The sequence below is a fragment of the Novosphingobium sp. BL-S-34 genome (assembly GCF_056857015.1).
Map to the genome: position 1 here is coordinate 1,530,865 of NZ_CM166473.1, position 57,671 is coordinate 1,588,535.

Consider the following 57,671-nt stretch of genomic DNA (forward strand, 5'->3'; position numbering starts at 1 on the left):
ATCGGGATCCTGATCCCATCCTTCCCGATCAGCACGGTGCGGCCGTCGATGTGGTCGGTCCCGTCGTAATACATCTCGAGCTGGCGCAAGAGCACGGCTGGGCCCTCATCCGCGTTCTGCGCGGGCGGGTTGGCTGTGAGTTCAGCTACGCTGTCGTAGCCCATCAGGCGCGCGAGCGCCTCATTCACCCTCGTCGTGCGGATCAGCGAGAGCATATGAGCAAACTCGTCAGGATGCTCACCGAGATAGGCACCTAGCTCCGTAACGCCCTGCTCGCGGAGCCGATCAAGAAGAGGCTCGGTTGCGCTGAAGTCCATCTCGGCGAAGGTCATGTTGCTAACCTCGAAAAGGCCCGCATAGCGCCGCTCGGTCCGGAGCAGATCGTTCGTCCGCTCCTCCACCCGTTGCTCGAGCGTCTCGTTGAGCTCACGCACCTTCTGGTGCGCCAGAACCTCCTCATGGATGTCGGAGACGCCGCCGTAGTAGCGGATATCCTCGGAGCCATCGCCGACTTTGGCCGGGCGACCCACTAGAGACATCCAGCGGAAGTCTCCGTCCGCGTGCCGCAACCGATAGTTCACCCGCAGGATCTTGAGCGCAGACACTGCCTCCCGCTGTCGGATCAGAAACTCTCGTCGGTCATCAGGATGGACATCGAGCAGGTAGTCGCGTTGCCGGATTGTCGGGTGGAACTCCCGGCCTGACAACTGGGCATATCGGCCGTTGCAAAATTCAATGTTACCGTAGGTATCGGCGCGCCAGAGGAATTGGGGGACGGACTCCGTCAAGTTCGCCAGTTCGGCCTTGCTCGCCTCCAATTCGAGCCTGAGCGCTTGAAGCTCCTCCTTCGCCATGACTTCGTCGTGCACGTCCGATAGCCCGCCAAAACGCTCCACCAGGCCGGTGATGGGGGAGAAGGCGGGATTGTCGTAAATCTGCATCCACCGATAGCTGCCATCCGCCTGTCGGACCCGGACCTTCAGGTTTGTCACGGTCTGTTCCGCCACAGCCTTGGATACCGTCTCGCCCAAGATCGGCAGGTCGTCGGGATGCACGACGTCATTGTATCGCTGCCCGGCAAGCACGGACACGCGGTCAAGCCCAGTGACGGTCGTCCAACTCTGGTTGAGATACTCGATCTCACCCTGCGGATTGGATCGCCACAGCACGAACGGAACCGAGTTCGCGAAGAGGTCGACCTCCGAACGACTTCGCTCAAGATCCAGCTTGATAGCCTCGAGTCTCTTCCGGCCGACAAGCAGAGCCGCCGTGACGCTGATGGCGATGCATGCGAACAAGCATCTCAGACCGCTTGCCGGCGACGGATCACGAAGGTGGACGACCATCCAGGCGGTGATGGTCAGGGCGATACACGCCTTCGCCGCCCGAACGACCGCCTTTGATCCGGCGGCGAGCGAAACAAGGACGAGAACGACCAGGTAAAGTATTGATATCGCGAAGTCATACTCCGCGATGCTGTCTATCCAGAATACGCAGACCGCCAAGAGCGCAGCCAACGTGATTATGAAAAACCTACTCCGCCGTTCGCTCATGCCCCGCCAACTCTGCATCTCACCTCGGTCGATCGGTCCCAGGTCCCCCGATGCATAGCTGAACCACCGGCCGCTGTCGCGAAATCATTGCCGCGTGGCACCATCACCATTGTCGCGTGAACTGCAAACCGTAGGTGCGCGGTGGTGCCAGAACTCCGGACCCGCGGCTGCCATCCAGGTCACCGGTAATGGAGATGTTCGAGAACACCCTTGTGTCCGTCAGGTTGTCGACGAAAGCCGCGATCCTGTCCCTGCCTCCGGGCGCCACCAGGGTCATCCGGGCCTTGAGCCACCAATAGGCGGGCTGGGTCGCGCGAGGATCCTTGAAGGCTGAGAAGTAGATACGGTCCTGCCAGGTCGCATCCCCGCGGGCCGTGATCGACCAGCCACCCGATACGGGGAATGTTCGCTCCACGCCCGCGTTGGCCTTGAACGCCGGTGCCTGTGGCAGGGGATTGCCGGAAAGATCGAGGACGCCGAGCTGAGGGGTCTTCGTGTTGATCGTCCGGTATTCGCTGAAGCGCGCATGCAGATAGGTGGCGGAGAGGTTGACGCTCAGGCTCCGGCCAGGCCGTGCGGCAAGACTGGCCTCCACCCCATTGATCTTCGCCTTGGCCGCATTCCGGATCAGGACGGTGTTAGCATCCACATCCTGAACCTGCATGTCGGAATAGTCATAGTGGAACACGCTCGCCCGGAGATATGCCGACGGACCGATGTCCAGCTTCGTACCGACCTCATACGACCAGATGCTCTCCGGTTTGAAGGGCGTGTTCTGTCCGCTACCGACGTTGTAGCCTCCGGCCTTGAAGCCTCTGGAGGCGGTCGCATAGACCAGGGTGCCTGCGGTCGGCCGATATTCCAAACCCGCCTTCGGAGTGAACGAGCGGAACCGCACCGGCGGCAACCGAGCGTCGTTCTGCAGCGCGAAGCCGACGAAATCGAGCAGGTTCGTGCCCGCATGCCGGTCTTGGGAGTATCGCCCGCCGACAGTCACCGCCAACTTGGAGCCCAAAGCCAACGTCGCCTCCCCGAAGACCGCCCAGGTATCGGTCGTCGTGCTCCCGTTCGCCTTGAGAAGGCAGCAGTCCGCCACGCCCTGCCCGCCGAAGTATCCGGCTAGGAACGGGAAGAAAAACTCGTTCCGGATCGCGTTCCTCTCCCTAAAATAGGAAAGTCCGGCGACATAGCGCACGCCCGACTTCTCGGGATTGGACGCGAGGATGACGTCCTGGGTGACCTGCTCGGCCCGCTCCTGCTTGAACTGGGATTCACCCAGAACCGAGCTGTTCGTCAGGTCGTCGTAGTTCTGCGGACGGGTCCGCCGATAGGCGCTCGTCCAACTTAGCGTGCTGCCACCCAGATCGATTGCGACCGTCCCGCGCACTCCCCAGTTCTCCGGCTTGTTGTAGGGGAGGATGGAGGTCGAGACCTGCCGGCTTCCATATCCGCCGACCTCCCCCATTCCGATCCTCGCGTTGAAAAGCGGGCTGTTGTCGTAGCCCGGCCCCGAGAAGTGGAAGACGACCGCGCGATCGTCGGCCCGGTAGTAGTCGCCCGCGAGATCGACCGTGACGTCCGGTGCAGGCCGCCACCTCAGCGAGAGGCGCGACGTGACATCGTGCTGGTCCTCGGCGTGGCGTATGATCTCCCCGCCATCGACAGCACGGCCGAAGTAGAGGCGCGTGTAGCCGGAATGATTGTCGCTCCCGACGGCCCACCGGAAGCTGAGGTTCGGCGTGATCGGCCCACCGACCGCCCCCATCACGTCGATGTTGCTGTAATTCCCGACGGTGGCTGACGCGTCTCCGGTCCAGTCATCGGTCGGTCCGCGACTGACGAGGCTGATCGCGCCCGCAGTCGCGTTGCGTCCGTAGAGGGTGCCCTGCGGGCCCTTGAGGACCTCAACCCGATCGACATCGAACAAGGCGGGGGCGATCGCCGACGGGCGGGACAGGTAGACGCCGTCGGAATAGACTCCGATGCTGCTGTCGAACCCGCCGATGAATGTCACGGCACCGACGCCTCGGATGAAGAGCTGCGTCTCGCCTTGATAGGCGGTCAGCTGCATGCCGGTCTCGATCCTGGCCAATCCCTCGAACGTCCTCACGTTCGACCCGCGAAGCCGATCAGCGGTGAGAAGGTCGATGGACGCCGGCACGTCCCGCTCGGCGGCCGGCCGGCGTTGGGCCGTAACCACAATCTCGGCCTCGCCGTCACCGGTCTGAATGTCGCTCAACACCGCCGTCTTGGAAGGCGCTGCGTCCTGCGCCCAGGCAGCACAGGGCCAGCACCCCCCCACGACGATGATCGCCATCGTCCTCGCAATCACCACCCCGTTGAAACCCCGCCGCGCATGTGATCTCGTGGGCGTTCCCGTGCCCGCGTCGCACAGTTGGCCATTCCCGCCGCACTGTAGTGCATCAGCTCGTTGAACGAAAGAGGAACGCATCCTGTTAACTCGAGGTGACACGCGGAACGGTCGATCAGGTGGATGTCAGAAGGCGTCCGGGATAGCCCGCGGCTCCCGTCGCAGGATCGCAAGGGTTACGCAGAACGCAGCGGCGCCGATTAGAACCGCAACCAGCGAACCCTCCGGACCAAACGCGCCTCCCGTCACCCAACTCGGAAATCCTTCGTGCGGCATGCTTTGGAGGAGGCTGCCCTCGCTGGGCATTCCCGACACCGGCGCGCCGAAGATGCCGCCCTGCGCGAAGTTCCATCCCGCGTGGACGCCGACCGACAGCCAGATCCGCCCCGTCAGGAGGTAGAAGCCGGCGAGCATGAGCCCCGCCTCGACCGCGATGGCCGCCGCCGTGATGAAGGAAGCGTGGGGGTTGGCTAGGTGCGCCCCACCGAACAGAAGGGCGGACAGGATAAGCGCCGGCCTGACGCGTATCGCACATGCGAGCATCCGGAAGATCACCAGCCGCGCGAGCAGTTCCTCCAGCAGCCCGGTGCCCAGCGCCTCGCGAACGTCATGGGGAAAATCCGACCATCGACCGGTGGTGACATCGTAGGCCCCGACAATCCAAAGGGCACCAACCACGAGCGACATCAGGACGATGCCCAACGCCACACCGCCGATGATCTCGGCGGGCATCCGCCGGAGCGCCAGCTCTTCGACTTGGCGGTGCTCGAACCGCCGCACGAGACCGGCATAGGCGCCGTAGGCGAGCACCACCGTGACATACGCGATGACCAGCAGAAGCGTAGGGTTCGGCGCGACACTGCGGACGATCGACTGCAGCGAAAGTATCGCCACCATGACGATGAGCAGAGCCACCAGCCAGGCGAAGCTGCGCAGTGGACGACTCGGCCCCGGCCTCAGGACCCCACTCGCGATCGGGAGATGGCGAGCGAGCCAGGCGGTCGCCGGCGGCTCCACCGGTTCGACCTCACGCCGCCTACGATGCCTTCGCATAGGTGAAGCCCGCCTCCTGCAGCTCTACGAGATAGGCCACCACGCTGGGAACCAGAACGACGTCGTCGATCAGATTGTTCGTCAGATCCGCGGCGACCGTGTCGGGGCTTCCCGTGCCGGCCTTCGTAACGATGCCGCGCGCGATGGCGTGAATGGAATCGTGGCATGCTACCATCACCGCACCGCGCCGCTGCAGGGTCGCGATGTTGTTGTTGCCGGCTCCGTAGAACCCATCCACCTTCTGCCGATCATCGGTCGGGGACACCCCCGCCCGCTCGGCCACGAATGCGTTGCGGGTGATCTGGCCACCGGCGTTCGCCGCCAGGCCGTATCGGTCCCACATCGCCTGATTGAAGAGCGCGAGATGGGCGGTGCCGTGGACGGCGGCGACCGACAGGAAGTCGGGATGGCCATGCGCGAACACCTGGCCGTTCATCGCCTCCCGCATCAGGTTAAGCCACGGCGCACCAATGTCGGAACTCTCCCACATCTGCTTCCTGTCACCCCGATAGGAGAGCAGCAGGTCGGACGCCTCGTGATCCCACAGCTCGCGCCGATCGATCATGAACGGCACGGTGTCGAAGCTGCGCCGGCGCGGTGCAGTCCGGAGCCGCCGCGAGAGTTCGGCGAGCGCGCCCGATCCCGACGGAAGTGCGCTGCCGGCACCGCTGCCGCCAGCCTGGGCGAACGCCGCGCCGGGCATGGCAAGCAGCGCCGCCGCGCCACCGAGCATCGCGAACGCCCGGCGCCGATTGAGCGGTTGGTCGATCATCGCCGCCACCTTAGTATGCATAGACGTTGGCAGCGCGGCGCGCGATGCCGTCCATGAACATGGTCATGGCCCCGATCGTCGCGGCGTCCTGGATCTGATATCGCGCCGCCAGAGCGTCGAGGTTGGGATAGCCGACCCAGGTGCGTCCGCGGGCGTCCTCCCAGACGAGCATCCGCAGCGGCAGATCGAGACCGATCGCCTGCGTCACGTTCATGAGCTTCGTCCCCACCTTGGGATTGCCAAAGGTGATCACGGTCGTCGGTCGAAGTTGAAGATTTGCACCCTGCGCGTTGGCGGCATGGTCGACGGTCGCAAACACGGGGACCTTCGCCTCGGCGAGCGCGCTGCGGATCCGGGCGACGGTCTCGGCGGGGCCGTATTTGCTCTCTTCGACGACGATCTGCGCTTGGTCCACGCCTGGCCCGAGGTCCGCCTTGTATGCTTGGGCGATCTGACGGGCGAGGATCGTCAGATCTACGCCCTCCTTGTTGGTTAGCAACGTCACGCAGACGAGTTCGTCCGAAGCCGTGAAGCGGCTGAGATAGGAGCTGAAGCCGGGCGAATCTCCCTTCACCTCCATGAAGCCGGGATGGCGGGTGAACTCCCATCCGATCATCGCCGGGACCACGGTGCCGTTGGCCAGCTTGGTGGGCATGTAGACGACGTCGCGATCCGCCAGTTCCTTGATCAGGGTCGATCCAGCGAGGCCGATGTCCCATTTGCTGATGTCCTCGGCCGACGACCAGAGGTCACCGAAGCCGAAGAGATTGGATGACGTCTCGGGGGCGACCTTCGTCATCTGCCCGCCGACCATCCGGTAACCGGTAGCCGGCTCGACCGGATTGATGAACGGCTCTTCTGCCTTGAAGCGCGAGTGCTGATTGTCGTTCGGATGCGACGCCGGACGGTCAATCTTGGCTCGCGCTCCGAACTCGTCGGCGAACATCGTGCTCTCGAGATGCATCGTCTCGATCTGATGGCGCCGGACGAATTCACGATAGGGCACACCGCTCGAATGCTCGACGACGAGTGCCAGCAGCGTCGCGTCCGTTGCGCTCAGCGCCACCTTCGAGCCGCTCTTGAAACGGAGCGGCTCGGCGCGGACGAGATTGAGAAGCTCGTGCGGCTTGTATCGCTTCGCCTCGTCGATGTGCGTCCGATAGTCGGGGATGCCCGAGCTGTGCTGCATGAGCTGGAGAATGGTGATGCGGCTCCATGCCGCCGGGAGTTCTGGCACATACTTCGATGCCGGATCGGAGAGCTTCAGTTTCCCCGCCTCCTTCAGCTGCATGATGGCCACCGCCGTGAAGGCCTGGGTGACCGGGCCGATGTTCCACATGGTCTTGGTAGACGCGAGCTCGTCCAGCTCAAGGCTCGTCTTCCCGTATCCGGCCGACCGGGGAATGTATGGCGCCTGGACAATCGCCATCGTCAGGCCGGGCAGCTTATGCTTATCGATGAAGTCTGCGACCAGCTTGTCGATTGTTTCCCCATAGGTCGCCAACCGTGCGTCACCGCGGACGATGGGAAGCACCGGCGCCGGTGCCGTCTGCGCAATCGACACGGACGGAGCCATCGCCGCGAGCGCCGCGGTGAGCATGAGACGTTTGGAAAAGCTGCAGTGCATGGTCGTCCTTCCCTGCGAGAATTCGGCGCTCCGGGCGCCGGGTTTGGATGGACACATCTTTCGCAAGAGTGGGGCGGTCCGGCCATTGAACGCTAGGCGGGTTTGCCCCCGACTTCGGTAGTGACACAGGTGACGTCGGTGTGGCATCAGCCCACCCGCGCTACTGGGGGAATGGGCGCTGCGGAAATCGGCGGAGGCGTGATCAATCTTCCGCGGACCATCAGGGCCAGAGTGCCGATGGCGATACCCCCGACGACGAGATTCGCCAGAAGGAAGACGACCGGAGCCAGCGTCGCGATCGCACCGCCCCTATCCACCGGAGCCAGATGCACCATCGCACCGGCGAGCGCGGTCCCGCCGAAAGTGAAAGCCCAATAGCCGGGACCAAAGGGTTGCTCCGCAATCCACCGCGACAGGCGGATCAGCAGCATGGCTTGGAGAAGACCGTAGCCGATCAGGAGATGGACCACGAGATCGGGAGCACCATTTCCGACCGCCAGGTAGCTGACGGCCCCGACCGCCGGAGGCGCCAACTGGATGCCGAGGGTCGGTCGCAGGGCCGGCGGCATGGGCTCCGCGGTGTAGAGGCGAAGCAGCAGCACAGATTCCACCGCGAGCCATGTGAGGAAGCCTGCACCGAAGGCGAGTTGTCCCCACTCCTTCCATCCCAGCGACGCGGCGACGGTCCCGGTCACGAAGCCGCCCGCCACCATCGGGAGATAGAGCACCGGGGTCGTGGTTCCAGTCGCACGGCCTCCCTGCCACAGCAGTCCAGTGCGCCACAGCGCGAAGAACAACGTGAACCCGGCCCCCAGGATGAACAGAACGACCGCCGTCGGACGCGAATAGGCCAGTGCCCCCTGCGCGATCAGCAGCGTGCTGACCCCGGCCAAGCCGATGAAGCAGCATTGCACCGGATGCTCGGCCTCCTGCAACGCAGCCGCCCGCGCCCAGACCCACTTTAACGCGTAGAAGATGACGATTAGAAGCCACGCCGCGGCGGCGATTGCGAACAACACATCCGCAACAAAGGCCGGCGTGCCCCAAGCCGCATGCGAAGCGCGCCAAGCGTTCGATAGCCCGGCTAGGCCCAGGACGATGCCGAAGAAGGAGGCTGGGATGAGCGGTGGTCCGCCCGACTGCTTGCCCATGGGCGAATTCCTTTCCGATGCAGGGTTGGCCGAGCAGGCGGCGTTCCTGCTGCTCGCGACGCCTGGCATCGGTCAGGGTGGGACCGCAGATCGCCAAGGGGCAATCTGGACACTGGTATGGCCATCGCTGCCTAAGAGTGGGCGTAGCCTACGGCAGATGCAGCACGTAGCCCCCGACCGATAGCTCGGTCCGGCGATCAAAGCGCTCGGAATGCAGGGTCACCGTGATCTCAAGCGACCCCCTGTCCACTGTCAGCGCGAGGATATGCCCGCCGACCACGCCGAAGAGGACGCCGCCGCCGCTGGCGTGCGAATGGACCGAAGGTCGGCCCTTCTTCCATGCAAGCGTGCGATCGAGGTTGGTGATCTCGAGCCGGTGGAAGTCGTCGGGATCATAGGCACCCTTCGCATGGTTGAAGAATCCGAACCGGGCCTTCTCCACGAAACCGAACCCGGAGACACCCGCGGACGGGATGTTTCGGCCCGGGTGAGCGCCTCGAGGCAGGCGATGACTTTGTCCCCCTCCCCCAAGACCATCAGGTATCCGGTCGGGATCGCAAAATCGCGGCGCGCATCGCTCCTTGTCTGGGTTCCTTCATCACCCCCCTCACCGCTCTCGCACCGCAGTAGCGAGGGTGCCAATCCAGACGCTGGTATAAGGGATGAAAGCGTTGGGGAGCGCGCACAGCTTTCCTGTCGCCATACCTTGGTCGGTCATCAACCACACCCTTGGCGAATGCCTCTCAGCGAGCGCGCGCACTACGCTCCCCTCAACGAAGCACGATTCACAAGGGACACGACATGGCGCGAACCGACCTGACCACAGCCGCGGGCACGCCCGTCGTCGACAACGTCAACATCATGACGGCTGGCCCGCGCGGCCCCGCCCTCCTCCAGGACGTCTGGCTGATCGAGAAGCTCGCCCATTTCGACCGCGAGGTGATCCCGGAGCGCCGCATGCACGCGAAGGGCTGGGGTGCCTTCGGAACCTTCACGGTCACCCACGACATCTCGGCCTACACGAAGGCGAAGATCTTCTCCGAGGTCGGCAAGGAGACACCGCTGTTCATGCGCTTCTCCACGGTGGCAGGAGAGCGCGGCGCCGCCGACGCCGAGCGCGACATCCGCGGCTTCTCCGTCAAGTTCTACACCGAGGAGGGCAACTGGGACGTCGTCGGCAACAACACGCCCGTCTTCTTCTTTCGCGACCCGCTCCGCTTTCCCGATCTCAACCACGTCGTGAAGCGCGATCCGCGCACCGGTCTCCGCAGCGCGCAGAACAACTGGGATTTTTGGAGCCTGCTCCCCGAGGCGCTCCACCAGGTCACCATCGTCATGTCCGATCGCGGCATCCCGCGCGGCTTCCGTCACATGCACGGCTTCGGCAGCCACGCCTACAGCATGATCGACGACGAGAACCGCCGCGTATGGGTGAAATTCCACTTCCGCTGCCGGCAAGGCATCGAGAACCTGACGGATGCAGAAGCCGAGGCCGTCGTCAGCAAGGACCGGGAGAGCAGCGGCCGCGATCTGATGGAGGCGATCGACGCCGGTGACTTCCCGCGGTGGCAGCTCTGCATCCAGATCATGAGCGAGGAACAGGCTCGCGTGCACCGGCACAACCCCTTCGATCTCACCAAGGTCTGGCCAAAGGGAGAGTATCCGCTTATCCCGGTCGGCGAGGTTGAACTTAATCGGAACCCCGAGAATTTTTTCGCCGAAGTAGAACAGGCCGCCTTCACGCCAGCCAACGTCGTCCCCGGCATCGGCTTCTCGCCTGACAAGATGCTGCAGGCGCGCCTCTTCTCCTACGGTGACGCCGCCCGCTACCGGCTAGGGGTCAATCACCACTCGATCCCGGTGAACGCGCCGAAGTGCCCGTTCCACAGTTATCACCGCGACGGGCAGATGCGCGTCGACGGCAACCTCGGCGGCACGACGCCCTACTGGCCCAACAGCGCCGGTGAGTGGCAGGACCATCCGGAGCTGAAGGAAACTCCGCTGCCGATCGGCGATCTGGCCGATCATTGGGATCACCGGGTCGACGAGGATCACTATGAACAGCCCGGCATCCTCTACCGGAATATGAGCTCGGCCCAGCAGGAAGTCCTTTTCTCAAACACGGCCCGGGCGATGAACGGCGCGAGCCTGGAGGTGCAGCGTCGCCATGTCGGCAACTGCCTGCGAGCCGATCCTGCCTATGGTGCAGGCGTCGCCAGCGCGCTGGGACTCGAGTTGGAAGAAGCTGTCGACTGAAACCGCCGCTACCAACGTGGACCCGCCACCTACGAAGGTCTGGCTGGAAGGGGACGCTACCGGGAGCTAGTTTCAAAGTGCCTTTCAGGCATCCTCTCCTAACTAAAGGTCGGCCTTCGGGTCGGCCTTTTCTTTGCCAGTTGCAGATGGCCTACAGCGAAAACGTTGCTCACCTCCCGGGCAGCAATCGGACACCGTCGACGCCTTGACAGGTTGAGGCCTGCCCGGCCAGATTAGAGTATCACGCTGAAGGCGCAAATACCCGGTCGTCGACCATACGAACTAGCGCCCCGCTCCATCGGGCCACGCCTGATGACGGCGATGAAAGGCCATACCAGGGTAGGCCTAAAAACAGACTACTGAATGATGGTGCTGAGTTTCTCGGCGGGCAAATACTCGGTCATCACTTCGACGCGGACTTCTATCCGCCGGCAATGGAAGGACGACCCAATGCGTAGAGTTCTACTAGCGGCCCTGTCATATCTCGCCCTCGCTGCCTCCGTGCCGGCGAGCGCTCAGACGGAGCCCCGCCCTGTCATCATCCTCGTCCATGGAGCATTCGCCGGATCATCGAGCTGGACTGGAGTGATCGCCCGTCTCGAGAAGTCGGGCTACCGAGTCATCGCGGCGGCCAACGGACTTCGCAGCGTGAAGCAGGATGCCGCGCCGATATCGGCTCTCGTGCATTCGATCCATGGCCCGGTCATTCTGGTCGGCCACTCCTACGGCGGCCCGGTCATCACTGCGGCGGCCGAAGGCAACGCCAACGTGAAAGCGCTGGTCTACGTGTCGGCCTTCGCTCCCGAGGTGGGCGAGAATGCCCTCGAACTGAGCGGCAAGTTCCCGGGAAGCACCTTGGGCGACACCCTTACCAGCGTGCCCCTCGCGGACGGAGGCGAAGACCTCTACGTCGAGAGCAGCAAGTTCCACCACCAGTTTGCCGGCGACGTCCCTGACTCGACCGCCGCGACCATGGCCGCAACGCAGCGTCCGGTCACAAAGGCGGCGCTGAGCGAGCCGACCGACGTTGCGACGTGGAAGACGATCCCGAACTACGCGATCTACGGGACAGCCGACCGGAACATTCCACCTGCCGCCATGAAGTTCATGGCAGAGAGAGCCCATTCGAAGAAGACCGTTGTTGTCTCCGGCGCCTCGCACTCCATCATGGTGTCTCATCCCGACGAGGTGGAAGCGCTCATCGAGTTGGCGGCCACCGCCCGTTGAAGCTTATGAGTGGTCTATCGGCAACCGACCCTACGCTTTCAGCAAGCATGAGATACCGATCCGCGAAGAGGATCGTCAGTTCCACTGGCCGGTAGGCCGTCGTCCTGACGATCATCCTGCGCTGAGTGACCTCGGCCTATAGCCAAGGTTTTCGAACGGTTCAGGCCCCTCTGGCAGAGATGCGAATGGCCGATTGTTGGGAAGCCAGACAATCGGCAGGTTCGTCAGGCATGGCCGCTTTGGCCCAAGCTAAGTTCTGTCCCAAGCTCAGTCATTCCAGCTTGCGCGCGAGACGACCAACCGCTCCTGCTTCAGCAGCCAGGTTGCGATTATAGGCGAGCGGCATGCGCGGACTTTTCCAGCTCAACGCGTCCATGATTCCGGCCAGATCTTCTCCCGCGACGAACAGGTCTTGATTGAGACCCACACGCGTCGAATGCGCGCTGATCCCTTTTAGAAGCCGCGACAGATCATCAGCGGTCAGGTCTCCCAATGCGCCGCAGTCGAACGCGCGCTGGATTATTGCCCGCCAGATCGGTCCGATCGATCCCGGATGGAGCGCCGCGGCACCGATGTCATATTCGATCCGCGCCTTGACCGCGGGCTTTGACAGCGTTTTGCGCAAATCCCACGTCTCCCGGCCCGAGATGCTCGCGATCGGACGGCCCTTCACGGCTGCCCGCGCCTTGTAGCGCCTGACCTGCACCCGCCTGAATAATGGCCCTGCGTCGATCCCTGCCGCCTCTTTCCACGCCGCGATCGCCCGCACGGAACGTGGTGACAGATAAGCTGTGGCCCCCTCGCCTTCCTGATCTCCCTTGCTGCGCGCGATCGCAAGAAGGCGCGCCTCTGGATCAAGCGCCTCGAGGATGTCATCCACCTTGATCGCAACAAGCTCCGATGCGCGCAGCCCCGTGTCGTAGGCCACCGACAACAGCGCTCGATCCCGCAGGCCCGGCAGATCGTCCGCGCAAGCTTCCAGCAATGCCCGCACATTCAGCCCGCGGGGACTGTCGCGCTCCACGTCTCGCACCGGCCCCTTGAAGCGCAACGGACGCGCCTGAGCCTGCGCGGTGCCCTTCTCGCGCCGGATCGCGCGCAGCCGCAACTTCACGAGATCAGCCTGGGTGGGATCCTTGAGGTCGAGCAGCTGATGGATTTTGGCGATCGATGCTTTGTAGCGCCCGAGCGAGGCAGGCTTTGCCCCCTTCCCTGCCCGCGCATCGAGGTAGTCGGCGACGATCTACGGCTTCGCTGGTAGCGCGATCCTCTTCATGCGTCGGCACCAGAAGTCGAATGCCTCAAGATCGGATTTCAGCGCGCGGACCGAGTGCGGCGAGCTGGCGGCCTGGTAAGCGGCTATCAGTTCAGCGTTGACGACGATACGGGCTTCGGCGCGCATCTGGGTAGCAGTCCAGGCAAGCTCGGACATCGCCGCCGGCGTCAGGGCGGCCGTCACAGCGCCAGAGGCGTCGAATTCGCCGGTTTCAGGGCTTTCCTGCCCTTCTGATGCTCTGCCCTCCATAGCGGCCGCTGTAGCGCATCTTATAAAGATGCGTCAAACACGCTTATATGATAAGTGCAATTATCGTGGGTTGATTTGGCCGGCTGAACTTGAGATCAATACAGTCGTTTGGCACGGTTACTCCGATAGCGAACCGCCGTAACCCGAAAAACAGGGTGATATGTCTGTATTGACCACCTCGCTGCCGGCATCCAACCCGGTGAAATCGGAATCCCAATGGGTGGCCCTCTATCGAGGGGGAGCTGTATGTTCGTTTAGCCGGGATCGGCGCACCAAAGCGGATCACCCAAGACTTGCAACCAGCGCGATGACTTCTTCCAAGTTTGCCCGAACGAAATTGGGCAACATCAGCAACCGCTGTATTCGCTCCCTATCAATGGGCAATAAGTCGGCCAGCGTCCTATAATTCCCGTATTGGAGCGCAACTACAGTTCTCTGACTGATGGGAAGCTCCTCAACCGGTGTCTGAGGAGTAACTGTGTCAGCAACGGGACGCTGCCTCTCGCGATTAAGCTCGAGCGCCCGGTGGTAGAGTTGACTTGCCCGAGCAGGGCTGACGCCGAGCTTGGCTGCGATTTCCCGAAATGTTCGGCCCTCCGACCGCAGTTGCACAGTCAGCTGGCGCCGCTCTTCGCCTGCGGCGATCTTGGCACGTTCATACGGACGCATAAACAATCTCCCCGTAGCCCGCTCGAGGATAATGCCGGAAATGGGTTCAATTGCAATTAGGGGGTGCCACCCCCAGGCCCCTCTCATGTGCACGCAGGAGATCACGCTGGGCGGGGGCTCCGTGGAGATCGCAACGCCGGTCGAAAGGCCACCACATTTCCGGCGTCCGATTTGCTGCAGAGGGGCGCCGCACCCGCGCTGATGACGCCACCTTCTGACGGCAACGCCTGATCGTCGGCCGCACGGCTCAATGTATCGGCCCAATGCTGAAGCATTCGCCGGCGGGGGGTTAGATAGAGCGCGCTGTTGTAGGCGCCGCGAATCTCATCGTCGTCGGAATGCGCGAGCGCCAGTTCGATCCAGTCGGAATTGTAGACTTCCTGCTCGTTGGCCCAGGTCGAAGCCATCCCGCGGAAACCGTGCACGGTCTGCCGGCCGCGCTAGCCCATGCGATAGCACGCATAGCTCATCATGTTCTGTGAGATGGGTTTTCCAATCTTGGTGCCTGGGAACACCAGACGTTCGCCGTTGGTCTCCCGTAACTGGCGCCGCAGCAGGTCGACTGCCTGATGCGAAAGCGGGACGATATGCTCGCGATCCATCTTCATCCGTTCACCCGGAATGCGCCAGAGTGGGTTCACCCCATCGAGGTCCTCGAACTCATGCCAGGCAACAAAGCGCGTCTCGCTGGTGCGAGACCAGGTCAACAGGGTGAACAGCAGCGCCTCTGGCGTGATCTCACGCCGCCGGGGACCTCGTCGCCATCATAGTCGTGGATCGCCTGTACCAGCTCAGGAAGCCTCTGGAGCAGCAGCCGCGCCATGTGCCGAACCTTCGGCCGCGGCTTGAGGGCCCCGGTCAGGTGAATCGACGGATCATTAGTGGCCCAGCCATTGGCGATCGCATAGCGAAACACCTGCCCGATCGACTGCTTGATGCGCCGGCTGACATCGAGCGCGCCGCGATTCTCGACGGCCTGGAGCAGCTTGAGGATTTCGGGCGCGGTGATTTCGCCGATCGGCCGCGCGCCGATGGCCGGAAACACGTCACGCTCGAAGCGGTTCAGCAAACGCCCGGCGTGGGTCGGATTAAGCCCTTCGGTGCGGTTGGCATGCCACTGGCGCGCAATCACCTCGAAGCTCTCTGGTGTGAACGCGGGCGCAGGTGCGGAGACTTTGCGCGCGACACCCGGGTCCTTGCCTTGCGCGAGCAGCGCCTTGGCCGCGTCGCGCATCGAGCGCGCACTGGCCATCGACACATCGGGGTACTTGCCGAAGCTGAGCAGCTTTTCCTTGCCGCCAAAGCGGTATTTCATCCGCCACAGCTTTGAGCCGACGGTTGCACCAGGACATGCAACCCGCCGCCATCGGCGAGCTTGTACGGCCGGCGGCGCTTGGTGGCATATTTGACCTCAAGTTCCTTGAGCGACACGTGGGGGTATCCGTCTGGGGGTATCGCGAGGAAAATACCCCCAAAAATACCCCCACAGCAAATGACCGTGGGGGTATCGAACGGGATGCATTGGGACGCACGACAGTCCGCCGGGATGGTCGAAAATATGTGATATCGTTCGGAAAGCGTTCGCCCGTGGACGGTACCGGACAGAGCGGGACGGTCGGATCGGGACTGGATGTGGTTGCGGGGGCAGGATTTGAACCGCCGCCGCCGGGAAGCTGTATCCTAATTCCGCAATCAGCCACATTTAGGATACGTTCAGGATACACTTGCGTGAGATACCGCGAGTAGGCGTGGCTCTTCCAAAGACACTTACATGCTGATTTATAGATTTTTTTTGGAAAGCTTTTACCGCCTTATACCTTGTGAAACATCGATCCTTCGTAACCGTCCGATTGTTACCGCGGTGGTTGGGCCTTGAAGCGAGTGGCGAGTTCGGGGTCGCCGACGAAGGCATCGAGAAAGCCGTGCCAGGTCTGGGTGGTGCGGCGTGCTTCTCGAAGCATATCTGACAATTCGTCGACGCCATCGTCGGTGAGCGCCGTAATGGTCTCATCCGGGCCAGTGTAAACGCTGATGATGCTGCCGTATGTCAGATTGTCGCCGCTCCAGATGATGGCTTGCAACAGTTCCACGTCCTCGCCGAGCATTTCGGCAGCATAGGCCAGTGTGTGCACATGGGTGATCGTGGCCATCAGGCTACCTCTGCCAACGGTAGCAAGGGCACCCATTTCCAAGGCAGCAATTCCTCGATCCGGTTGATCTTATGATCATGGATACGGCCGAGCACGTCGGCGAGATAAGCTTGCGGATCCAGTCCGCTCATCTTGGCACTTTCAATAAGCGTCATGGCCCGCGCCAGGGTTTCAGCGCCTGCTTCGGAGCCCGCGAAGAGCCAGTTGCGTCTTCCGAGACCGATAGGTCTCACGGCTCGCTCAGCGGCATTGTTATCGATGGCGACGCGCCCGTCTTCGATGAACAGTGAGAAGGCCTGCCAGCGACCCAAGCCATACCTAATGGCGCTGGCCAGGTCGCCCTTGACGGGGATGCGAGTGAGTTGCTGCTCGGCCCAGGCGCGCAATGCCTCGAGTTTGGGTTTGCTATGCTCCTGGCGGATGGCACGCCGAACATCGGCAGGTTTCCCGGCGATTTCGCGTTCGATGTCGTACAACTGGCCGATGCGATCGAGGGCTTCTCGCGCTATCGGTGATTTGTTCGCTTTCCAGATGTCGTGGAAGTCACGTCGCCAATGGGCGAAGCAGGCAGCTTCCCGGAAGCGCGGTTCGCCGTCTGCGCCGGGCTCATAGAGCTTCGCATATCCCTTGTAGGCGTCGGCCTGGAGAATGCCGCTCGCATTGCAAAGGTGGTTTTGCACATGCTCCGCCTTCCAGTTGGGGGCAAAGCGATAGACCACACCCGGCGGTGCCGGACCGTTCCACGGGCGCTGATCGCAGACATAACCCCAGATCCTGCCTTGCTTCACGCCCTTACCGAGCCCCTGGGCCCGCCTTGTGTGATCCAGCACTTGGATCGGTGTATCATCGGCGTGGATGACGGTGCTGGCCAGGACCGATGCCTCAATACGCTCGATCAGGGGCTGCAGGGTTCGCATCGCCTTGCCGCACCAGTCAGCCAGCGTGCTGCGGGGAATGTCAGCGCCCATGCGGGTAAGGATTTCGTTCTGCCGGTACAGCGGCAAGTGATCGTCGAACTTTGAGACGAGCACGTAGGCAAGCAGGCTGCTGCCGGCCATGCTGCCGGGGATCGGGCGGCTCGGAGCCGGCACCTGCACCATTTTCTCGCAGCAGCGGCAGGACTTCTTCGGCCGCGCTACCTCGATCACCTTCAGCTTGGCTGTGATCATCTCGAGGATTTCGCTCACGTCCTCGCCGACGAGGCGTAACTCGCCCCCGCAATCGGGACAAGCGGCGCCCGGGTCGAGTTCATTTCGCTCGCGCGGCGTGTCGGACGCAACGCGCGGACGCCGGGCCATGGCCCGTGCGCTGTCTACGTGCGCAGTGGCCTCATCCTCTTCGACATCCGTCGGCAAAGCGACGGTTTGTGCCGCGGCGACCAGAATGTCCTCTAGGGCCAGTTCCAGCTGCTCGATCTCGCGTTCGATCTTTTCCGAGGATTTGCCGAAGGCCTGCTTCTTCAGTTTTGCAATGCGCAGACGCAGGGCCTGAACCACCAGATCATGTGCACGGACCGTTGCCGCCAGCTTCGCGTTTTCCGCCTGCAAGTCGGCGATTATCGCCTTCAGCAAAGCTGGGTCTTCGGGAAGATTTTGCGCCGCGCTCAGCATGATCCTGCTTACCAGCCAGCGGCAGGAATATCCATGAAAACAGCCAGATTCAGGAAGAAAAATCAGCCCACATGGGTAGGCGGTGCGCCCCAATTTGGGCGCCTCCAGTCGATGCCTTCCCAGAGCATCGCGAGCTGCGCCGAGGTCAGCCGCGCAGTCCCGTCCGCCGCAGAGGGCCAAGGAAAACGGCCACGCTGCAAGACCTTGTAGTACAGGCAAAATCCCTGCCCATCCCAGTACAGGAGCTTCACCCTGTCGCCGCGACGTCCTCGAAAAGCGAACACCGCGCCGCTTGTCGGTTTTTGTCGCAGCACCGTCTGGGCCAGCTGACCAAGGCCAGAGATGCCTTTGCGCATATCAGTGACGCCGCAGGCCAGATAAACCCGCACGCCAGTTCCCGGCCCGATCACGCCGCCTCCACGCAGCGGATGAGCCGGGTCAGGGCGATGGCCTCGATGTCGCTTCCAAACCGCAAAGTCCGGCCTTTCGTCAGGCGCAGCTCAACCATGGACGTCGCGCCTGGACCAGGGTTGTAGGCAACTTCAGGGGCTCGAACGGCAGGCAAGTCCAGGGGGAGAAAGACAGGCTCGGGGGCGGCTCCCAAGAGCCCGCGCTTCTTCAAATCATACCGCCAAGTATAAATCTGTTGTCGGGTTACATCGTGGCGCTGCGCCACCTCTGTCAGTGTCGCGCCATTCACGCCAACGGCACTGATGATCTCCAGCCGCTGCTGATCCGTCCACCGGCGCCGACGTTCCTGACCCAGTATCTCCGCCCTCATTGCAATCCCCGATCAAGAGACGTCGTTAGCGACGTCGCTATGACCGTCTCTTAAGAGATTATCGCGCCATCAGGCAGGCGGTCCCAATCGGACGGTTACGATCCTTCTGATGATTGCTCAAGTCAAGAACTGCTCCTAATTAAAGAAGGAGGTGCGTACTGAGGTTATCGTCACAACGCATGCTTGAGGCAAACCTTTCCCGTTGAAAGTCCAGCCCCCAGCACTTTGAGCACATGGATAATCCGCAACCCGATAACAACGCTTTTGCTCTTGCAGCTCTTTTCTCTTCTGCAGACGCTACATCAAAGTGAGGACCTTTCGAGAAGTCTAACTAGGGCCGCGCGATCAATAAGGAATGGGAAGACCGTTGAAAATGACAGAACGGTAATCGCTGGATTGCAATTAATGCCACCCATTTAATGGCTGGTGGCTTCCTGCAACTTCGCGAGGCGCATCTTGCAAACTCGATCGACGATATCTCGCAAATAACCGACCTTCACTAACACTGATTCGAGATCTTCAATGCTGATATCGTAATTATCCGAGTAACGGGCTTCGACATACGCACGCTTTATCAGCTCAAATTGGCGCCGATCAATTTTCGTCGCTCTCGGCCAAGCATTAATAAGCTCTGGCTCGTGGCCTTCAGCGATGGAACGAAGAAACTTGATGTTGTGTGACCGTGGAAAATACAGCGTACAGGTTAGAAGAAGGCATGCATAACAAGTTTCGACAGCCTGATGGAGATTGAACGCCGATTTACGCCTCCAATCCACGCTTGACGCAATTTTTGACATCGAGAAATCTGCCAAATCGAGCCAGTTTCCAATAGAATCCGACTGCTGACGGTAATATCTATCCGCCATCTCCAAAGCATCGGACGGCTTTAGAGCTTTTGGCATAGTAAATGAGGAGCCGTGTAGTTCGTACAGCGCTATTCCTTCGCGAACTATATCAACCCAAAAATACTGCCCACGAGAAAGTGCTTGGTTTGCCTCCTGAAGAGTGTGGACTATTATATTAACCTGGCGACCAATCATAGGATCTCGAAGGATCTTATCTTCTGCAACGTACCAAAATTCCGCGATATCAGTAAGTTTCTCGTGACTGACGATTATCAAAATATCGAAATCTGATTGGTAGCCATTTTCCGGTTCATCAACCCAATCATTCCGAGCGTAGCTTCCGAACAGAATGATTTTAAGAATTCGTCCATTCCTTTTCCAAGGCTGCGTAGCCCGGGAAGTTGCAATCTCGAATTCGGAGATCAGAGTGGCTTTAGCCTTCTCTAATTCTCCCTGCTGCTCAGCCGGCAAATGATCGATATCTTTACGCATTGTCGCAGATTCTCACCCGAAAACGGCGCTTTGGCAACCCATGAATAACGTCGGCCTAAAAGTTGTAGGCAAGGCTGGGGTGCGAGAAGTTCCGCAACGGGCGCGCGGGAGGAGATGTCGATGCGGGCGGTGCGGACATCTTAGCACGCGTCGCTCAACAACATCGGCAGTCTCGGCATTTCGGACCGCAGACCGACCAGTAGCACGGTCTCGCCTACGTCTGACCCGCCGGGCAACGGCATAGCCAATAGATCTAGATCCGACAACGACGACGACTTCGCTCGAGCCCCGTGTTTCGATGCCGGCATACGGCTTGGCGAACAGGTCGCCAAGACATGATCGCGGCACGCATTGGCCCTGAGCTCCGCATGGCCGTGGCCGGTGCGCCGTCTTACTTCCGATCGCACGTCAGACCGCGGACGCCCAATGACCTGACCGACCACGCCGGCATCAACATCCGCATGCAGACCAAAGGCGGGCTTACACACTGGAATTCGGCCGCGATGGCCGTGATCTCCATGCCCGCGTCGAAGGCCCGCTGATCCTCAACGACGTGCCCATGATCTTAGTAGCAGCGGTCGAGGGTATCGGACTCGCTTGCATCATGGACTACCAGGCAGAGGCGTTGCTGAAGGCAGGTAAGCTCGTGCGAATTCGAGAGGACTGGTGCCCGCCCTTTTTCGGCTATCATCTTTATTATCCGTACCGTGGCCAGTTGCCCCCCGCATCTCGATCCTCGTCGAGGCGCTTCGCTTTCAAAGATGAGGCGAGCGGAATCTCGGATCGCAAAGTGCGCTCTGGCTTCGACCAGCATACGCCCTGTACTAGCCGCCGGGTAAACGGCCGCTAATACAGGAAACAGCGGAGAACCGGCCTATAGAGTGAATCCGCCATCGATGGTGAGGCTCGCCCCCGTGATATATCCCGCTTCCTCGCGGGCCAGATAGGACACCAAACCGGCGATTTCCTCAGGCTTTGCCACGCGCTTCAACGGGCTCATCTGGGAGAGCATGTCGATGGAACCCGTGTTGATGTCGGTGTCGGTCGGACCCGGCTGGATGTTGTTGACGGTGATCCTGCGCGGCGCCAGGTCCAGGGCGACGCCCTTGACCATGGCCGCGACCGCGCCTTTCGTCATCTGATAGACGCTCGATCCGGCAAATCCGGTGCGGATCGCGACATTGCTGCCGATCGTGACGATACGTCCGCCATCGACGATGTGCGGCACCGCCGCCTGTATCGACAGATAGACGCCGCGGACGTTCACTGCCAGCATGCCATCCAGTTCATCGAGCGCGACCGCCCCGATCCTGTTCATGCGGAACAAGCCGGCGTTGACGAGGACGAGGTCGATCTTTTCGAAGCGATCCACGAAGCGGGCAACGGCTGCGGTGATCGCGGCAGGGTCTTGGCTATCGGCCCGAATTGCCAGGGCCTCTCCGCCTTGCTCGGCGATGGTTTCGGCCAGTGCGCCGGCCTGTTCTTCGCTGTTGACGTAAGTAAAGCCAACGGAATAGCCGTCCTGCGCCAGTCGTTTGACGGCGGCAGCGCCGATGCCGCGTGATCCGCCGAAGACGAGCGCAGTCCTGGTCGCGGGTTCGATATTCATGGCAAGTCCTTCTTGAGAATGATGGTGGAGAAAATCAGGGGATCAGCAGCAGCTTGCCGATGGTCGCGCGGCTTTCCATGTCGCGGTGCGCCTGACCCGCATCGGCCAACGGGTAGACGCCGCCGAACCGCACCTTGAGATCGCCTTTCAGGACCCAATCGAACAGGCGCGCGGCGTGCTGCCGAAACCGTTCGGGGCTATGGATATGATCGGAGAAGACTGCGTAGCCGAGCTTGATGCTGCGGGGCAGGGCAAGGAGATCGATCGGGCCAGGGCCGCCCAGAACGGGGCCGTACCAGCAGAAGGTCCCGCTTCGCCGGAGAGAATCGATCGATCCCTGAAATGTCGTCGGCCCGGAGCCGTCATAAACCACATGCACGCCTTCGCCGCCGGTCAGCGCCAGCACTTGCGAGGCAAAATCCCCCTTGGCATCGACGATGACATGGTCAGCGCCCGCTTCCCTGGCGGCGGCCACTTTGTCCGCGCTCGACACGCGGCCGATAACGGTTCCTCCCCGCAGTTTCACGATCTGGGTCAGCAGCAGCCCCAGTCCCCCCGCCGCCGCATGAACAAGGGCGATCTCGCCTGCCTGGACAGGGTGGAAATCCGTGGCGAAATGGCTGGCCGTAAGGCCCTGCATCATGATCGCGGCTGCGGTTCTGTCATCCAGCCCATCGGGGATGGCCACGAGCGATTCTGCCGGCAGCATGATCTTCCCGGCATAGCTGCCTGGGGCGTAGACCCAGGCGACACGCTGGCCGACAGCCATGGCAACACCCGCGCCCACCGCGACGATGCGACCTGCACCTTCCACACCCAGGATCTTGGGATTGGGCATTTCCGCCCAGGCCATGCCCTGGCGAACGCCGATGTCCATGAAATTGACGCCGGCAGCGGTAATCTCGACGAGAACCTCGCCAGCTCCGGGTGTGGCAGGCGGCTCGGGAACGTCAACCAGGTCGAGCACGTCCGCCCCGCCCACTCCGGTCATCACGATGGCTTTCATTTTCCGTATCCTTTTATTGAATGATCGTTCCATAATTAGGCAAATAAAAAGACGTCCGGCGCCTATTGCAAAGCGCGTAGGGCCAGATCGCCAAGAGCACGCAAGTCCTCGTCTCCCGCACCGGCCCGCGCGGCAATCCGCAAACCGGAAAAGCTCATCACGATGAACGAAGCGATCGTATCGGCAGACACATCCCGGGCAACATCCCCCTCGGCCTGCGCGCGCGCTATCGTATCGGTCAGGATGGCCCGCATGGCAGAGTCGGCAGCGTCGCGGATGGCGACCAGTTCCGGCCGGCTACGGCCGAATTCGCAGATCGAGCCGACGCCGAGGCAGGCATCCCGGGCATTGTCGACCACCCGGTCGACCATCGTCTGGATACCGTCGATGGCGCGTGGCTTGCTTTGCAGCATGGCGATATGCTCGCCGGTTTCATCGGCGGCATAGCGGCGCAGCGCCATCTGGTAGAGCTGCCATTTATCGCCAAAGGTGTTGTAAAGACTCTGCCGCCCAATGCCCATGGCATCGACCAGCATCCCGGCCGACGTGCCCTCGAAGCCATGTTCGCGGAATACCGCCATGGCTGCGCTCAGCGCTTTGTCCTGATCGAATTCCCTTGGTCTCGCCATGATGTGCCAGATAGGCGTTATGGAACGATCAGTCAAGTATTGATGAATGGATGCCAGCTTAGGGCAAAAAATCGGACCCTGAATAAGCTGCCGACTTGACTAGACCCTGGGAAAGATGCCGCGTGCCGACCTCGCTTCTATCCATCACCCCCCTGCGAAATGCCGCTCGAGACGCGCGGCTTCGCCGGGCGTGATCGGCATTACCGCGCCGTGCTTCGGACCGGCGAAGTTGGTGGCCTTCATCGGCGAGCCGGGGTCGTTGAACCGGCCGAGGTTGCGGAAATGCTTGAAGTCGCTCGTTTCGGAGAAGCCCATGTTGTTCGGCCTGGCTCCAAACACGTCGTACATCAGCACATAGGTGTTCGTTCCAGCCCGGCGCCAGAGATTGGGTGCCTCGGTTCCCACGGTCTCGGGATCGACGGGTTTGGGATCGAAACGATAGCCGCCGTCGATCCTGTCGGAGACGGCCTGGCGAAGATGGCCGGGCTTCTCGTGAGCGACATAGAACAGGCGATACTTTTTTCCGACGCGGGTGATGTCTCCATCGATCGAGCCGACATTCGCCTTCGGGTACGTGAACAGCGGACGCGGTGGCTGGGTAAGCGTCGTGAACGCGTCGTCGGCATAGGAATAGACTATGTGCTCCGTCCCGGCTCCGTCGCGCGTGGTGTAATAGACCATCAGCTTGCGGGTCTTGGGATCGTAGAGCGTCTCCGGCGCCCAGGCCGCGCCGAGGCGAGAAGTTTCGGGAAAGAGATTGTCGACCGGGACGATGGCATGAGTCCAGTGGATCAGATCGCGGGACTTCATGAATATCAGCGAGCGGTTGTTGCCCCAGCCATGTGTTTCCTTCGGCCGTTCCCATTCCGTTTCCCGCAGTCCCTCCCGCTGCGCGTAGATGTGAAGATCGGTCATGCTGAGGTAGAAGGCGCCATCGGGGCCGCGCATGATATGGGGATCGCGAATGCCCTTCTGTTCGGCGATGTCGCGGCCCTCCAGCACCGGCTTGCCGCCGTTGACGTCCGTGAAGGAATAGCCGTCGCGCGAGACCGCGATGTGCAGCGAATGGGTCTCGTCCTTGAAGTAGACCAACAGATAAGCGGTAAGCGCGGAAGCCGAAGGAACCGGCGAGGCTTTTTGATTGGTAAGGCTCTGCACGATCTCAAGCTGCTTTTCCGGCACGCCGCCGCCGGGCTGCGCCATGCCAAACGTGGCGGAAGCGCCGAGGGCAGCAAGCCCGATCGCCGCCAGACAGGCAAACTTCACCTTCATTTTCCTGACTCCCCTCGATGGCCCCTCGGCGCATCTCATTCCACTTCCAGCACCGTCACCGACTTGGCCGGCAGTTCGAGGTCTACGCCGCCGCCGGCGAGGCGGGCCGGCAGCGGACGCGGGACGAACGGGTCCGCCTTGTCGAACGTGATGCGGGTATCGATCCGGTCGGCGGTGAGCACCCGGGCGTTCGCGCGGTGCCAGCGGCAGCCATCCAGGCGGATCGTCAGCCGGTTGGCGCGCGCCGGATCGAGATTGGCGATCGTCACATGCAGCTTGCCGCTCGCATCGCGCGATGCCGAAACGTCGATGGAGGGCAAGCGAACGTCGCCCTGCACGTAATCCGGCGTCCGCACCGTGGCGGGCAAGGCCTGCGCCCCCTGATGGACCTGGTACATCTCGAAGACGTGGTACGTCGGGGTGACCACCATCTTCGAGCCTTGCGTCAGCACCAGCGACTGGATGACGTTCACCATCTGCGCCAGGTTCGCCATTCTCACCCGGTCGGCATGGCGGTTGAAGATATTGAGGCTCTTCGCTGCGATCAGCGCATCACGCAGGGTGCTTTCCAGATAGAGCTGCGAAGGGGCGTTCTTCTCGCTCTGGAACCAGGCACCCCATTCGTCCACCGCGAGCGCGACGCGCTTTTCGGGATCGTAGCGATCCATGACCTCCGAATGGCGGCGGATCAGGTCGTCGGTAAGGTCGGCACGCGCCAGAGCCGCCGCCCAGCCGGCTTCATCGAAGCCCACGTTCCGTCCCTTGGCATGCCAGTCGTTGCCGGCGAATGTGTAGAAGTGCAGCGACAGGCCCCAGAGCAGCGGCCGGTCCGTCGTCAGCGACAAGGGGGTCGGCTGCGGGCGCCACTTCATCGCCTGCGCCATCACGCGGTCCGTCCACACATAATCGTCGGTATCTGCGCCCACGGCGATGAGCTTCGCCCGCTCGCCGGAGTATGTGCGCAGGAAAGCGGCATAATGCCGGAAGGCCGCGGCATAAGTGTCCGCGGTCATATTGCCGCCGCAACCCCAGCTCTCATTGCCGACGCCGATGAAAGGCACTTCCCAGGGTGCTGCATGACCGTTCGCCGCCCGCTCCTGCCCCGGCGCACTGTCCTGCGGGGCGGTCATGTAGCGAAGCCAGTCGTCGGCCTCCCGAACGCTGCCGCTGCCGAGGTTCACCGAAACGAACGGCCTGGCGCCGATCTGGTCCAGGAAATCCATGAACTCATGCGTGCCGAAGGCATTGGTTTCCGGAGACTTGCCCCAGGCGGCATTGATCCCCCGCGGCCGCTTGTCGGCGGGACCGATGCCATCCCGCCAATGATAGCCGTCCGCAAAACAGCCGCCCGGCCAGCGGATGTTCGGAACCTTGATGCGGCGCAAGGCGCTGACTACGTCCGAGCGAATGCCACGCACATTCGGGATGGTGGAACCTGTGCCTACCCAGATCCCCTCGTACACGCCTCGCCCGAGATGCTCGACAAATTGGCCGTAGATGTTGGGATCGATCGTTGGACCGCCGCTGCCTACCGAAATAGACACCTCCGAGCGCAACGTCTTCGCCGCCTTCTCCGAGTCCTGAGCCTTTCCGCTCGCAGAAACGCAAAGACTGCCTGCAGCGAGAACCATCGTGACCCGTCCCGGCCACCGTCTGAATGTTCGAAACATCCTCTCCTCCCAATTGTCGGAGTATTAATGCCATAAACTGGCTGAGGTCAATTGCTAAGCGGAACACCAGTCCACATAGAGGGCCGGCGAAGATCGAGATGCCAGAGCTTGCATCTGCAAGCGCCTTCATCCGTTCAGCCTGGCCCTTCGGGAAGCGTCCGGAAGGCCGCGTCTCGGCGCACTCATCGGCCCGGGATGAATGCCAACTTGCGCTCTGCCGCGCATTGCGCTTTCGTTGTCTCCTGGCCGCGGTGCGACGGCCGACGGGGGGGCGAGAATGAAAAGTGTGGCAATGGTGGCGGCATTTCTGGCCGCATGGTGCGTGACCGGGCCTGCTCTGGCAGAGGATTTCGCCGTAGTGGGCGCCCGGATCTATGCCGATCCCCAAGCAAAAGCTCTCGAAAATGGCGTCGTGATCGTCCGCGACGGCCGGATCGCCGCCGTCGGCTCCCGCGCGCAAGTATCGGTGCCCCAGGGGATGAAGACCATCCCGGGTGCAGGACGCACGCTCGTCGCGGGTTTCTGGAACAGCCACGTCCATCTGATGACGCATGACTTGCTTCACCCGGACGCGGCCGACCCTGCGAAGCTGGAAGGGCAACTGCGTGACATGTTCACGCGCTGGGGCTTCACGACGGTGTTCGATCTCACCTCCAGCACCGCCAGTGCGACCACGCTACGGCGCATGATCCAAGAAGGACAGTTTGCCGGGCCGCAAATACTCACGGTAGGTGATCCCTTCTTCCCGAAGAACGGCACGCCGGTCTACGCGCGTCCGGTCTATGAGGCTGAGCATATTGCGGTGCCCGAGATACGCTCGACGCCAGAGGCCGTAGCGCGGCTCGATCGGCAGGCGCAGGCGGGTGTGGACGGCGTAAAACTGTTCACCGGCGCCATTCTGGGCGCCGAGGACGTCATGGTCATGCCGGCAGACCAGATCCGCGCGCTGACGGCCGCAGCGCATCGCCATCGCCTGCCGGTCTTCGCGCATCCCACCAATCGCGAGGGCATGAACGCGGCGGTGGAGAACGGCGTCGACGTGCTCGCCCACGCCACGCCGATCGCGGGTCCCTGGGATGCGGCGCAAGTGCGCAAGTTGGTCTCGGCCCATGTCGCGCTGGTGCCGACGATGATGCTGTTCGAAGTCTATCCGGCAGACAGCACGCCGGTCGCCACTGTCGTCCAGCAGGTCCGCGCACTCAGCGAGGGCGGCGGCGAGGTCCTGTTCGGCACCGACGCCGGCTTCATGGACGTGTTCGACCCAAGCGCGGAGTATCGCCTGATGGCGCAGGCGATGGACTGGCGCCATGTGCTGGCGGCACTCACCACCACCCCGGCGCGGCGCTTCGGTCAATCCCATGTGCGGGGCCGGATCGGGCGGGGATTGGCAGCCGACATGGTCTTGCTCGATGGCGACCCTGCACTGGACACGGCGGCCTTCGCAAAAGTCGCCGTGACGATCCGCGCGGGGGAAATCCTTTCCTCGATAGAGTGAGAGTGTGCACATCTTCCGCCTGCCGGGAAGACGCGGCCGTTTCCGGCACAAGTCGCTGCTTGCGGCCAGCGCTATCGCGAGAAACCTGCCCCGCCGGAGACTACGAAAGGGACGGCAGGCAACTTTACTTCGGCTGAAAGGCCCTTGAACCGCTCACACAGTCATCGCGGTAGCTTTCCCGTTTCCGCGTAAGGATGGGATCTGGCGATGGGTCGTGACCGTTGCCGATATGCCTTGTTCCTCCAGGGCACTTATGGCCTGTTGGACTACGGACGTGGCTTGAACGCCTACCAGACACTCCCTTATACGTCTCGCCTCTTCCACGTAATTTGAGCCCATTTTGTCCACGCCATCCAGAATTTCCGCGGCAGTGGTGCTTCTTATGTCGAAGACATAGTCCTGCTGCTGGAAGAGTGCCGCAAGGTCAGTATATTTGCTGGCCCACCCGAGTACGACTGCAGGGACACCGCTTCTGTAAGCGAATACCACCGAATGATAGCGCGACGCGACGACATATTTGAATCGCGCGAGGATGTCGATCAGCTCCGGGCTTGAGAACTCTCCGGAAATTACCTGAATCTTCTGGCTATTTCTCACTTTGCCAAGGACTTGCTTGACCAGATCCGTGTCAGCGGTGGACGTGTTCAGAATGTAGACATTTTCGCCATTTTCGAGCAATCTCTGGAGCATTTTCGCATAGAGATCGATTACCGCGGAAGCGTCACCGATCCTGAATACGTTCTTGTTTATAATGAAGCCAATGGAGTTTGGCGCTGGGTAATATTCCTTTACGTCTCTGTGCCTGGTGGAGATTTGGCTGGCGCTGGGAAAAATCTTTTCCCTTATCACCATGTCTGCCGACAATTCGACATTCTGCAGGCCAAGAGAAGTCAGGCATTCATACCCCTCGCACTCGCGCGCATATATCTTCAAGGGGTACGTCAGTTCTTTCTTTACCTCGTCGATGAAGTCGGAATCCTCTTTCTCACCCCAGTCGAATGGACCGAAGCTCTGCGGCATGAGGATGATCTTCTTGTTGAAGCGGCGAGCGATCCTGATTGTGTCCAACAACATTCGCCCGCTTTGCTTGGGCCACCCGGAGCCCAGCGTGTATCCACTCGCATCGAAGATAGCGTCCGCTCTTTGCAGGGCCTTCTTCATGTCCGTGATCTTGTTGCGCCACTTGTCGCTTTTCCTAAGGTACCCGACGATGCCGGTCGCTATCGGCACCAGGAACGGCACCTTGTACAAACCGTATCTCAAAGCAGGGCGCGTGAAATCGTCGTATGGCAGTAGCGGGAAGGTATACTGTTCCGGATCGTCGTATTTGCTCGCGAAACCGATTACTTCGCACTCGCCGTAGATCGATTTCAAGGAATAGCTCAGGGAGAGAAACATGGCCTGCGCGCCTTTGTTTCTCATCTGGATCCCGGTAATGATGAACGTCTTCATATTACCGACCCTGCCCCTTGATGATTGATCCGTCTCAGCGTGTCGGTACCAGTCATGTCCTTCTTCGAACGTCCCACCGGTCCGTACCAATGACTGAGCGATTGGCCACTCATCTGCTCTAATACCTCGATCGAGGGACCATAATAATCGTTAAGACGCTTTCGCAACTCATCGGTTAGCGGCGGGTACTGGATTTCTTGCGCGATAAGATTGCGAACGGCCCGGAATGCGGTGGTGCCTCGCAAGGGACGGGCGATCGGTTTCATCCAGGCAAGACGCTTGCGCAATCCAGCGGGCACGACCGGCACCGTCTTGTCCTTCACTTTATCCTGTCCGCCCGGTGCCAGAGGCCGCGGCGGCAAGCCCAGATGCGCCCGGATCCGCGACATCTGCGTTTCCGGGTCGCCTGCCACACCCTCGAAGAAGAGGGTAAGAAGAGCCTCACGCCCATAAAGCTCGATATAGGACTGCAAATGCGAGGCAAAGTTGCCGGCAACCAGGAACCGCAAATTCTCGCCCAGCGAGGGATCGAGGTAGTTTCCTATATCCCCCCCCACCTCGCCGCGCCTGAACAGCATGCAGTAGTCGGAATAGGCCCGCTCGACCGGGTTGCGTAGCTGTACAATCAGTTTCACATGCGGCAGGTGGCGGTGGAGGCGGGCCGCTGCTTCGGGCACATAGAGGTAGGAGTTGGACTTCTCGCCGACGATCTTGCCGGCCCCCTCCTCGCTGAACTGCGACAGATACCAATCTTCTCCCCGGCCGTATTCCCTGGAAAAATAATGCAACTCCGGATCGGGCATGTAAACGGCCGGATCCGACTGCAGCTGTGTCTGAAGCCAGGTGGTTGCCGATTTCGCCGCGCCGATAATGATGAAGTCAATTTTGTCGAACTGCATAGTATACTGGCGCCTCCAGTTAATGCGCTGGTACGGGGAGCGGTGCACCTCGATGATACCGCGCAAATGCGGTCGGGCTTGCGTAAGCTGGCTCCGGCAAGCACTGTCTTCGGGGTTTCAATCGTCCATGTCGCGCTCGGCGTTGGAACGGCTCCTTCCGACGCGCACAGCATAATGGCAGCGACCACGATTGTCCTGCCGGGCACACCAAACGCATTTACCGAAGATCGCTGAATCGCGGCGCACAACAACTCCCAAATTGCGTTTGGAAAACATAGGTGAAGCGCAGTCGAAACAAGAAGTGTTCTTTTGGCTTAGACCCAATGCGTCCGTTAAGGTTGTTCCGCAAGCAGGGCCACCGGCATGAAAGATGATCCTGCCAGTCGGCCCGGCTGAAAGGCGGTTCTGGACGCCATCGATGGCGAATGCACGATCGGCGGGATCGTCGAGATCGCGGGAGGCGAGGCAAAGGATCGTGCCCGAGCCTTCTTCGAGGCCCTGTGGTCCTAAGACCAGATCACGGTCGACGCCACCGCCGCGCGGAGCTAGCGACGGCGCCAAAGCGCGCTTGCCGGGCGCGGGGATCGACGCCATTACGGTAGCCGATGTTCGGAGCGGCTTCACCAGGCGGTCCCCGGCCATAGCCCATATCCACGCGAAGATTGCTGAACTCGACGGAGACAGATCATGACATCGTGCCCCCATAGCAGCACCATCAATCAGGTCACGCCAAGCGCGCGCGGCTGCGAGGAATGCCTCAAGATCGGGAGCCCCTGGCTGCACTTGCGCATCTGCCGCAGCTGTGGCCACGTCGGCTGCTGCGACCAGTCCCCGCACCGCCACGCCACCGCGCACTTCCACGCGGCACACCATCCTATCATCGAGGGATACGACCCGCCCGAAGGCTGGGGCTGGTGCTACGTCGACGAGGAAATGATCGACCTGCCCGACCAGACGCCGCAGCTGGGGCCGATTCCGCGCTACTACTAGGGCGTGAACGCAGGTACCAAGGCGGCCAGGGGCGTTGAGCAGTCTCCCGGTCGTTGCATGATGGCGCCCATCCTTGGAAGAAGCCGCTGGTTGGATCGCCCCCGCCGCAACGATGATCGCGGCCATGATGACCGCGTCCAACCTCGGCGCCCGCGTGACGGGATGGGGCTTTGTCGTGTTTACCCTCGGCTCCATCGCCTGGTCGGTGATCGGGCTCTCGTCCGGCCAGACCAACCTGCTTGCCACCAATGGCTTCCTGACGCTGGTGAGCCTGATTGGCGTCTGGCGCTGGCTCGGCAAGCAGCGCGCCTATGAGGACGGCGACAAGTCCGCCACCGAGGAGAGCCGGCGCTCTGCCTCTCCCACGCTGTCCACCGCCAGCGGGATCGCCGGAATGCCCGTGACCGCCAGAGACGGAACATCCATCGGCAAAGCCGTCGAGGCGCTGATCGCTTGCGAGGACGCGGCGCTGAGCTATGTCGTGATCGCGTCGAGCGGTGTCGGCGGGATTGGCGAGGAACTGCGCGCCGTCGCCCGGGCCGACCTCACCTTTGCAGGCGACAGTCTGAAACTGCGGCGCGAAGCGGCCTGGTTCCAGGCCTTGCCGCCGCTGGCCGATGGCGACTGGCCACCCGCGCCGGAATAGAAACCGCTGCCAGAGCGCCCTGCCAAAACTATCGGGGAACGATGGCAGGCCCAGCGCCGGGCGAGGGGTCCTGCGTGATCCACACCGGGTTAGAATAGCACCACCGATCGGCATCGGGGTCTTCGCCCTCTGCGTCGAGGGCCGGTTCGCCCTCTCCGGTATTGGTGCCGCGAAGCCGGATGTAATAGGGCGTCGAGGCTGGCGGCAGCGGGAAATCGACGACGACCTCGCCCCTGTTCACCTGCTTTTCCGACAGCACATGGCGCTTCGGCACATGGCTGTCCGGGGCACCGGCCCGCACGGAGCCCAGGATCACATCCACGTGATCCCATCGTTTATGAACGGGTGTTCGTCGCGGTTCGAAAGTCCGCCTCTCAGGACGCGGAATATGTCGTGTGCATGGCAATTGGGCCGGAAAGGCAGGAAAGATCGGGTGCGGCCGCCCCGTTCAACGGCCCCGGGCGATTACTGCCGCCCCGCGCACCGGAAGCTGGCGGCGCGCTTCGGGTCTCCGCTGCCAAGGTAACGGGCGGCTTCGGGATAAGGGCAGAGCGGGCGCTCGGCCGCGACTTTGCCGTTTTCGCGCTTGATCGACAGGATCGCGCCGGGGGCCGTGCCCGTGTCGAGCCAGCGTTCCAGCGCGGAGAGCATGTCATGCTCGGGCGCCCGGTCCAGGCCCTCGCCGCCGGTGGCGCCGAACAGGTCGGGGCCGGTGCCGCCCACGCAGTGGTCCATGCCCGGCACCATGTAGAGCCGCAGGAAATCCGACACCGCGCCCATCCGCGCCGTCACCGCGTGGAAATAGCCGGTGGTCGACTGCGCCAGCACCAGCGGATCGGCCCAGCCCTGGTACATCAGCAGCTTGCCGCCCCGCGCGCGAAAGGCGGTGAGGTCGGGATTGTCGGCATGGAGGTTCATCACCCGGTCGATGGCGGGCAGATCGTCGGCAATGCGGAAGGTGGCGGCATCCCAGGCCCGGTCGCGATGAACCCCGTCTCCGAACAGCGACACCGCCAGATAGGGAGGCCCCGGCGTGAACGGCTCGGGCAGCGGCGTGGCGCTGACGGGAACGCCGGGCAGGATGCCGGAATCGATGCGCTGGCCGTTCTCGTCGTGAAGCGGACCATAGATCCGCCGGGCGAATGCGATCTGCGCGGCGCTGAGGCACGCGCCGGAGCCGGGGCGGCAGAGCAGTTCGCCCAGGTCGAAACGGCAGGCAGCCGGGTTCGAGACGAGACCGTCCCTGACGCCGTCGTCGCCGTCGCACCGGGCGGCGCCCCTGCGGGCCACGAGCGTCCAGTCGGCCGCGGACATCAGCCCGGCATGGCGGCGGTGCTCGATCATCTCCCACATGCGCCGCGCGCTCATGGCCGGGGTGTTGACGCCGGGTGCGCCGGCCAGGATGCCGTCGTAGTCGCCGGGATAGCGCTGCGCCTCGGTCATGGCCTGGCGGCCCCCGCCCGAACAGCCGGAGAAGATCGCGCGGCGCACCGGCTTTTCGTAGAAGCCGGCGATCGCCGCCTTGGCCTTCACGGCCAGCAGGTGATTGGCGCGCTCCGCATAGTTCGCCGCGCGCTGCGGATCGCCCAGCAGCCAGTGCGGGTCGCTTGCCTTGTGGCCGGTGTCAGTGCTGGCGGCGGCATAGCCGCGCGACACGCCGCGTGCCAGTTCCCGGTAGTTGAAGCTGCCCGCCTGCCCGCCGACGCCGCCGGTCAGGAGATGGCCGTTCCACGCCCGCTTCACCGGCAGCCACAGCTCGAAGCCGATCTCCTTCTCGATCACGCCTTCGATCCGGCAGAACCCGGCCTGCACTTTCGGCGCGCGGGCATCGGGAGAGGCAAAGCCGCTCCCCGCCGCGACCGGGGTGGCCCGCGTGATCCGCAAGTCCGGCACCGCGATCCGGGCCGCACCGTCGCAGGCCCCACCCGCCTCCACCGGCCCCGCGCCGAGCGACAAGGCCGCGAGCAGCGCCAGCAAGGTCATCTCAGCCTCCCTTTGCGGGGATCACGGGAAGGGCGACCGAGGAGGCATGGGCCCGGTCGAAATAGACGGTGATGCGCGGCGGGGTGGCAATGTCGCGCGCGCGCTCGCGGTGGTCCGAACCGGTGACGGTGATCTGCATGCGGTGGCCCTTCCGGAACACCCAGGAGGTGGGCATCATGTCGAAGTGCAGGCGAACGGCCTCGCCCGGCTTCAGCGGCTGGGCGTCTGCCTTGTAGGCGCGGTGCCAGGGCACGCCGGCCGGCATCTTCCAGGGCGACGGCGCCTCCTTGCGCAGCGAGGCCTTCAGCCGCCCTTCGGTAACGACATGCACCGCACCGTCCGGTCCCACGTCTTCCAGGTAGGCGAAGACATTGGCGTCGGGCTGGTCGGCCGAGATCCAGAGGTCGGCGATGGCATTGCCGGTCACCTCGGTGTCCGCCGGAAGCACGGCGCCCGCCATGCTCACCCCGTTGCCCGCGACATGGCAGGGCTGCACTTGCGATCCGGAACCGGCATCGGGGCACTTCACGTCGTAGTTGGCAGTGAAAGTCACCGGCTTGCCGCGCCCCGCTGCGGCCGAGAGTTTCGCGCCGTCGAGGAAGAAGGCGCGCATCTGCGTCTGCCTGAGCGGCCAGTCCGTCGTCGCCCGCCACTCGGTGCCGGGGGCGGCGTTGACGGTGAAGTAGTGGATCGGCGCGTCCTTCTCCACGCCGGTGTCGATGCCCTTCAGATAGCGATCGTAGAAGCGGTGCATCTCTTCGAGCAGCGCGAAATCGTCGCTGTTGCAGTGCTTCCACGGGCCGATGACGACGCGCGATCCGGGAATATTGGCATGGGCGATGAAGGCCTGGTCGCGCAGTTCGTCATTCCACCCGCCCTGGATGTACAGCGGCACTCCGCCGAGACGGATCTGGTCGGCATAGCTGGACGCGCTGCCTTCCGCCCAGAACCGGCTGGCGACCAGAGACGACCAGCTGTCGCGATAGGGAAGCTGCTTCCACATGTCGTAGAGCGGCGTGGAAAGCTGGTGCTCCTCGGCGGCCTGACGCAGGATCACCTTGTTCTCGTCCCCATCGACGGGCGAGACCTTCATGTCGTCCTCGATCGTGCGCGTCGGGCCGGTGCCCCACTGCGCGAAGATGCCGCCGCGGCGGAAGGCATCGTACTTGTTCCAGGAGAAGCAGCCCGCGAAGACCGCCTTGAGGGCGGGCGGACGCATGGTCATGACATGCATCGCCGCATCGCCGGTGTTCGAGCAGCCGTAGACCCCCACCTTGCCGTCCGACCAGGGCTGCGACGCCAGCCACTGCGTCATGTCGAAGGCGTCCTGCGCCTCGTTGCGATCGTGATAGCCGCGCCGCACGCCGGTGGACTGGCCGTTCCCCCGCCGTGCCACCTGCACCACGACATAGCCGTAGCGGGTGAGTTCCTGGATGCGGCGATAGTCGCTCACCCGCTCGCCCGCCCCGTCGACGGTCTGCTGCGAGATCGACAGCGTGTGGTGCCAGATCACCGGGAAACGGCCGTCGACCGGCTGGCCGTTCCTGGTCGGGCGGTCCACCCGGATCGCCAGCTTCACCCCGTCGCGCATCTCCACATAGCGCGAGGAGGACGCCATGCCGTCATACGTGGCGGCGGGCTGGTAATGGCCGAAGCTGCTCTGCGGGGCCTGGGCATGCGCCGTCCCGGCCGAGAGGGCTGCCATGACGAGAGAGGGGGCGAGAAGAGATGCGGACAGCGGCTTCATCATTTCAGACGTACTCTCGAATGGAAACACACAGGATCAGGCAGGGGAGCAGGCGTTTCACTGCACCGGGAACTGGGCCTCGGCATCGCGGCGGGCCTTGGCCTTGAGCGCGGCGGCATCCTCGGGCAGCAGCCAGCGCTGCTTCACCATGGCGTCGACTTGCGTATCGTAGCGGCGGACGAAAGCCTGCGCCGAGCCGTATCGGGCCTTTAGCGTCGCTGCGTCGAGGTTGGTCCGCACGAAGATCGGGCGACCCTTGGCAGGCGTGCAGGCAGGCAGGTCAGTGCCCTTGTAGGGGCCGTAGGAGGCCAGCGGCACCTTGAACTCCGCCACCGGAAGCCCGCCCACCGGATTGCCCGTGGCATCGCGGCGGATCTTGTCGCCGTCCCACGCCAGCAGCGGCGCGTGCGGCGGCGCAACGCCCTTGTCCGCCCATTGCCGCAAGTTCTCGACCGCCGCGCGCGCCAGTGCGCCATGAGGGACGTCGCTGATCGGCAGGCGGCAGGTGTTGAGCGCGTCCTCCCCCTTCACGCCCGCCAGCGGATAGCCCTTGGCCGCCAGCTGCAGGAAATTCGGGCGCTTCTCGCGCGGTGGATTGCCGTCGATCATGCTGGCGCTGTGGACCACCGCGCCGAGCTGGTAGATCCGGTGCGCCCCCACTTTGGCGTCGCTGTCGGGCGTCTGCGGTCCGGGGCCGGTGCCCACCTCGAACTCGGACATGAATTCGATCACCGGCACGTCGATCGGCTTCAGGCTGCGGCGCGGATCGTCGTTGCGGGTCTGCGCTTCCTCGCTGTTGAGCGGGATATAGCCGCCGCCATTCCAGCGCGAGGATATGCCGATCAGGTAGCCGTCGAACACCGGTTTGCCGTTCGGCAGGCGCGCGCGGTCATGGAAGCCTTCGTTGATGAAGGTCCGCTGGACGCTGCCGGTGAAGGACCAGCCGCCCACCAGCATGCGCCGAACCTTCAACCCGCGCAAAGGGTTCTCCGCGCGGTCGCTCCGCAGCAGGGCGCCGATATCCGCCATGACCTGATAGCGGATGCCGTCCTCCTTCGGCCACTGGATCGCGCCGTAGCGCTGGGGCTCGAACCACTGGAGCACCTGGCTCTGCGCGGTCGGCACCGGTCCCTTGGCCGAAATCACGCGTGAGGGTGCATCGTCGCCCAGCCCCGCCGCCACGTAGATGTCGCGATGCGCCATCATGTAGCCGGACATCGCCACCCAGTGCGACGTGCCGCCCTGGGAGGGGTGGATCGGCTCGAAATGCACGACGCCGCTGAACTTCGCCGGATCCTTCGGGCGCCGCACGATGATGCGGGTGCCATAGGGAATGTCTTTGGCCAGCACCGCGAGCGTGCCCGAAGGATCGCGCCGGTAGGCATCGGCCGTGCCGTGGAGGAAGTATTCCTCCTCGACATAGCCCGCCGCGGCCAGGTCCACGGCCGGTACCGCGCCCGGCACCCAGGCCGTGTTGTAGACCTGGCTGCCCGCCGTGACGGGGATCGGGCCGTCGACCTTGTCGATCCCCGCCCAGGCCGGGACCGAGGCCGTGAGCGCCCCGGCCAGGATCATCATCGGGCCGCACACTGCCCGGCGCATCGGACCCGCCATCAGAACGTCTTGCTCAGCGAGAGGGAGACCATGCGGCCGATGGCACTGGTGGTCTGCGGATCGAAGCCCCCGCCGCCGCCGTTGGAGGTCGGCGCAAGGTCCACGAACGGCGGGTCGCGGTCGAACAGGTTCTGCACGTCCAGCCCGATCTTCACGCCCTCGGTGCCGGGAATGCCGGTGCCCTCCAGATCGTAGGACAAGCGCAGATCCACGGTGGTGTAGGGCTTGATGCGCTCGACCGGGGTGACATACGTGTTGTTGTACCCGTTCTGCCAGGCCACCACCACGCTGCCGTCGAACCCGCCCTTGGACCAGCCGGCGATGCCGCGGGCCCGCCACTTGAGCGGATAGTCGATATTGTTGGCCTGATCGATCACCGGGCTGTCGGGCGTAATGCCGACCTTGTAGGTGAAGAAGTGCGTGCCCCGCAGCGAGAAGCGGAAGTCGCCCGCGCTCTCGGTCGGGATCGGGACCGAAAGCCCGAAGTCGAGACCGCGCGTGATCGTCGTGCCCAGGTTGCTGGGGCGCCCGTCGATGAAGACCCCGGCCGCCTGCGCATTGGCGGCCGTGCCGCCGTTGACGTTGAGACCCGAGGCCACCAGATCCGCGATGCGGGACTGTGCCGCCGCGCCCCGCGTGATGATCGAGCCGAACAGGTTTTCCTGACGCAGCACGTTCAGGTTCGACAGATAGCCGTTGATCTGCCCTTCGTAGACGATGTCGAAATAGTTCAGGCTGAACACGGCGCGCGGCAGGAAGGCCGGCGAATATTCGCCGCCGAACGACCAGGTCCGCGCCGTCTCGGGCTTCAGATCGGTATTGCCGCCCGAAAGCGCCACGCCCTGCACCGTGGTGCCGACGGTGGGGTCGTAGTAGTTCTGGATATAGAGCTGAGTGCCGCCGGCACTCACCAGCTGCGTGAGCAAGGGCGCGCGGAAGGATTCGCCGTAGCTGCCGTGCAGCTTCAGGTCCGCCACCGGTTCCCAGTTGATGCCGATCTTGGGGTTCTTGGTGGTGCCCACGTCGCTGTACTTGTCGATACGGCCGGCCACGTCGAGCTGCAGGCTGTGGAAGCCCGGGATGGCATTGCCCGGTCCGAAGATCGGCACCAGCACTTCGGCATAGGCCGACTTCACGTTGCGCGAGAGGCGGAGGTCAGTGCCGGTCTGGGCTTCCAGCCGCCCGCGCAGCTGCCCCGTGCGCAATTTGAGCTGGTAGTATTCCGCGCCGATGGCCAGCTTCACGTCACCGCCGGGCAGCGTGAACAGGGTGCCGTCCAGCTTCGCCTCCGCCGCCTTCATGCGGCTGATGCCCTGCGTGGTGCTGACGTTGTTCATGATCGCGGCGATCACGTCGGGATCGTTGACCGAAGTGCCGAAGGGATTGAAGGCCATGGCCGGGTTGCTGCTGGCCAGAGCGGCGGCCAGTGCGGCGGAATCCGTCTGGCTGCCCTGGGTGAACACCCTGTCCTTGTTCCAGCCGTAGCTGCCGTAGGCGTCCAGCTGCCAGTCTCCGAACAGGTCCGCGGTGATCCCCGCCGTGCCCTGGATTGTCTTGGAGGTGATGTCCGAGGTCGAATAAGGGCCGTAGTCGTTGACGAAGGAATACTGCACGATCTCGCTGGCAGGGCTGGTTCCGGCAGGGGCCACGAAGAAGGCGTTGCTGCGCGGCACGTTCAGGTTCTGCGCCGCCACTTGTCCCCGCCGCACGGCATCGCGCCGAGAGGCATAGACATCGGCGTAGAAGCGGATCCCGTCCGTGATGTCCTGGTCGAAGTTGATGGTGCCCGCGTTGATCTCCTGCTGCGGCACCAGATCGATGGCCTTCAGGTTGTCGCACTTGTTGCTGGTGCCCGCGACGAGGCCGCCCGGCGTCGCGCCGCCCGCGGGGATCGCGTAGCTGCGGCCGCCGGTCACGATATTGCCCGGCGCGCATTGGGTCACGCGGTAGTCCGCACCCCCGCGCGCGGTCAGGTCGGCGCCGTAGAAGTCGCGGTCCTGGCCGCTCAGGTTGCTGCGATACGTGTGCTGGAAGGTTGCGGTGACCTGGCCGGTCGACCACTTGTGGCCGGCGATCATGCCGATCTGGCTTTCCAGGTAGTGATCCGCGACGCCGTGCTGGACCTCGATCTGCGCGCCTTCGTAGTTCCGGCGCAGGATCAGGTTGGCAACGCCCGCCACCGCGTCAGAACCGTAGACCGCCGAGGCACCGTCCGCGATCACTTCCACCCGCTCGAGCGCAAGGGTCGGGATGGTGGAGGGGTCGATCGTGGCCCCGGTCGTGCCTTGCGGCACCGCGCGGCGGCCGTTGATGAGCGTCAGCGTGGCATAAGGGCCGATGCCGCGCAGATTGATGGAGTTGCCATAGACCACGTTGCCCGCGCCGCCCGCACCGCTGCGGCTGGTATCGGAAACGCCGTAATTGGTGATCTGCGGGGTTTCCTGAAGCACCTTGATCGTGGTGGTCGCCGCCGACTGCTCGATCTCCGCGCGGCCCACGGCAACCAGCGGGGAACCGACCGGCGCGGCGCCGCGAATGCTGGTGCCGGTGACGATGATTTCCTGGATCGTCGGCGCTTCGGCTTCCTCTGCCTGCGGCTGCGGAGCCGCATCCTGGGCCCAGGCCGGCGTCGCCACGAGCGCGAAAACGGCCATGGCCCGACGCGAAACCAGGCGGGAAACGGGGTGACGCAAGGTAATGCGCGACATGTATTGACCTCCCAACCCGGCAGCACCGGGCATTTATCGTTTCGGCGATCTCACCGGCGCGAAGGGAGCAACAGCAGGGTGCCCGACCAGGCACGACACGACCTCTCCACCCGTCGCAGCGGCGTTATCGCCGTCCGCAGGCGCTCCTTGGCGCCATCGACAACACAATGATGGGGCTAGATCGTGGAGATTGTCAACTATCTTTTGAGAGGACGGTATTGTTTTTCTTTATAGCGATATCCCCGGCTCGTCATAAGCCAGATACATACGGTCCAGCAGCTCGCGCAGAAGCGCCAGTTCGGCCTTTGTCAGCTGATGCAGAACGGCATCTTCCGTTTCCGCCAGGATCCCGAACAGTTCGTCCAGATAAGTCTTGCCGGCTTCGGTCACGAACAGCGCATGGCGGCGGCGGTCAGTGGGCGAACGTTCGCGCACGGCCAGTTCGCGCTTCTCCAGCTCGTCCACGATCTGCACCGTGATCGACTTGTCCAGACCCACCGCCTTGGAGAGTTCGTTCTGTGAAATCCCCGGATTCGCCGCCACGATCGAAAGCGAGGAGAACAGGCCCGAACGCATGTTGCGATCCGCCGTCGCCGCGGCGAAATCCCGCGAGAGCTGGTTCTGGATTCGCCGCAGGCGAAAGCCGATGAATTCGTCGAGCCGGCCGAGCTTGATGCCCGAATCCGCTGCTTGCGCCTCTGCCCGCTTGCTGCCGCCGCGCGTCACTGTTCCGTCCCTGCCTTAATCTGGTTTAGTGTAGTTGACAGATAGTTGAATTTCTCTACCATCATGCCGATCGCGTTATTAGACGGTTGAACCGCAGGGCTGTCAATAAGGCGGCCTTCAGGAGAGGAAGATGCAGAACGACCTGGACACAGGCGAGGAATCGCCTCCGGCGCTCGAAAAGCCCGAAGCGGAAAGTGCCGCGACACGCGCGGCCTATCTCGTCGGCGGCACCGGCCTGTTCGTGGCCATGGCCACCGACGCCATTGCCGTACTGGGCCGCCACACCGGATTTACACTGCTGGGCTCGATCGAAGTGGTCCAGACCTGCATCGTCCTCATCGCCTCATCGGCCATGATCTTCGCGACGCTCAAAGGCTCCCATGCCGCCGTCCACATCCTTACCGAGCGCCTGAGCGCCCCCACCGTCCAGCGCCTGGCCCGCGTCGCCTCGGCGCTTTCCGCGGCCCTGTTCCTGGTCCTGGCGGCGGGCTGCCTCTGGCTCGTCGCCGACCTCTGGAACGGTCATGAGAGGACCGAGTTGCTGCACATCCCGATCACCCCGCTGCGCCTCCTTCAGATCGCCGCGCTGGCCTTCGTCGCCCTGCTGTTCCTGAGCAACGCGCTTCGCAGGAGCGCACGATGAGCCCGGAAATGATCGGACTTCTCGGCATTGCCGCGCTTCTGGCCCTGCTGGCGGCCGGCGTGCCCATCGGCGTGGGCCTTGCAGGCGTGGGCCTGCTCGGCCTGGCCGTGCTGATCTCGCCCGAGGCGGCCGTGATCAAGGGCGGCGTCGTCGCTTTCGAAACCGTGATGAAGTATGAACTGGGCGTCCTGCCGCTGTTCCTGCTCATGGCGCACTTGTGCTTCGCGGCGGGCGCCAGCCGGGACTTCTTCGACGTCGCCGCGCGCTTCGTCGGGCACCGCAAGGGCGGATTGGCGCTCGCCTCCATCGCCGGATGCGCAGGCTTCGGCGCGATCAGCGGCTCCAGCCTCGCCACCGTCGCCACCGTGGGCGCGGCCGCCCTGCCGGAAATGCGCCGCGCCAAGTACCAGCCCGGCTTCGCCGCCGGTGCGCTGGCCGCGGGCGGCACGCTGGGATCGCTGGTTCCCCCTTCGGGCGCGTTGATCGTCTTCGGCATCATCGCCGAACAGTCGATCGGCAAGCTCTTCGCCGCCTCGATCATTCCCGGCCTGACCCAGGCGCTGTTCTACATGATAACGATCAGCGTCCTGTGCCACCTCAACCCCTTGCTCGGCCCCAGGTCCGAGCGCGTGGGCTGGCGCGACCGCCTGATCGGCATCGGCCGCATCGTCGACGTCATCGCGCTGGTGGTGTTCGTGATCGGCGGGCTGATGATCGGCTGGTTCACCCCCACCGAGGCGGCTTCCGTGGGCGTGGTCGCGGCGCTTGGCCTCTGCGCCTTGCGCGGCGCCTTCAACCGCCAGGCCATCGGCAGCGCCGTGGCATCCACCCTGCGCACCTCGGGCATGATCTACGTCGTCATCATCGGCGCCATTCTGTTCGCGACCTTCATCAGCACCACCGGCATCGCCGACGTCATGTCCGCCTGGGTGCGCGACATGCACGCCAGCCCGGTTCTCGCGATCATCGCCATGGCCCTGCTGCTGCTGCTGCTCGGCTCGTTCCTGGACGGTCTGGCGCTGATGCTGCTGACCACCCCGATCTTCCTGCCGATCGCGCAGGAACTGGGCTACAGCGCGATCTGGTTCGGCATCTTCCTGACGCGCACGATGGAGATCGGCTTCGTCCATCCTCCGCTCGGCCTCAACGTCTACGTCATCCAGGGCATCGCCAAGGACATCCCGCTTTCCGCGATCTTCAGAGGCATCCTGCCGTTCCTGCTCGCGGACTTCCTCCATCTCGCCCTCATCATCGCGGTGCCCGCGCTGACCCTGTGGCTGCCCAGCGTGACGGGAGGCTGATCCGATGCGTCCAAAGTTCCTTTTCGCCGCCGCGGCCCTGGCGCTTTCCGGCTCTCTCGCCGGCTGCAGTGCGGCGCCGGCTCCGCAGGGCCAGGCGCAGGCCGAATATACGCTGACATATGCCAGCCCCTATCCGCCCAGCCATCCTTTCAGCCGGGCCGACCAGGAATGGATGGCCCAGGTCGAGAAGGCCAGCCAGGGCCGGCTCGCCTTCCGGCCCTACTGGTCCGGCGCGCTGCTCTCCAGCGACATGAGCATGGAGGAGATCCGCCACGGCGTTGCCGACATCGGCCTGATAACGCCGATCTACGCCAAGGGCGGCGCGCATCTGCTGCGGGTCCAGTCGGGCTTCTACGGCGGCGTGCGCGACATCGGCGAGCAGATCGCGGTCTACGATTGCTTGGCCGCCCGCTTCCCCGGTTTCGGCAGGGAATTGCACGGCCTCCACGTCCTGGCGGTGCAAGGCGGCAACTTCCCCGGCGTGCTCACCCGGACGCGGCCGATCCGTCACCTCGAAGACTTCCGGGGCCTGCGCCTGCGCGCCCAGAGCGACGCGGTGGACGTGCTCAAGCAACTGGGCGCCGATCCCGTCAACATGCCTATGAGCGAGGTCTATTCGGCACTGGCCAAGGGGGTGATCGACGGTGTCGTCGCCCCGGCCGACACGATCAAGAGCCTGCACTTCTCGGAAGTGGCCAAGCACTTCACCTCGATCCGCTTCAGCCGCGGCGCCTATCCGGCCCGCGCCGTGTCCGACCAGGCCTGGCGCCGCCTGCCGCCCGACTTGCAGCGTTTGCTGGTCGCTTCGCGCAAGGACTGGGAAACCGCGCTCAACCGCGAACTGATCGCGGCCGAAGCGGCCGGCATCGCCTTCGGCAAGACTGACGGCGTCGATTTCTCTCCCCTCCCCGCCGGCGAGCAAGCGCGCTTCGACCGGCTCTACAACGCCGACGCCTTCGGTCAGGCCCAACGCCTGTCGCAAGTCGGCATCGACGGCGTGCCCGTGTTCCGGGCCGCCCAGCAACTCATCACCACCGGCACCGCCCATCAATGCGCGCCGACGGAGGACCGCCCATGACCACTACCGAACGTCCGCTTGAGGGCCTGCGCGTCATCGACCTTACCCGCGCCCTGGCCGGCCCCTATGCCACGCTCCTGCTGGCCGGCCTCGGCGCCGAAGTCATCAAGATCGAGGACCCGCGCGGCGGCGACCTGGCCCGCGAGAACAGCCCTTACGTGGGCCGCGACGGCATCGTCGTGGAACGCCGGCACGAGGACGATGTCTCCGTGTCCCACCTCACCCGCGCCCGCGGCAAATACGGCGTCGCGCTGGATTTCAAGAAGCCCGGCTCGCAGGAGGTCTTCCGCGACCTCGTGCGCTCGGCCGACATCGTCGTCGAGAACTTCACCGCCGGCACCGCCGACCGCCTGGGCATCGGCTATGAAGTGGCGCGCGCCGAGAACCCCGGCGTCATCTATTGCTCGCTGAGCGGCTTCGGCGCCACGGCGGCGGACGGCAAGGCGATGGACATCATCATCCAGGCCCTGTCCGGCGCGATGTTCGCCAGCGGCGGGCATGACGAGCCGCCCGTGCGCATCGGCATTCCCATTGCCGACATGCTCGCCCCCGTCTTCGCGGTGATCGGCATTCTTTCCGCGCTGGAGCAGCGCCACCGCACCGGCACCGGCCAGCACATCGACGTATCCATGCTGGGCGCCCTCACCAGCTTCGTCGCAATCGAGAACTGGTCGGCCATGGCCGCGGCGGGCATGCAGGCCCGCACCGGACTCACCGTACAGCGGCTCTCGCCCTTCGGCGTCTTCGAATGCGCGGATGGCTATGTCGCCGTGGTCGCCGTGCATGAAAAGCTGGCGCAAGGCCTGTTCCGCGCCATGGGCGAGCCGGCGCTCTCGGCCGACCCGCGCTTTGCCAACCGGGATTCGCGCGTTGCCAATGCCGCGGTGCTGGAAGCCCGCATCAACGCCTGGTCGCGCAGCCTGCCGACGGCCGAAGTCGTCGCCCTGCTCGAAGCCGAAGGCGTGCCCGTGGCGCCGGTGCGCCACCCGGAAGACGCCCTGGTCGATCCGCGCGTGGTCGCCCGCGCAGAGACGATGGAAGTCCATCACCCCAGCTACGACACGCATATCGACTTGCGCACCGCGGGTATTCCCATCGTCTTTTCGGGCGCGCGCACCGGCTTCGACGATGTGCTTCCCGTGCGCGTCGGCGAACATGCGGAGACGATCCTGACCGGCCATCTCGGCTACTCGGCGGAAAAGATCGCCGATCTGCGCGCCGCCGGAGTTATCTGAGGTGTCGGCCAGCAGCGCTCTCGACACGATCGCCGCCGCCTATCGCGACGCGGAAGGTGTGGCAGCCCGCCTGCGCGCGGAAGGGCGCGCCGTGCTTCGCGTGATCGGCAGCGATGCGCCCCTGCCGCTCCTGCGCGCGGCGGGTTTCGCGCCCGTTCGCATGGCGCCGCGTCCGGAGATGGCAACGCCGAGCGCCGATGCCCTGCTCGGCCCATCGACCGGCCGCCGCCGCGCGCATCACCTGGTGGAACTGCTGCTGGACCCTGCCATGACCGACCCGGTGCTGTTCACCCGCGCCGATGCCGAGCAGGCCCAAGTCTTCTCCGCCATCCGCGAGAACGCGCGCCTGCAAGGGCTGGGACTGGGCGTGCCGGGGCCGCGCAAGGCGACGCTGCTGGATCTGCTGCACATCGATCGCCCCTCCAGCCGCCGCTACAACGAGGCGCGCCTCGCACAATTGCGCGAATGGCTGACGGCCGAAGGCGGCCGCGCCTTCACCGAAGAGGACCTTGCGCGCGAGGCCGACACGGCCGACGCCGTGAACGCCCTCCTGCGCGATCTCGACGCGCTGCGGCCGCGCTTCTCCGGTACGCAGATGCTGCAATGCCTGGGCGCCGCCGCCATTCTCCCGCCGGAGGAACTGCTGCCCCTGCTGCGCGCCCTGCACGACGAAAGCGCCTCCCTTCCGGAAGCGACCGGCCGGCCCGTGCTCCTCGCCGGCTCGCCCCAGGAGACGGACCTGCATTACGCAGCAATCGAAGCCGAGGGCCTGCGCATCGTCGGAGAGGTGCAGGACTGGGGCATGACGCGCGCCGCCCGCCCCGCCCCGCGCACGATGGCCGAGTGGGCCGACCCCGCTTACGCCGTACCGGTCGCCGCCGCCCAGAGCGCCGCTCTGGCGCAGCAGGCGCTCGAAATGGCCGGCCGCCGCGGTATCGAACGCATCCTGCACCTGACCGTGGACGGCGACGAAGCCGCCCCCTGGACCCTGGCCGCGCTCCGCAGCGCGCTGCCTTCGCATGAGATCCTCGCGCTCCAGAGCGCTCTGGGCGACACCGGCAAACTGGCCCTGTCCCTGCGCGGGGAAGAACCGCCGCGCCCTGCCGCTCCCAAGCCGCAAACGGCGCCATCGACACCGCGCCTGCGCAGCCGCAAGGTCCTGCAGGCATCCGCTTCCTCGGGCGACTATCAGCGCGCGTGGTTCGCCTCCGTGCGCGAGCAGGTCGCGCAAGGCTCGCCCTTCGCGGTGGTCAACGCCAATGCCCCGCAGGAAATCCTGCGCGCGCTGGGCGTGCCGTTCGCGGTCAACCAATGGTGGGCCTCGATCGTCGCCGCCAAGCAGCAGAGCGGGCGCTATCGCCGCCTCCTGCGCGGCCGCAACTACCCTACCGACGCCGAAGCCTACAGCGCCCAGGGCCTCGCCGCCGCGCTGGACCATGACGCCGAACAGGCGCCCTGGGGCGGGCTGCCGCGACCGGACTTCGTGCAGGCCATCGCTTCGAGCGACGCCACGCCCGGCATCTTCGAGGCATGGGCCGGGGAAAGCGGCGCCGCCCCCTACCTCTACGAGCGCACGGTGGACCCGCGGTGGGAGATCGAAACCCGCTGGTGGGACGCCCTGCCGCACCGCTGGGACGAAGTGCTGGAGCCGGCGCGGCTCGATCTTCTGGTGAGCGAACTGCGCGACGTGATCGCTGCCGTGGAGAAGCGCACCGGCCATCCTTTCGACGAGGCCCGCTTCGTCGAGGTGATGAACCTCGTCAACGAGCAGGAAGAATATTACCGCAAGACGCGCGACCTGATCGCCCGCACCGTGCCCGCTCCCATCGGCCTCGTCGATTCCATGCCGGCGACGATGGTGCCGCAGTGGCATCGCGGCACCGAATGGGCGCGCGATGCCGCCAGGGCGCTTTACGAGGAAGTCGCCGCGCGCGCCGCCGAGGGCCTTGGCGCGGTCGCCGAAGAGAAGGTTCGCCTCATGTGGGTCGGCCGGGGCCTCTGGAGCAATACCGCGTTCTATCAGAAGTGGGAGGACAGCCACGGGGCGGTCTTCGTCTGGTCCATGTACCTCTCGCTGGCGGCGGACGGCTATATCCGCAGCTTCGATGCGGACGGAACCGGTGGGCGCGATCCCCTGCGCGCGCTGGCCGCCCGTTTCCTCACGATGGGAGACGAACTGCGCATGCCGAGCTGGGCCGCGCCCTGGCATGTCCACGAGGCCGAGACCCACGGCGTCCACGGGGCCGTGGCCCTGAGCGACGCCGATCCCTTCGTGCTGCGCGCCCTTGCCGCCGCCGGGATCCCGGTGCTGGAACTGGGCGTGGACAACTATGCGCTGGACCGCGCGGACGGCGCGGACCTCGAAGCCCGCATCGCCGCTTTCATCGAAGGCCCCTGCATGCAGATGGCCGAAGCCCGCCGAAAGGCAGTGGCATGACGGCGCTTGGCGGGCTGACGGTCCTGGACTTCTCGCGCTTCCTGCCCGGCGCCTATTTCGGCTGGCTGGCGGGCGACATGGGGGCGGACGTCATCCGCATCGAGCACCCCCGCGAACTGGCCAAGGCGAAGACGATGTTCGGCACAGGTGCGGACGAGGACGCGGAGACCCTGCGCCGCGCCCGGCCGACTTATACCCGCAACAAGCGCTCGCTGCTGCTCAACCCCGGCCATCCCGAGGCCGCGCCGGTCATCCATGCCCTGGTCGAGCGGGCGGATGTGCTGCTGGAGGACTATCGCCCCGGCGTGATGGCGGCGATGGGCCTCGGCTACGAGGCGCTGGCGGCGATCAACCCGCGCCTGGTCTACTGCTCGGTGTCCTTCGCCGGGCAGACCGGACCGTTGGCAGGCCGGGCCGGGCACGATCCCGCCGCCCTGGCACTCGCCGGTGCGCTGTCCCGCCTCAACGGCACGCCCGTGCCCACTTTGCCGGGCGCACAAGTCGCCGATGTGCTGGCGGGCGCCCATGCCGCCATCGCCGTGCTCACCGCGCTCCAGGCCCGCCATGCCAGCGGCAAGGGCCAGCATGTCGACGTGGCCATGACCGAAGCCGCCATGCCGCTGCTGATGGTCGCGCTCGGCCGCGCCGAGGACCCCGCCGCCATCGGCTTTCCCACCGGCGCCTGGCATCCCAAGGGCGGCGTCTGGCTCTGCGGCGACGGTGAGTGGCTCTGCACCACCGACATGGAGCCGCGCTACTGGGCGCGCTTCTGCGAGGCCGTGGGCCGCCCGCACTATGCGGCGCGCCAGTTCGACACCGCCGCCCATCCGGCCATGCAGGAAGACCTTGCCGCCCTGTTCGCCGCGCAGCCCCGCGCGCACTGGCTCGGCCTGCTGGAAGCGGCCGACACCCAGGCCATGCCCGTGCTCACCCCGGGGGAAGCGCTGCGCCACCCCCACGCCGAAGCGCGCGGCATGCATGTGACCCTGCCCACGCCGGCCGGCACGGTCGAGCAGATCGGTACGCCCTTCCACCTCTCCGGTCATCCACCCGTCGCACACCGCCCCGCGCCCCTGCCGGGCGCGGACAATGCCGCGATCCTCGCCGAACTCGGCTTCGATGCCGCGGCGCTGGAGGCGACCGGCCTGTTTTCGAGCGGCGCGGGAGCCAGCCGATGAACGCGCTCGACGGCATCAGGGTGGTCGACCTCACGCACGCCATATCCGGTCCGACCTGCACCAATGCGCTGGTCCAGATGGGCGCCGAGGTCGTGAAAGTGGAGCCGCCGCATGTGGGCGACGGCTTCCGCCACTATACAGAGCATGCGGGCGAGCCGCTGCTCAGCGTTCCCTTCGCCTCGATCAACGCCGGCAAGCGCTCGGTCGCGCTGGACCTCAAGACCGATGGCGCCCGGGCCGCCTTGTGGAAGCTGGTGGAGCAGGCCGACTTCCTGGTCGAGAACTACCGCCCCGGCGTGCTGGCGCGGCTCGGCTTCCCGGTCGAAGAACTGCGCCGCCGCAATCCGCGCCTCATCGTGATCTCGATCACCGGCTTCGGCCAGAGCGGCCCGCTGGCCCAGTGGGGCGCTTACGACCATATCGCGCAGGCCATTTCCGGCATTGCCGCGCTGGGTGCCGTGGACGGTGAACCGCGCAAGATCGGCCTGCCGATCATCGACAGTTTCACCGGTTATATCGCCGTGATCGCCGCCCTGGCCGCCCTGCGCCGCCGCGACGCCACCGGCGAGGGCGAACATGTCGACGTGGCCATGCTCGACGCGGCGCTCAAGCTGGCGAGCCAAACCGTATCGGTGCACAGCTATACCGGGCAGACGCCCGGCGGCACCGGCAACCGGGGCTTTCGCATGGTGCCCACGTCCGAGTTCTATCCCACCGCCGATGGCTGGATCGCGCTCGGCGCCAACAACCAGGCCCAGGTCGAGGCGCTGCTGCGGGTGCTGGGCGAAGAAGCCATGCTTGCCGACTCGCGCATGGCCGACCACGCCGCGCGCGTGGCGAATTACGATTTCGTGCGGAACTGGCTGGAGCAGGCACTTTCCCGCTGGGGCGCCGAAGACCTCGAAGCGCGCCTCACCGCCGCGAAAGTGCCCGCGGCGATGATCCGCGAGGTCGGCCAGATCGTGCAGCATCCGCACATCGCCCAGCGCGGCTCGCTGCAGGCGGTGGACCTGCCCGGGCACGACCGGCCGCTGGCGACGATGGGGCCGGGCTTCGCCACCGATCCGCTCGCCGCGCGGCGCGTGCCGGTGCTCGGCGCCGACGGGGAGGCCGTGCTGGCCGAACTGGGGTACGACGCGGCCGCCATCGCCGCCTTGCGCCAGGAAGGAGCACTGGCATGAGCCGCCCGATCGATCTCCTGTTCCTCGGCGACATCATCCTCGACGTTCCCGATCCCGACCTCTGGCTTTCGGGCATCGCCGAAGTGACCCGCGCGGCCGACCTGGTCATCGGCCATCTCGAAGTCCCGCACACCCTGCGCGGCGAGGAGTTGGAAGGCGACGTTCCCGCCCCTGGCGCCGAACCCGCGCATCTGGCGGCGCTGGAGCGCGCCAACATCGGCATGCTCTCGATGGCGGGCAATCATATCGCGGATTGCGGCGCGATCGGCATTGCCGACACCATCGCCGAACTCGATCGCCTCGGCATCGCCCATGCCGGTGCCGACGCGAACCTCGCCCTCGCCCGCAGGCCTGCCGTCGTCGCGCGCGAGGGGCGGCGGATCGCGCTGCTCAGCTATAACTGCGTCGGCCCGGAAATCAGCTGGGCCACCGAGAGCCGGGCGGGCAGCGCCTATGTCAACGTCCTCGCCGCCAACGGCGGCCCCTCGCGCCCGCAGGCCGAACTCGTCGCCGCCGATCCCGGGTCAGTGGCGCAGATGCAGGCGGACATCGCGGCGGCAAGGCTTGAAGCGGACGTCCTCGTGGTCGCTCTCCACAAGGGCATCACTCACCGCCCCGCCGCGCTCGCACCTTACGAGCGCCCGCTGGCCCATGCCGCCATCGAGGCGGGCGCCGACATCGTGGTCGGCCATCATGCCCACATCGCGCGCGGCATCGAGTTCCATCGCGGCCGGCCGATCTTCCACGGCCTTGGCAACGGCTGCGTCGTCACGCATGCACTCACCCCGGCGCAGGACCATCCGGCCCGCGCGGAATGGGCGGAGCGGCGCAAGAAGATGTTCGGGTTCGAACCCGATCCGGCCTATCCGCTGGCCCCGTTCCATCCCGAGGCGGTCAACGGGTTGATCGGGCGCTGCCGCATCCATGCCGGCGGCAGGGTGGAGACCGGCTTTCTCCCCATTTGGTTCGCGCCGCCGGGCCGCCCGGTCGTTCCGGAGGGTGCCCGAAAGGACGCCGTTGCGGCCTATATCGATCGGATCGGCCTTGCGGCGGGGCTGCCGCCGCTCGAAATCCTGGAAGAGAACGGCTGGATCCACCTCGGCTCACGCGCGTCTGACGCGGCACCAGCGCTGTAGATCGCGGCGGGGCTGGCACGGCAGCACCGTATACCGTCATCGATTTGACACCGGCGAGAAATAGGAGGGCGGCCACCTCATCACCTCAAGCTGGTTTCCCGTGCCCGTCATCCGCCCGATCGATATCTGGTTTGCAGACGAAGTCTTTCCCCACGAAGACCGTTTCCTCGCCGCTGCCCTGCGCATTTCGGGCTCGCGCGAGGAAGCTGAGGACCTCGTGCAGGAAGCCTTCACCCGTCTGTTCACGCTGGAAGGCTGGGCCGCGATCGACAACCCGCGCGCCTATGTCGTGCGCATGCTGCGCCATATCGCCATCGAACGCCTGCGGCGCCAGCGCATCGTCGATTTCCGCCAGCTTGCCGATGCCGACCATCTCACCCTGGCCGACGAGACGCCCGACCAGCACCGGATCGCGGCCGGAAGGGAAGGCCTGCACCGCGTCTCCGACCTGATCGCCAGCCTGCCCGAGCGCTGCCGCACCGTCTTCGTCCGCCGCAGGATCGAGGGCGAATCCTCGAAAGCCATCGCGCAGGACCTGGGCATCAGCCTCTCGACTTACGAGAAGCGACTGGCCCGCGCCATCGAACTGCTTTCCCGCGCCCACCTCGGCGGCGAGACCGAGGCGGCCGGCGACGGTGCCGAGACCTGCGACGCGCAAGGCAAGCGCTGAAGCGAAACCCGAAAAAAAGATCGGAGCGGCTTGGCGGGTTTGACTTCGCCGTTCGTCTGCTATTCCGACCTTCGAAATTACCGCATCCGGAAAAATGAGCATCTTCAACGATCAACGGCATAGACGCCGCAAGGCAACCCGCGAAGCGGCGGGCTGGCTCGCGCGCCACGAAGCCGGCACGATCGACGAAGCGCGCTTCGAGGCGTGGCGCGCCGCACATCCCGGAAACGCCATAGCCTTTGCCCGCGCCCTGTCGGTATGGCGCGCTGCCGAGACGCCCTCTTCCTCCCTGCCGCAGGCGCAGCCTCTCCCGGCCGCCGGCCTCTCCCGTCGCCGCGCCCTGGGCGCCTTCGGCGGCATGGGACTGGTCGGCCTGCTCGCGGCAGGCGGCGTCGCCACGCGCGCTTATGCCTGGGACAGCGCCCGCTCCGGTATCGGGGAATGCCGGCGCCTGATCCTGCCAGACGGCAGCCGCGCCATGCTGAATACCGACAGCCTCCTGCAATGGCGCTTTTCCGACACCGAGCGCAGCCTCTGGATCGCCCGCGGCGAAGTGGCGCTGGAACTGCTTCCCGGCATTCCCGCCCGCGTCCATGGCCAGGGCCTGACCGCCGCGCTCTCCACCGGCCGCTTCAACGTGCGGCTCCAGACCGGCGCGATGGACGTGACGGTGCTGACCGGCCGCGCCGCCGCCTCCACCTCCGCTCCCTCCAGCGCCATCGGGAGCCCGCGCCCCGCAGAGGTCGCCGCACCGAACGAAGGGCTGCTGCTCTCCGCAGCTGATCCCTCGGTCCGCCCGGCCAGCCCCCAGCACATGGCCGCGACGGTCGCCTGGCAGCAGGGCGAGATCGTGTTCGACAACGAGCCGCTGCAAACCGCGGTGCAGGAATACAACCGCTACCTGCCCGGCAAGATCGTGATCGCCGATCCGGACCTCACCGGCATTCCCGTGGGCGGCCGCTTCACCTCCACCGATCCGGCGGCTTTCCTCTCGGCGCTGGAGCTGGGGCTGGATATCCGCGCGACACCGCATGAAGGCGGCTTCATCCTGACCCGCTGAAAATTTTTTAACCGGCCCTTGGCGGTTCCGACAGGCCGGATCGTCTGGAAGGGCAGAGGCGCAGATCGGCGCCTTTCAAAAGGGTCGTTCATCCATGTCCGCACGGTTTCGCCGCGCGCCGCTTTTCGCGGCGTTGCTTGCCACGTCTGCTGTCTGCGCCACGTCTGCCGTCTTCGCCGCGCCTGCCATGGCCGCCGAGGCCCATGCCTTCGCCATTCCCGCGCAGCCGCTCTCCAGCGCGCTGACGCAGTTCGCCCGCCAGGCGCAAGTCCAGATCTTCTTCCCCAGCGCCACCATCGGTACGCTGCGCGCTCCGGCGCTGAGCGGCCACATGACGCGCCAGGTCGCCCTGGGCCGCCTGATCGCCGGAACCGGTCTCGCCGTAAAGAAGGATGACGGCAAGACCGTGGTCCTCGGCCTGCAAGAAGACCGCTCGGAGCCCGCGCCGCGCGGCGGCCGGGCCGCCACGCCCACCGATGACGCGGGCAGCGACATCATCGTCACCGGCACCCGTGCGCAGGCGCAGACCGTGTTCACCGCGCTGTCGCCGGTGGACACGCTGTCCGAAAAGCAGGTGAAATCCACGGTCACCGCGCGCCTGGACGAGAAGCTGACGCAGCTTGTGCCGGCCTTCATCGTCCAGAAGCTGCCCGCTTCGGACGGCCCGGAATTCATCCGCCCGGCCTCGCTCAACAACCTCTCGCCCGACATGACCCTGGTGATGGTCAACGGCAAGCGCTTCCACCGCTCGTCATTCCTCAACAGCGGCGCCCAGGCGACCGACCTGGCGCAGATCCCCTCGTTCGCGATCGGCCATGTCGAAGTGCTGCGCGACGGCGCCTCGGCGCAATATGGCTCCGACGCGATCGCCGGCGTCATCAACGTGATGTTCGACACCAAGCCCGGCTTCTCGGCCTATGCGCAAGGGTCGCAATACTACAAGGGCGACGGCGAGCAGGTGCAGCTAGGCGGGCGCGCGGGCTTTGCCCTTCCCGGCGGCGGCCACTTCGTGGTGACGGGCGAATTCGCGGACACCAACCCCACCTCGCGCAGCCAGCAGCGCCAGGACGCCATCGACTTCTCGAACGCCACCGGCATCGCCGTGAAGGACCCGGTCCAGCGCTGGGGCAACCCGCAGCTCCAGACCATCAAGTTCGCGGTCGATGCCGCCGAACCCATCGGCGACGACGTGGAAGTCTACGGCTTCGGCACGTTCGGCAAGGGCAAGGGCTGGTCCGACATCAACTGGCGCAACCCGGCGACCACCACCTCGGTCTACAACCAGACGGCCGCCTTCCCCGGCTTCGACGTCAACGACATCTATCCCGCCGGTTTCGCACCCAGCGAAGGCGTGCGCTATACCGACTTCCAGACGGTGGGCGGCATTCGCGGCGGCCAGTCGGGCGATTTCCGCTGGGACCTCTCGGGCTCGTTCGGCCAGAACGCCACCGCGTTCTACCTGCACAACTCGATCAATGCCTCGCTCGGCCCGGACAGCCCGCTGAACTTCTACCTCGGCCGCAACATCCAGCGCGAGTTCAACCTCAACGCCGACGGCGTCTATAACCTGTCGCTGCCCATCTTCGCCAAGCCGGTGACCGTGGCCTTCGGCGCCGAACGCCGCGTGGAAACCTACCGGATCCGCGCCGGGGACGAGGCCTCCTATGCCGTGGGCGAAGGCGCGGCCTACGGCCTGGCCGCCGGGTCGAACGGCTTCCCGGGCTTCTCCGATCTTCAGGCCGGCTCGTGGAGCCAGACCAGCTATGCCGGTTATCTCGACGTGACGGTCCCCGTCACCGAGGCCTGGAGCGTGGAAGCCGCGCTGCGCGACGAGGACTATTCCAGCTTCGGCAACAGCTTCAACTACAAGTTCTCGACTCGCTACGAACTCTCGCCCGCCCTGGCGGTTCGCGGGTCCTATTCCACCGGCTTCAAGGCCCCGACCCCGGCGCAGATCAACTCGACCAGCACCTCGCAGGGCCTCGATACCACCACGCTGCTGCTCTACACGACCGGCCGCCTCTCGCCGCTCAACCCCGTCGCGCAGTATTTCGGCGCCACCGCGCTGGAGCCGGAAACCTCGAAGACGGCCACCGCAGGCTTCGTCTGGCGCACGGGCTTCGGCCTGTCCGGATCGGTGGACGCCTATCAGATCAAGGTCGACAACCGCTTCAGCGTCTCGCCCAGCTATGTCCTGACCGACGCGATCAAGGCCAGCCTCATCGCCCAGGGCATCAGCCAGGCGGCCGACTACCGCACGATCACGTTCTTCACCAACGACTACGATACCCGCACGCGCGGCGTGGACTTCGTGGTTTCGTACAAGCACCCAGTCGGCCCGGGCGTGCTCGATGCCACGGCGTCCTACAGCTACACCCAGACCAAGGTGGTCTCCAGCCAGATCGCCCAGAGCGACACCACCCGCGTGAAGTACGAAAAGGGCCTGCCCGAGCATAATGCCGTGGCCACGCTCAACTACACGCTGGGCAAGGTCTCGCTGATGGGACGCCTTCGCTATTACGGTGGCTGGACGGATTCGAGCGGCAATGCCAGCGGCGACATCTTCCAGGACTTCGGCGGCATCGCCTTCGTCGATGCAGGGGTGACCTACGAATTCCGCCCCGGCCTGTCCATGCGCGTCGGCGCGGAGAACCTGTTCAACAAGTACCCGGAGAAGGCGACGTTCCAGGCCAGCCGCGGCCTCGTCTACTCGCGCAACGCCCCCTACGACACCAACGGCGGCAATTACTACGCCCGCGTCGACGTGTCGTTCTGAGCAGGAGGTCCAAGGCCATGGCTACCGAGATTCATCGCCGCACCCTGATCTCCGGGGCCATGGCTACCGGCCTTCTCTCTCCCCTGTTCGCCGCCCCGGCCGCTTCGGCCGGCGCGAGTGCGGGAACGGCGCCCCTCGGGTCGCAGCTTCGGCGCGCCGTTCCCGCCGATCCTCAAGCCATCGACCCCCAGGACAGTGCCTACTGGGCACAAGTCGCCGCGCAGTTCGATGTCACGAAAGCCATCGTGCAGCTCGAAAACGGCAACTGGGGTTCGATGGCCCGCCCGGTCGAGCAGGCCTATGCCCGCAAGCTGGCCAAAGTGAATGCCGAGAATTCCTACTACGCCCGGCGCGGGTTCTGGCAGGACATCCTGCCCGTCCGCGCCCGCGCCGCGGCCATCCTCGGCGTGGAGCCGGAAGAAATCGCCTTCACCCGCGGCGCCACCGAGGCGCTGCAAACCCTGATCGCCGGCTACAACCGCCTGCGTCCCGGCGACCAGGTGCTCTATTCGGACCTCGACTACGACAGCACCCAGGCCGCGTTCCGCTGGCTCAAGCAGCGCCGCGGCGCCGACCTAGTGACTTTCGCGCTGCCGGAACCCGCCACTCACCAGGGCCTGATCGACGCCTATGCCCGTGCGCTTGAGGCGAACCCCAAAGTGCGCCTGATGCTGCTGACCCATGTAGGCCATCGCAGCGGCCTGGTCATGCCGGTGAAGGAAATCGTTGCCCTTGCCCGCGCGCGCGGGGTCGACGTGATTCTCGATTCCGCCCATGCCTGGGGCCAGCTCGATTTCACGCTCCCCGAACTGGGGGCCGATTTCGTGGGGCTCACCTGCCAGAAATGGATCGGTGCGCCGATGGGCGTGGGGCTGGTCTACATCCGCAAGGACAGGCTGGACGCGATCGATCCCAACATGAGCGAGGTGGGCAATCCCGACCATGGAACGCAGAGCCGCGTCCATACCGGCACGGCCAGTTTCGCGGGCTATCTCGCGCTTGCCGACGCGCTCGACTTCCACGAGGCCATCGGCATCCGCGCCAAGGAGGCACGCCTGCGTTTCCTGCGCGACCGCTGGGCCGAGGCCCTGCGCGGCCATCCCGGCCTGGAGATCCTGACGCCCGCCGATCCGCGCCTGACCAGCGCCCTCACCTCGTTCCGCCTGCGCGGACAGACCAACGTGGCACAGAACAAGGCGCTGGCAGCCACGCTGCTCGATCGCTTCGGCATCTTCACCGTCCACCGCGAAGGCCTTGCCAGCGGCGCCTGCGTGCGCGTGACCCCCGCGATCTTCACGGCGGAGGCCGATATCGACCGCCTCGTCGCCGCGCTGAAGACACTGGCCGGCTGACGACCCGGCCGCGCTCCCATTGCTACCCCGCCGTCCTGCGGGATGACGCCGACGGTGCTGGCGCCCACGACCGGGCAGCGACCCGCGCCGCGATGACCCGCGCGCCTTCGACCAGGCGCCGCCGATAGACCCGCGCGCCGGGCATTACTGCCGCACGCCGTCCTCCCGGCCCCGGTCTTTCGCGCGCGGCGCTTCCTGCCCCGCTGTCCCCGAAAAGCCATGCCCCATCCGGACCGGGCCTCCCCCCGTTCGAGGGCTATACCAACGGTTAATTTCGCTCGGGCCGCGTTTGGGGTCAAATGCTGCTCGCAAGTCGCAACAGCAACACCCGACCTTTCGTACATTTCAATTTAATCGAACTATCGGATCGATTTTATACGTCTTTCTGGAACGGCAAATTCGCTCCAGAACACTCTCACCGGGCCGCGACGGCCAGCAGACAGGAAGACCCGCAATGACCATCACCGCTACGCCGACCGCCACCGCCACCCCCGGCAAGTCGCTGATCTCGCCTGACAATCACGCGCTTGTCCTGATCGATTTCCAGTCACAGATGGCCTTCGCCACCAAGTCGATCTCGGCCGAACTGCTGCGCAACAACGCCGCCCTGATCTCGCGCGGCGCCAAGTCCTTCAATGTCCCGACCATCCTCACCACGGTTGCCGAAAAGAGCTTCTCCGGCCCGATGTTCGAAGAGATCACCGAAGCCTTCGATGGCCAGGAAATGCTCGACCGCACTTCGATGAACACCTGGGAAGACGAAGCCGTGATCTGCGAGATCAACCGCATCGCCAAGCCCCGCATCGTCTTTGCCGGTCTCTGGACCTCGGTCTGCATCGTCGGGCCGGTCGCTTCCGCCATCGACCAGGGCTTCGAGGCCTATGTCATCACCGATGCCTGCGGCGACATTTCCACCGAAGCGCATGAACGCGCGGTGGAGCGCATGATCCAGCTCGGCGCCGTGCCGATGACCTCGCTGCAGTACCTGCTCGAACTGCAGCGCGACTGGGCCCGCACCGAAACCTACGACAGCACCACCGGAATCGCCAAGAAGTGGGGCGGCGCCTACGGTATCGGTATCAACTACGCCAAGACC

General features: G+C 64.6%; 52 protein-coding genes (2 of these 52 only partly in view). 20 read left to right on the top strand and 32 right to left on the bottom strand.

Annotation, left to right across the window (positions count from 1 at the left end; genetic code table 11):
• The 7 genes from AC1VV3_RS20600 to AC1VV3_RS20630 all read right to left on the bottom strand — a co-directional run.
• Window positions 1-1,517, bottom strand: the 5' portion of a protein-coding gene (locus tag AC1VV3_RS20600; RefSeq protein ID WP_482962345.1) for a PAS domain-containing sensor histidine kinase. It extends 817 nt beyond the left edge of the window; the window shows 1,517 of its 2,334 coding nt (coding positions 1-1,517); it begins with the start codon at window positions 1,515-1,517; the stop codon falls past the left edge of the window.
• Window positions 1,518-1,656: 139 nt separating this feature from the next.
• Window positions 1,657-3,870 (bottom strand): TonB-dependent receptor, encoded by a 2,214-nt coding sequence (locus tag AC1VV3_RS20605; RefSeq protein ID WP_482962346.1) that lies wholly within the window; start codon window positions 3,868-3,870, stop codon window positions 1,657-1,659.
• Between the two features lie 180 nt (window positions 3,871-4,050).
• Window positions 4,051-4,839 (bottom strand): CPBP family intramembrane glutamic endopeptidase, encoded by a 789-nt coding sequence (locus tag AC1VV3_RS20610; protein WP_431568161.1) that lies wholly within the window; start codon window positions 4,837-4,839, stop codon window positions 4,051-4,053.
• Window positions 4,840-4,960: 121 nt separating this feature from the next.
• Window positions 4,961-5,749: a thiosulfate dehydrogenase gene (gene tetH / locus AC1VV3_RS20615; RefSeq protein WP_431568162.1), complete on the bottom strand. Its 789-nt coding sequence runs from the start codon at window positions 5,747-5,749 to the stop codon at window positions 4,961-4,963.
• 10 nt (window positions 5,750-5,759) lie between these two features.
• Window positions 5,760-7,376: a serine hydrolase gene (locus AC1VV3_RS20620; protein ID WP_431568163.1), complete on the bottom strand. Its 1,617-nt coding sequence runs from the start codon at window positions 7,374-7,376 to the stop codon at window positions 5,760-5,762.
• 146 nt (window positions 7,377-7,522) lie between these two features.
• Entirely contained in the window at window positions 7,523-8,527 is a 1,005-nt protein-coding gene (tehA, locus tag AC1VV3_RS20625) for a dicarboxylate transporter/tellurite-resistance protein TehA (protein ID WP_482962347.1), read from the bottom strand.
• Window positions 8,528-8,675: 148 nt separating this feature from the next.
• A complete protein-coding gene (locus AC1VV3_RS20630) occupies window positions 8,676-9,071 on the bottom strand; it encodes a PCC domain-containing protein (protein WP_482963167.1) in 396 nt (131 codons plus the stop codon).
• Window positions 9,072-9,328: 257 nt separating this feature from the next.
• Here AC1VV3_RS20630 and AC1VV3_RS20635 point away from each other — a divergent pair, with 257 nt between their 5' ends.
• Together AC1VV3_RS20635 and AC1VV3_RS20640 are read left to right on the top strand one after the other, a co-directional pair.
• Window positions 9,329-10,783 carry a catalase gene (locus AC1VV3_RS20635; protein ID WP_482962348.1) on the top strand — a complete coding sequence of 485 codons (1,455 nt, stop codon included), beginning with the start codon at window positions 9,329-9,331 and terminating at the stop codon, window positions 10,781-10,783.
• A 450-nt stretch (window positions 10,784-11,233) separates the two neighbouring features.
• The gene (locus tag AC1VV3_RS20640; RefSeq protein ID WP_431568222.1) at window positions 11,234-12,010 is read left to right on the top strand and encodes an alpha/beta fold hydrolase; all 777 of its coding nucleotides are present in this window, start codon (window positions 11,234-11,236) and stop codon (window positions 12,008-12,010) included.
• Between the two features lie 271 nt (window positions 12,011-12,281).
• Here AC1VV3_RS20640 and AC1VV3_RS20645 read toward each other — a convergent pair whose 3' ends face one another.
• The 11 genes from AC1VV3_RS20645 to AC1VV3_RS20695 all read right to left on the bottom strand — a co-directional run bounded on the left by AC1VV3_RS20645 (window position 12,282) and on the right by AC1VV3_RS20695 (window position 20,082).
• Window positions 12,282-13,253, bottom strand: a complete 972-nt coding sequence (locus AC1VV3_RS20645; protein WP_482963168.1) for a tyrosine-type recombinase/integrase — start codon at window positions 13,251-13,253, stop codon at window positions 12,282-12,284.
• Window positions 13,254-13,535, bottom strand: a complete 282-nt coding sequence (locus AC1VV3_RS20650; RefSeq protein WP_482962349.1) for a hypothetical protein — start codon at window positions 13,533-13,535, stop codon at window positions 13,254-13,256.
• Between the two features lie 282 nt (window positions 13,536-13,817).
• Complete coding sequence (locus AC1VV3_RS20655; protein WP_431568167.1) at window positions 13,818-14,291, bottom strand: sigma factor-like helix-turn-helix DNA-binding protein; 474 nt, start codon at window positions 14,289-14,291, stop codon at window positions 13,818-13,820.
• A 14-nt stretch (window positions 14,292-14,305) separates the two neighbouring features.
• Window positions 14,306-14,611 carry a hypothetical protein gene (locus AC1VV3_RS20660; RefSeq protein WP_431568168.1) on the bottom strand — a complete coding sequence of 102 codons (306 nt, stop codon included), beginning with the start codon at window positions 14,609-14,611 and terminating at the stop codon, window positions 14,306-14,308.
• 33 nt (window positions 14,612-14,644) lie between these two features.
• A complete protein-coding gene (locus tag AC1VV3_RS20665; protein WP_431568169.1) occupies window positions 14,645-14,911 on the bottom strand; it encodes a tyrosine-type recombinase/integrase in 267 nt (88 codons plus the stop codon).
• Entirely contained in the window at window positions 14,908-15,519 is a 612-nt protein-coding gene (locus AC1VV3_RS20670) for a tyrosine-type recombinase/integrase (RefSeq protein ID WP_482962350.1), read from the bottom strand. The genes AC1VV3_RS20665 and AC1VV3_RS20670 overlap by 4 nt, the downstream gene beginning before the upstream one ends.
• A 538-nt stretch (window positions 15,520-16,057) precedes the next feature.
• The gene (locus tag AC1VV3_RS20675) at window positions 16,058-16,354 is read right to left on the bottom strand and encodes a hypothetical protein (protein WP_431568171.1); all 297 of its coding nucleotides are present in this window, start codon (window positions 16,352-16,354) and stop codon (window positions 16,058-16,060) included.
• Window positions 16,354-17,964 (bottom strand): IS66 family transposase, encoded by a 1,611-nt coding sequence (gene tnpC, locus AC1VV3_RS20680; protein ID WP_482962351.1) that lies wholly within the window; start codon window positions 17,962-17,964, stop codon window positions 16,354-16,356. Before tnpC ends, AC1VV3_RS20675 begins: the two co-directional genes overlap by 1 nt.
• A gap of 62 nt (window positions 17,965-18,026) precedes the next feature.
• A complete protein-coding gene (tnpB, locus tag AC1VV3_RS20685; RefSeq protein ID WP_281198758.1) occupies window positions 18,027-18,374 on the bottom strand; it encodes an IS66 family insertion sequence element accessory protein TnpB in 348 nt (115 codons plus the stop codon).
• Complete coding sequence (gene tnpA / locus AC1VV3_RS20690) at window positions 18,371-18,745, bottom strand: IS66-like element accessory protein TnpA (protein WP_431568173.1); 375 nt, start codon at window positions 18,743-18,745, stop codon at window positions 18,371-18,373. The genes tnpB and tnpA overlap by 4 nt, the downstream gene beginning before the upstream one ends.
• A gap of 416 nt (window positions 18,746-19,161) precedes the next feature.
• Window positions 19,162-20,082: a HEPN domain-containing protein gene (locus tag AC1VV3_RS20695; RefSeq protein ID WP_431568174.1), complete on the bottom strand. Its 921-nt coding sequence runs from the start codon at window positions 20,080-20,082 to the stop codon at window positions 19,162-19,164.
• Window positions 20,083-20,417: 335 nt separating this feature from the next.
• Between AC1VV3_RS20695 and AC1VV3_RS20700 the strand changes: the two genes are divergently transcribed.
• Window positions 20,418-20,624 carry a type 2 periplasmic-binding domain-containing protein gene (locus tag AC1VV3_RS20700; RefSeq protein WP_431568175.1) on the top strand — a complete coding sequence of 69 codons (207 nt, stop codon included), beginning with the start codon at window positions 20,418-20,420 and terminating at the stop codon, window positions 20,622-20,624.
• Entirely contained in the window at window positions 20,570-20,932 is a 363-nt protein-coding gene (locus AC1VV3_RS20705) for a LysR substrate-binding domain-containing protein (RefSeq protein ID WP_431568224.1), read from the top strand. The genes AC1VV3_RS20700 and AC1VV3_RS20705 overlap by 55 nt, the downstream gene beginning before the upstream one ends.
• A 24-nt stretch (window positions 20,933-20,956) precedes the next feature.
• On the opposite strand, the gene AC1VV3_RS20710 is transcribed toward AC1VV3_RS20705, so the two are convergent.
• From AC1VV3_RS20710 to AC1VV3_RS20730, 5 genes are all read right to left on the bottom strand, one after another.
• Complete coding sequence (locus tag AC1VV3_RS20710; RefSeq protein ID WP_431568176.1) at window positions 20,957-21,691, bottom strand: SDR family NAD(P)-dependent oxidoreductase; 735 nt, start codon at window positions 21,689-21,691, stop codon at window positions 20,957-20,959.
• A gap of 34 nt (window positions 21,692-21,725) precedes the next feature.
• Entirely contained in the window at window positions 21,726-22,697 is a 972-nt protein-coding gene (locus AC1VV3_RS20715; protein WP_431568177.1) for a quinone oxidoreductase family protein, read from the bottom strand.
• A 62-nt stretch (window positions 22,698-22,759) separates the two neighbouring features.
• A complete protein-coding gene (locus AC1VV3_RS20720; protein ID WP_431568178.1) occupies window positions 22,760-23,362 on the bottom strand; it encodes a TetR/AcrR family transcriptional regulator in 603 nt (200 codons plus the stop codon).
• Window positions 23,363-23,470: 108 nt separating this feature from the next.
• On the bottom strand, window positions 23,471-24,598 hold the full coding sequence (locus tag AC1VV3_RS20725) for a glycoside hydrolase family 43 protein (RefSeq protein ID WP_482962352.1): 1,128 nt from the start codon (window positions 24,596-24,598) through the stop codon (window positions 23,471-23,473).
• 35 nt (window positions 24,599-24,633) lie between these two features.
• The gene (locus AC1VV3_RS20730; protein WP_431568180.1) at window positions 24,634-26,016 is read right to left on the bottom strand and encodes an alpha-N-arabinofuranosidase; all 1,383 of its coding nucleotides are present in this window, start codon (window positions 26,014-26,016) and stop codon (window positions 24,634-24,636) included.
• A gap of 529 nt (window positions 26,017-26,545) precedes the next feature.
• On the opposite strand from AC1VV3_RS20730, the gene AC1VV3_RS20735 reads away from it, so the two are divergent.
• Complete coding sequence (locus AC1VV3_RS20735) at window positions 26,546-27,763, top strand: amidohydrolase family protein (RefSeq protein WP_431568181.1); 1,218 nt, start codon at window positions 26,546-26,548, stop codon at window positions 27,761-27,763.
• A 153-nt stretch (window positions 27,764-27,916) separates the two neighbouring features.
• On the opposite strand, the gene AC1VV3_RS20740 is transcribed toward AC1VV3_RS20735, so the two are convergent.
• The 3 genes from AC1VV3_RS20740 to AC1VV3_RS20750 all read right to left on the bottom strand — a co-directional run bounded on the left by AC1VV3_RS20740 (window position 27,917) and on the right by AC1VV3_RS20750 (window position 30,756).
• Window positions 27,917-29,215 carry a polysaccharide pyruvyl transferase family protein gene (locus tag AC1VV3_RS20740; protein ID WP_431568182.1) on the bottom strand — a complete coding sequence of 433 codons (1,299 nt, stop codon included), beginning with the start codon at window positions 29,213-29,215 and terminating at the stop codon, window positions 27,917-27,919.
• On the bottom strand, window positions 29,212-30,114 hold the full coding sequence (locus AC1VV3_RS20745; RefSeq protein WP_431568183.1) for a sulfotransferase family protein: 903 nt from the start codon (window positions 30,112-30,114) through the stop codon (window positions 29,212-29,214). The genes AC1VV3_RS20740 and AC1VV3_RS20745 overlap by 4 nt, the downstream gene beginning before the upstream one ends.
• A 117-nt stretch (window positions 30,115-30,231) precedes the next feature.
• Window positions 30,232-30,756 (bottom strand): hypothetical protein, encoded by a 525-nt coding sequence (locus AC1VV3_RS20750; RefSeq protein WP_431568184.1) that lies wholly within the window; start codon window positions 30,754-30,756, stop codon window positions 30,232-30,234.
• Between the two features lie 45 nt (window positions 30,757-30,801).
• On the opposite strand from AC1VV3_RS20750, the gene AC1VV3_RS20755 reads away from it, so the two are divergent.
• Window positions 30,802-31,104 carry a UBP-type zinc finger domain-containing protein gene (locus tag AC1VV3_RS20755; protein ID WP_134093543.1) on the top strand — a complete coding sequence of 101 codons (303 nt, stop codon included), beginning with the start codon at window positions 30,802-30,804 and terminating at the stop codon, window positions 31,102-31,104.
• A gap of 73 nt (window positions 31,105-31,177) precedes the next feature.
• The gene (locus AC1VV3_RS20760; RefSeq protein WP_431568185.1) at window positions 31,178-31,750 is read left to right on the top strand and encodes a PRC-barrel domain containing protein; all 573 of its coding nucleotides are present in this window, start codon (window positions 31,178-31,180) and stop codon (window positions 31,748-31,750) included.
• Window positions 31,751-31,778: 28 nt separating this feature from the next.
• On the opposite strand, the gene AC1VV3_RS20765 is transcribed toward AC1VV3_RS20760, so the two are convergent.
• The 6 genes from AC1VV3_RS20765 to AC1VV3_RS20790 form a co-directional block, all read right to left on the bottom strand.
• Window positions 31,779-32,072 carry a hypothetical protein gene (locus AC1VV3_RS20765; RefSeq protein WP_132267265.1) on the bottom strand — a complete coding sequence of 98 codons (294 nt, stop codon included), beginning with the start codon at window positions 32,070-32,072 and terminating at the stop codon, window positions 31,779-31,781.
• A gap of 143 nt (window positions 32,073-32,215) precedes the next feature.
• Complete coding sequence (locus AC1VV3_RS20770) at window positions 32,216-33,733, bottom strand: tannase/feruloyl esterase family alpha/beta hydrolase (RefSeq protein WP_482962353.1); 1,518 nt, start codon at window positions 33,731-33,733, stop codon at window positions 32,216-32,218.
• Between the two features lies 1 nt (window position 33,734).
• Window positions 33,735-35,438, bottom strand: coding sequence for a CocE/NonD family hydrolase (locus tag AC1VV3_RS20775; protein WP_431568187.1), 1,704 nt, complete (start codon window positions 35,436-35,438; stop codon window positions 33,735-33,737).
• A 99-nt stretch (window positions 35,439-35,537) separates the two neighbouring features.
• Window positions 35,538-37,094 carry an alpha/beta hydrolase domain-containing protein gene (locus AC1VV3_RS20780; protein ID WP_482962354.1) on the bottom strand — a complete coding sequence of 519 codons (1,557 nt, stop codon included), beginning with the start codon at window positions 37,092-37,094 and terminating at the stop codon, window positions 35,538-35,540.
• Complete coding sequence (locus tag AC1VV3_RS20785; RefSeq protein WP_431568189.1) at window positions 37,094-39,802, bottom strand: TonB-dependent receptor domain-containing protein; 2,709 nt, start codon at window positions 39,800-39,802, stop codon at window positions 37,094-37,096. Before AC1VV3_RS20785 ends, AC1VV3_RS20780 begins: the two co-directional genes overlap by 1 nt.
• Before the next feature lie 228 nt (window positions 39,803-40,030).
• Window positions 40,031-40,528 (bottom strand): MarR family winged helix-turn-helix transcriptional regulator, encoded by a 498-nt coding sequence (locus AC1VV3_RS20790; RefSeq protein WP_132267272.1) that lies wholly within the window; start codon window positions 40,526-40,528, stop codon window positions 40,031-40,033.
• 130 nt (window positions 40,529-40,658) lie between these two features.
• Between AC1VV3_RS20790 and AC1VV3_RS20795 the strand changes: the two genes are divergently transcribed.
• The 13 genes from AC1VV3_RS20795 to AC1VV3_RS20855 all read left to right on the top strand — a co-directional run.
• On the top strand, window positions 40,659-41,171 hold the full coding sequence (locus AC1VV3_RS20795) for a TRAP transporter small permease (RefSeq protein WP_431568190.1): 513 nt from the start codon (window positions 40,659-40,661) through the stop codon (window positions 41,169-41,171).
• Complete coding sequence (locus AC1VV3_RS20800; protein WP_431568191.1) at window positions 41,168-42,472, top strand: TRAP transporter large permease; 1,305 nt, start codon at window positions 41,168-41,170, stop codon at window positions 42,470-42,472. Before AC1VV3_RS20795 ends, AC1VV3_RS20800 begins: the two co-directional genes overlap by 4 nt.
• A gap of 4 nt (window positions 42,473-42,476) precedes the next feature.
• On the top strand, window positions 42,477-43,550 hold the full coding sequence (gene dctP / locus AC1VV3_RS20805; RefSeq protein ID WP_482962355.1) for a TRAP transporter substrate-binding protein DctP: 1,074 nt from the start codon (window positions 42,477-42,479) through the stop codon (window positions 43,548-43,550).
• The gene (locus AC1VV3_RS20810; RefSeq protein WP_134093533.1) at window positions 43,547-44,785 is read left to right on the top strand and encodes a CaiB/BaiF CoA transferase family protein; all 1,239 of its coding nucleotides are present in this window, start codon (window positions 43,547-43,549) and stop codon (window positions 44,783-44,785) included. The genes dctP and AC1VV3_RS20810 overlap by 4 nt, the downstream gene beginning before the upstream one ends.
• A 1-nt stretch (window position 44,786) precedes the next feature.
• Window positions 44,787-47,222 (top strand): 2-hydroxyacyl-CoA dehydratase, encoded by a 2,436-nt coding sequence (locus AC1VV3_RS20815; RefSeq protein WP_431568193.1) that lies wholly within the window; start codon window positions 44,787-44,789, stop codon window positions 47,220-47,222.
• Window positions 47,219-48,400, top strand: coding sequence for a CaiB/BaiF CoA transferase family protein (locus AC1VV3_RS20820; protein ID WP_431568194.1), 1,182 nt, complete (start codon window positions 47,219-47,221; stop codon window positions 48,398-48,400). The genes AC1VV3_RS20815 and AC1VV3_RS20820 overlap by 4 nt, the downstream gene beginning before the upstream one ends.
• Window positions 48,397-49,581, top strand: coding sequence for a CaiB/BaiF CoA transferase family protein (locus AC1VV3_RS20825; RefSeq protein WP_482962356.1), 1,185 nt, complete (start codon window positions 48,397-48,399; stop codon window positions 49,579-49,581). The genes AC1VV3_RS20820 and AC1VV3_RS20825 overlap by 4 nt, the downstream gene beginning before the upstream one ends.
• Window positions 49,578-50,717, top strand: a complete 1,140-nt coding sequence (locus AC1VV3_RS20830) for a CapA family protein (RefSeq protein WP_482962357.1) — start codon at window positions 49,578-49,580, stop codon at window positions 50,715-50,717. Before AC1VV3_RS20825 ends, AC1VV3_RS20830 begins: the two co-directional genes overlap by 4 nt.
• A gap of 100 nt (window positions 50,718-50,817) precedes the next feature.
• Window positions 50,818-51,387, top strand: a complete 570-nt coding sequence (locus AC1VV3_RS20835) for an RNA polymerase sigma factor (RefSeq protein WP_482962358.1) — start codon at window positions 50,818-50,820, stop codon at window positions 51,385-51,387.
• Between the two features lie 94 nt (window positions 51,388-51,481).
• Window positions 51,482-52,447: a FecR family protein gene (locus AC1VV3_RS20840; protein WP_482962359.1), complete on the top strand. Its 966-nt coding sequence runs from the start codon at window positions 51,482-51,484 to the stop codon at window positions 52,445-52,447.
• 94 nt (window positions 52,448-52,541) lie between these two features.
• Window positions 52,542-55,223 (top strand): TonB-dependent receptor domain-containing protein, encoded by a 2,682-nt coding sequence (locus tag AC1VV3_RS20845; protein ID WP_314469028.1) that lies wholly within the window; start codon window positions 52,542-52,544, stop codon window positions 55,221-55,223.
• Between the two features lie 17 nt (window positions 55,224-55,240).
• Window positions 55,241-56,575 (top strand): aminotransferase class V-fold PLP-dependent enzyme, encoded by a 1,335-nt coding sequence (locus tag AC1VV3_RS20850; protein WP_482962360.1) that lies wholly within the window; start codon window positions 55,241-55,243, stop codon window positions 56,573-56,575.
• A 454-nt stretch (window positions 56,576-57,029) separates the two neighbouring features.
• Window positions 57,030-57,671: the 5' portion of a hydrolase gene (locus tag AC1VV3_RS20855; RefSeq protein ID WP_132267289.1), read on the top strand. It continues 30 nt past the right edge of the window; the window shows 642 of its 672 coding nt (coding positions 1-642); it begins with the start codon at window positions 57,030-57,032; its stop codon lies beyond the right edge, outside the window.

Coding starts and splice junctions, on each gene's coding strand:
- AC1VV3_RS20650 (WP_482962349.1), bottom strand. CDS start 13,535: ATGGAGGGCAGAGCATCAGAAGGGCAGGAAAGCCCTGAAACCGGCGAA.
- AC1VV3_RS20660 (WP_431568168.1), bottom strand. CDS start 14,611: ATGGCTTCGACCTGGGCCAACGAGCAGGAAGTCTACAATTCCGACTGG.
- AC1VV3_RS20845 (WP_314469028.1), top strand. CDS start 52,542: ATGTCCGCACGGTTTCGCCGCGCGCCGCTTTTCGCGGCGTTGCTTGCC.
- AC1VV3_RS20755 (WP_134093543.1), top strand. CDS start 30,802: ATGACATCGTGCCCCCATAGCAGCACCATCAATCAGGTCACGCCAAGC.
- AC1VV3_RS20750 (WP_431568184.1), bottom strand. CDS start 30,756: ATGGCCGGGGACCGCCTGGTGAAGCCGCTCCGAACATCGGCTACCGTA.
- AC1VV3_RS20825 (WP_482962356.1), top strand. CDS start 48,397: ATGAACGCGCTCGACGGCATCAGGGTGGTCGACCTCACGCACGCCATA.
- AC1VV3_RS20820 (WP_431568194.1), top strand. CDS start 47,219: ATGACGGCGCTTGGCGGGCTGACGGTCCTGGACTTCTCGCGCTTCCTG.
- AC1VV3_RS20655 (WP_431568167.1), bottom strand. CDS start 14,291: ATGAGAGGGGCCTGGGGGTGGCACCCCCTAATTGCAATTGAACCCATT.
- AC1VV3_RS20830 (WP_482962357.1), top strand. CDS start 49,578: ATGAGCCGCCCGATCGATCTCCTGTTCCTCGGCGACATCATCCTCGAC.
- AC1VV3_RS20635 (WP_482962348.1), top strand. CDS start 9,329: ATGGCGCGAACCGACCTGACCACAGCCGCGGGCACGCCCGTCGTCGAC.
- AC1VV3_RS20840 (WP_482962359.1), top strand. CDS start 51,482: ATGAGCATCTTCAACGATCAACGGCATAGACGCCGCAAGGCAACCCGC.
- tnpA (WP_431568173.1), bottom strand. CDS start 18,745: ATGAGGGCGGAGATACTGGGTCAGGAACGTCGGCGCCGGTGGACGGAT.
- tetH (WP_431568162.1), bottom strand. CDS start 5,749: ATGATCGACCAACCGCTCAATCGGCGCCGGGCGTTCGCGATGCTCGGT.
- AC1VV3_RS20725 (WP_482962352.1), bottom strand. CDS start 24,598: ATGAAGGTGAAGTTTGCCTGTCTGGCGGCGATCGGGCTTGCTGCCCTC.
- AC1VV3_RS20785 (WP_431568189.1), bottom strand. CDS start 39,802: ATGTCGCGCATTACCTTGCGTCACCCCGTTTCCCGCCTGGTTTCGCGT.
- AC1VV3_RS20780 (WP_482962354.1), bottom strand. CDS start 37,094: ATGGCGGGTCCGATGCGCCGGGCAGTGTGCGGCCCGATGATGATCCTG.
- AC1VV3_RS20735 (WP_431568181.1), top strand. CDS start 26,546: ATGAAAAGTGTGGCAATGGTGGCGGCATTTCTGGCCGCATGGTGCGTG.
- AC1VV3_RS20640 (WP_431568222.1), top strand. CDS start 11,234: ATGCGTAGAGTTCTACTAGCGGCCCTGTCATATCTCGCCCTCGCTGCC.
- AC1VV3_RS20850 (WP_482962360.1), top strand. CDS start 55,241: ATGGCTACCGAGATTCATCGCCGCACCCTGATCTCCGGGGCCATGGCT.
- AC1VV3_RS20775 (WP_431568187.1), bottom strand. CDS start 35,438: ATGGCAGCCCTCTCGGCCGGGACGGCGCATGCCCAGGCCCCGCAGAGC.
- AC1VV3_RS20695 (WP_431568174.1), bottom strand. CDS start 20,082: ATGCGTAAAGATATCGATCATTTGCCGGCTGAGCAGCAGGGAGAATTA.
- AC1VV3_RS20605 (WP_482962346.1), bottom strand. CDS start 3,870: ATGGCGATCATCGTCGTGGGGGGGTGCTGGCCCTGTGCTGCCTGGGCG.
- tehA (WP_482962347.1), bottom strand. CDS start 8,527: ATGGGCAAGCAGTCGGGCGGACCACCGCTCATCCCAGCCTCCTTCTTC.
- AC1VV3_RS20740 (WP_431568182.1), bottom strand. CDS start 29,215: ATGAAGACGTTCATCATTACCGGGATCCAGATGAGAAACAAAGGCGCG.
- AC1VV3_RS20670 (WP_482962350.1), bottom strand. CDS start 15,519: ATGAAATACCGCTTTGGCGGCAAGGAAAAGCTGCTCAGCTTCGGCAAG.
- AC1VV3_RS20800 (WP_431568191.1), top strand. CDS start 41,168: ATGAGCCCGGAAATGATCGGACTTCTCGGCATTGCCGCGCTTCTGGCC.
- AC1VV3_RS20715 (WP_431568177.1), bottom strand. CDS start 22,697: ATGAAAGCCATCGTGATGACCGGAGTGGGCGGGGCGGACGTGCTCGAC.
- AC1VV3_RS20745 (WP_431568183.1), bottom strand. CDS start 30,114: ATGCAGTTCGACAAAATTGACTTCATCATTATCGGCGCGGCGAAATCG.
- AC1VV3_RS20770 (WP_482962353.1), bottom strand. CDS start 33,733: ATGACCTTGCTGGCGCTGCTCGCGGCCTTGTCGCTCGGCGCGGGGCCG.
- AC1VV3_RS20700 (WP_431568175.1), top strand. CDS start 20,418: ATGATCGCGGCACGCATTGGCCCTGAGCTCCGCATGGCCGTGGCCGGT.
- tnpC (WP_482962351.1), bottom strand. CDS start 17,964: ATGCTGAGCGCGGCGCAAAATCTTCCCGAAGACCCAGCTTTGCTGAAG.
- AC1VV3_RS20620 (WP_431568163.1), bottom strand. CDS start 7,376: ATGCACTGCAGCTTTTCCAAACGTCTCATGCTCACCGCGGCGCTCGCG.
- AC1VV3_RS20675 (WP_431568171.1), bottom strand. CDS start 16,354: ATGGCCACGATCACCCATGTGCACACACTGGCCTATGCTGCCGAAATG.
- AC1VV3_RS20810 (WP_134093533.1), top strand. CDS start 43,547: ATGACCACTACCGAACGTCCGCTTGAGGGCCTGCGCGTCATCGACCTT.
- AC1VV3_RS20710 (WP_431568176.1), bottom strand. CDS start 21,691: ATGAATATCGAACCCGCGACCAGGACTGCGCTCGTCTTCGGCGGATCA.
- dctP (WP_482962355.1), top strand. CDS start 42,477: ATGCGTCCAAAGTTCCTTTTCGCCGCCGCGGCCCTGGCGCTTTCCGGC.
- AC1VV3_RS20795 (WP_431568190.1), top strand. CDS start 40,659: ATGCAGAACGACCTGGACACAGGCGAGGAATCGCCTCCGGCGCTCGAA.